General features: G+C 72.9%; 50 protein-coding genes (1 of these 50 only partly in view). 35 read left to right on the top strand and 15 right to left on the bottom strand.

Translation table 11 applies throughout. The features are described 5' to 3' along the window. Nucleotides 1-91: 91 nt before the first annotated feature. On the bottom strand, nucleotides 92-319 hold the full coding sequence (locus ACF1A5_RS27195; protein WP_392195510.1) for a hypothetical protein: 228 nt from the start codon (nucleotides 317-319) through the stop codon (nucleotides 92-94). Nucleotides 320-500: 181 nt separating this feature from the next. On the opposite strand from ACF1A5_RS27195, the gene ACF1A5_RS27190 reads away from it, so the two are divergent. Next, nucleotides 501-1,703 carry a bifunctional adenosylcobinamide kinase/adenosylcobinamide-phosphate guanylyltransferase gene (locus ACF1A5_RS27190; protein WP_392195509.1) on the top strand — a complete coding sequence of 401 codons (1,203 nt, stop codon included), beginning with the start codon at nucleotides 501-503 and terminating at the stop codon, nucleotides 1,701-1,703. Nucleotides 1,704-1,837: 134 nt separating this feature from the next. Here the strand turns inward: ACF1A5_RS27190 and ACF1A5_RS27185 are convergent, their stop codons facing one another. Continuing rightward, nucleotides 1,838-2,917, bottom strand: coding sequence for a class I SAM-dependent methyltransferase (locus ACF1A5_RS27185; protein ID WP_392195508.1), 1,080 nt, complete (start codon nucleotides 2,915-2,917; stop codon nucleotides 1,838-1,840). Nucleotides 2,918-3,078: 161 nt separating this feature from the next. Between ACF1A5_RS27185 and cobT the strand changes: the two genes are divergently transcribed. Genes cobT through ACF1A5_RS27170 form a run of 3 tightly spaced genes read left to right on the top strand, consistent with a single transcriptional unit; the run spans nucleotide 3,079 to nucleotide 6,757 of the window. Further along, complete coding sequence (cobT, locus tag ACF1A5_RS27180) at nucleotides 3,079-4,191, top strand: nicotinate-nucleotide--dimethylbenzimidazole phosphoribosyltransferase (RefSeq protein WP_392195507.1); 1,113 nt, start codon at nucleotides 3,079-3,081, stop codon at nucleotides 4,189-4,191. 59 nt (nucleotides 4,192-4,250) lie between these two features. Next, on the top strand, nucleotides 4,251-6,059 hold the full coding sequence (locus tag ACF1A5_RS27175) for a phosphatidylglycerol lysyltransferase domain-containing protein (RefSeq protein WP_392195506.1): 1,809 nt from the start codon (nucleotides 4,251-4,253) through the stop codon (nucleotides 6,057-6,059). Beyond that, nucleotides 6,056-6,757: a hypothetical protein gene (locus ACF1A5_RS27170; protein ID WP_392195505.1), complete on the top strand. Its 702-nt coding sequence runs from the start codon at nucleotides 6,056-6,058 to the stop codon at nucleotides 6,755-6,757. The genes ACF1A5_RS27175 and ACF1A5_RS27170 overlap by 4 nt, the downstream gene beginning before the upstream one ends. On the opposite strand, the gene ACF1A5_RS27165 is transcribed toward ACF1A5_RS27170, so the two are convergent. Then, complete coding sequence (locus tag ACF1A5_RS27165) at nucleotides 6,732-7,496, bottom strand: hypothetical protein (protein WP_392195504.1); 765 nt, start codon at nucleotides 7,494-7,496, stop codon at nucleotides 6,732-6,734. The two genes, ACF1A5_RS27170 and ACF1A5_RS27165, sit on opposite strands and share 26 nt — an antisense overlap. A 75-nt stretch (nucleotides 7,497-7,571) precedes the next feature. On the opposite strand from ACF1A5_RS27165, the gene ACF1A5_RS27160 reads away from it, so the two are divergent. The 8 genes from ACF1A5_RS27160 to ACF1A5_RS27125 all read left to right on the top strand — a co-directional run bounded on the left by ACF1A5_RS27160 (nucleotide 7,572) and on the right by ACF1A5_RS27125 (nucleotide 19,247). Beyond that, nucleotides 7,572-8,363 carry an adenosylcobinamide-GDP ribazoletransferase gene (locus ACF1A5_RS27160; RefSeq protein ID WP_392195503.1) on the top strand — a complete coding sequence of 264 codons (792 nt, stop codon included), beginning with the start codon at nucleotides 7,572-7,574 and terminating at the stop codon, nucleotides 8,361-8,363. A 340-nt stretch (nucleotides 8,364-8,703) separates the two neighbouring features. Further along, nucleotides 8,704-10,224, top strand: coding sequence for a leucyl aminopeptidase (locus ACF1A5_RS27155; RefSeq protein ID WP_392195502.1), 1,521 nt, complete (start codon nucleotides 8,704-8,706; stop codon nucleotides 10,222-10,224). A 279-nt stretch (nucleotides 10,225-10,503) separates the two neighbouring features. Further along, complete coding sequence (lpdA, locus tag ACF1A5_RS27150) at nucleotides 10,504-11,892, top strand: dihydrolipoyl dehydrogenase (RefSeq protein WP_392195501.1); 1,389 nt, start codon at nucleotides 10,504-10,506, stop codon at nucleotides 11,890-11,892. Between the two features lie 104 nt (nucleotides 11,893-11,996). Next, nucleotides 11,997-13,793, top strand: coding sequence for a 2-oxoglutarate dehydrogenase, E2 component, dihydrolipoamide succinyltransferase (gene sucB, locus ACF1A5_RS27145; RefSeq protein WP_392195500.1), 1,797 nt, complete (start codon nucleotides 11,997-11,999; stop codon nucleotides 13,791-13,793). A gap of 203 nt (nucleotides 13,794-13,996) precedes the next feature. After that, nucleotides 13,997-14,620, top strand: a complete 624-nt coding sequence (locus tag ACF1A5_RS27140) for a GntR family transcriptional regulator (RefSeq protein ID WP_392195499.1) — start codon at nucleotides 13,997-13,999, stop codon at nucleotides 14,618-14,620. 257 nt (nucleotides 14,621-14,877) lie between these two features. Then, nucleotides 14,878-17,580: a pyruvate dehydrogenase (acetyl-transferring), homodimeric type gene (gene aceE / locus ACF1A5_RS27135; RefSeq protein WP_392195498.1), complete on the top strand. Its 2,703-nt coding sequence runs from the start codon at nucleotides 14,878-14,880 to the stop codon at nucleotides 17,578-17,580. Between the two features lie 107 nt (nucleotides 17,581-17,687). Next, nucleotides 17,688-18,662, top strand: coding sequence for a helix-turn-helix transcriptional regulator (locus ACF1A5_RS27130; protein WP_392195497.1), 975 nt, complete (start codon nucleotides 17,688-17,690; stop codon nucleotides 18,660-18,662). A gap of 57 nt (nucleotides 18,663-18,719) precedes the next feature. After that, a complete protein-coding gene (locus ACF1A5_RS27125) occupies nucleotides 18,720-19,247 on the top strand; it encodes a DUF4240 domain-containing protein (RefSeq protein ID WP_392195516.1) in 528 nt (175 codons plus the stop codon). A gap of 17 nt (nucleotides 19,248-19,264) precedes the next feature. Here ACF1A5_RS27125 and ACF1A5_RS27120 read toward each other — a convergent pair whose 3' ends face one another. Then, nucleotides 19,265-20,038: a peptidoglycan recognition protein gene (locus ACF1A5_RS27120; protein ID WP_392195496.1), complete on the bottom strand. Its 774-nt coding sequence runs from the start codon at nucleotides 20,036-20,038 to the stop codon at nucleotides 19,265-19,267. Between the two features lie 338 nt (nucleotides 20,039-20,376). Between ACF1A5_RS27120 and ACF1A5_RS27115 the strand changes: the two genes are divergently transcribed. Next, nucleotides 20,377-21,570, top strand: coding sequence for a MarP family serine protease (locus ACF1A5_RS27115; protein ID WP_392195495.1), 1,194 nt, complete (start codon nucleotides 20,377-20,379; stop codon nucleotides 21,568-21,570). On the opposite strand, the gene ACF1A5_RS27110 is transcribed toward ACF1A5_RS27115, so the two are convergent. Beyond that, complete coding sequence (locus ACF1A5_RS27110) at nucleotides 21,560-22,084, bottom strand: GNAT family N-acetyltransferase (protein WP_392195494.1); 525 nt, start codon at nucleotides 22,082-22,084, stop codon at nucleotides 21,560-21,562. The genes ACF1A5_RS27115 and ACF1A5_RS27110 overlap by 11 nt on opposite strands. Before the next feature lie 71 nt (nucleotides 22,085-22,155). On the opposite strand from ACF1A5_RS27110, the gene ACF1A5_RS27105 reads away from it, so the two are divergent. Together ACF1A5_RS27105 and ACF1A5_RS27100 are read left to right on the top strand one after the other, a co-directional pair. Continuing rightward, the gene (locus ACF1A5_RS27105; RefSeq protein ID WP_392195493.1) at nucleotides 22,156-23,052 is read left to right on the top strand and encodes a TIGR01777 family oxidoreductase; all 897 of its coding nucleotides are present in this window, start codon (nucleotides 22,156-22,158) and stop codon (nucleotides 23,050-23,052) included. 192 nt (nucleotides 23,053-23,244) lie between these two features. Beyond that, nucleotides 23,245-24,648, top strand: a complete 1,404-nt coding sequence (locus tag ACF1A5_RS27100; RefSeq protein ID WP_392195492.1) for an NAD(P)/FAD-dependent oxidoreductase — start codon at nucleotides 23,245-23,247, stop codon at nucleotides 24,646-24,648. A gap of 75 nt (nucleotides 24,649-24,723) precedes the next feature. Here the strand turns inward: ACF1A5_RS27100 and ACF1A5_RS27095 are convergent, their stop codons facing one another. Then, a complete protein-coding gene (locus tag ACF1A5_RS27095) occupies nucleotides 24,724-26,202 on the bottom strand; it encodes a regulator (RefSeq protein ID WP_392195491.1) in 1,479 nt (492 codons plus the stop codon). Between the two features lie 245 nt (nucleotides 26,203-26,447). On the opposite strand from ACF1A5_RS27095, the gene lipB reads away from it, so the two are divergent. From lipB to ACF1A5_RS27075, 4 genes are all read left to right on the top strand, one after another. Continuing rightward, nucleotides 26,448-27,248 carry a lipoyl(octanoyl) transferase LipB gene (gene lipB, locus ACF1A5_RS27090; RefSeq protein WP_392195490.1) on the top strand — a complete coding sequence of 267 codons (801 nt, stop codon included), beginning with the start codon at nucleotides 26,448-26,450 and terminating at the stop codon, nucleotides 27,246-27,248. 94 nt (nucleotides 27,249-27,342) lie between these two features. Next, entirely contained in the window at nucleotides 27,343-28,308 is a 966-nt protein-coding gene (gene lipA, locus ACF1A5_RS27085; protein WP_392195489.1) for a lipoyl synthase, read from the top strand. Between the two features lie 266 nt (nucleotides 28,309-28,574). Beyond that, the gene (locus ACF1A5_RS27080; protein ID WP_392195488.1) at nucleotides 28,575-28,775 is read left to right on the top strand and encodes a hypothetical protein; all 201 of its coding nucleotides are present in this window, start codon (nucleotides 28,575-28,577) and stop codon (nucleotides 28,773-28,775) included. A 69-nt stretch (nucleotides 28,776-28,844) separates the two neighbouring features. Continuing rightward, on the top strand, nucleotides 28,845-29,546 hold the full coding sequence (locus tag ACF1A5_RS27075) for a DUF4191 domain-containing protein (RefSeq protein ID WP_392195487.1): 702 nt from the start codon (nucleotides 28,845-28,847) through the stop codon (nucleotides 29,544-29,546). Between the two features lie 185 nt (nucleotides 29,547-29,731). Here ACF1A5_RS27075 and ACF1A5_RS27070 read toward each other — a convergent pair whose 3' ends face one another. Continuing rightward, the gene (locus ACF1A5_RS27070) at nucleotides 29,732-30,199 is read right to left on the bottom strand and encodes an RDD family protein (protein ID WP_392195486.1); all 468 of its coding nucleotides are present in this window, start codon (nucleotides 30,197-30,199) and stop codon (nucleotides 29,732-29,734) included. A 207-nt stretch (nucleotides 30,200-30,406) separates the two neighbouring features. On the opposite strand from ACF1A5_RS27070, the gene glnA reads away from it, so the two are divergent. After that, nucleotides 30,407-31,816 (top strand): type I glutamate--ammonia ligase, encoded by a 1,410-nt coding sequence (gene glnA, locus ACF1A5_RS27065; RefSeq protein WP_356188313.1) that lies wholly within the window; start codon nucleotides 30,407-30,409, stop codon nucleotides 31,814-31,816. A gap of 310 nt (nucleotides 31,817-32,126) precedes the next feature. Here the strand turns inward: glnA and ACF1A5_RS27060 are convergent, their stop codons facing one another. Next, entirely contained in the window at nucleotides 32,127-33,320 is a 1,194-nt protein-coding gene (locus ACF1A5_RS27060; RefSeq protein WP_392195485.1) for a PP2C family protein-serine/threonine phosphatase, read from the bottom strand. Between the two features lie 485 nt (nucleotides 33,321-33,805). After that, nucleotides 33,806-34,090 carry a hypothetical protein gene (locus tag ACF1A5_RS27055; RefSeq protein WP_392195484.1) on the bottom strand — a complete coding sequence of 95 codons (285 nt, stop codon included), beginning with the start codon at nucleotides 34,088-34,090 and terminating at the stop codon, nucleotides 33,806-33,808. Nucleotides 34,091-34,418: 328 nt separating this feature from the next. Here ACF1A5_RS27055 and ACF1A5_RS27050 point away from each other — a divergent pair, with 328 nt between their 5' ends. The 3 genes from ACF1A5_RS27050 to ACF1A5_RS27040 all read left to right on the top strand — a co-directional run bounded on the left by ACF1A5_RS27050 (nucleotide 34,419) and on the right by ACF1A5_RS27040 (nucleotide 36,295). Continuing rightward, entirely contained in the window at nucleotides 34,419-34,676 is a 258-nt protein-coding gene (locus tag ACF1A5_RS27050) for a hypothetical protein (protein WP_392195483.1), read from the top strand. 108 nt (nucleotides 34,677-34,784) lie between these two features. Further along, nucleotides 34,785-35,708, top strand: coding sequence for a zinc metalloprotease HtpX (gene htpX / locus ACF1A5_RS27045; protein ID WP_392195482.1), 924 nt, complete (start codon nucleotides 34,785-34,787; stop codon nucleotides 35,706-35,708). A 2-nt stretch (nucleotides 35,709-35,710) separates the two neighbouring features. Next, complete coding sequence (locus ACF1A5_RS27040; protein ID WP_392195481.1) at nucleotides 35,711-36,295, top strand: hypothetical protein; 585 nt, start codon at nucleotides 35,711-35,713, stop codon at nucleotides 36,293-36,295. Nucleotides 36,296-36,320: 25 nt separating this feature from the next. Here the strand turns inward: ACF1A5_RS27040 and ACF1A5_RS27035 are convergent, their stop codons facing one another. Next, nucleotides 36,321-37,697 (bottom strand): DUF2252 domain-containing protein, encoded by a 1,377-nt coding sequence (locus ACF1A5_RS27035; protein WP_392195480.1) that lies wholly within the window; start codon nucleotides 37,695-37,697, stop codon nucleotides 36,321-36,323. Nucleotides 37,698-38,284: 587 nt separating this feature from the next. Here ACF1A5_RS27035 and ACF1A5_RS27030 point away from each other — a divergent pair. Then, nucleotides 38,285-39,490, top strand: a complete 1,206-nt coding sequence (locus ACF1A5_RS27030; protein WP_392195479.1) for a winged helix DNA-binding domain-containing protein — start codon at nucleotides 38,285-38,287, stop codon at nucleotides 39,488-39,490. Between the two features lie 28 nt (nucleotides 39,491-39,518). On the opposite strand, the gene ACF1A5_RS27025 is transcribed toward ACF1A5_RS27030, so the two are convergent. The 3 genes from ACF1A5_RS27025 to ACF1A5_RS27015 form a co-directional block, all read right to left on the bottom strand. Continuing rightward, nucleotides 39,519-40,004 carry a hypothetical protein gene (locus tag ACF1A5_RS27025; RefSeq protein WP_392195478.1) on the bottom strand — a complete coding sequence of 162 codons (486 nt, stop codon included), beginning with the start codon at nucleotides 40,002-40,004 and terminating at the stop codon, nucleotides 39,519-39,521. Nucleotides 40,005-40,024: 20 nt separating this feature from the next. After that, the gene (locus tag ACF1A5_RS27020; RefSeq protein ID WP_392195477.1) at nucleotides 40,025-40,675 is read right to left on the bottom strand and encodes a hypothetical protein; all 651 of its coding nucleotides are present in this window, start codon (nucleotides 40,673-40,675) and stop codon (nucleotides 40,025-40,027) included. Nucleotides 40,676-40,961: 286 nt separating this feature from the next. Then, entirely contained in the window at nucleotides 40,962-41,276 is a 315-nt protein-coding gene (locus ACF1A5_RS27015; RefSeq protein ID WP_392195476.1) for a hypothetical protein, read from the bottom strand. Nucleotides 41,277-41,442: 166 nt separating this feature from the next. Here ACF1A5_RS27015 and ACF1A5_RS27010 point away from each other — a divergent pair, with 166 nt between their 5' ends. The 8 genes from ACF1A5_RS27010 to ACF1A5_RS26975 all read left to right on the top strand — a co-directional run bounded on the left by ACF1A5_RS27010 (nucleotide 41,443) and on the right by ACF1A5_RS26975 (nucleotide 48,928). Continuing rightward, nucleotides 41,443-41,805 carry an arsenate reductase family protein gene (locus ACF1A5_RS27010; protein ID WP_392195475.1) on the top strand — a complete coding sequence of 121 codons (363 nt, stop codon included), beginning with the start codon at nucleotides 41,443-41,445 and terminating at the stop codon, nucleotides 41,803-41,805. Nucleotides 41,806-41,943: 138 nt separating this feature from the next. Next, nucleotides 41,944-42,708: a hypothetical protein gene (locus tag ACF1A5_RS27005; protein WP_392195474.1), complete on the top strand. Its 765-nt coding sequence runs from the start codon at nucleotides 41,944-41,946 to the stop codon at nucleotides 42,706-42,708. Between the two features lie 566 nt (nucleotides 42,709-43,274). Next, on the top strand, nucleotides 43,275-43,724 hold the full coding sequence (locus ACF1A5_RS27000; RefSeq protein ID WP_392195473.1) for a MarR family winged helix-turn-helix transcriptional regulator: 450 nt from the start codon (nucleotides 43,275-43,277) through the stop codon (nucleotides 43,722-43,724). A 244-nt stretch (nucleotides 43,725-43,968) separates the two neighbouring features. After that, entirely contained in the window at nucleotides 43,969-45,006 is a 1,038-nt protein-coding gene (gene glnII / locus ACF1A5_RS26995; protein WP_392195472.1) for a glutamine synthetase, read from the top strand. Nucleotides 45,007-45,164: 158 nt separating this feature from the next. Further along, nucleotides 45,165-45,287 (top strand): hypothetical protein, encoded by a 123-nt coding sequence (locus ACF1A5_RS26990; RefSeq protein WP_392195471.1) that lies wholly within the window; start codon nucleotides 45,165-45,167, stop codon nucleotides 45,285-45,287. 120 nt (nucleotides 45,288-45,407) lie between these two features. Next, nucleotides 45,408-46,001, top strand: a complete 594-nt coding sequence (locus ACF1A5_RS26985; RefSeq protein WP_392195470.1) for a winged helix-turn-helix domain-containing protein — start codon at nucleotides 45,408-45,410, stop codon at nucleotides 45,999-46,001. 184 nt (nucleotides 46,002-46,185) lie between these two features. Beyond that, nucleotides 46,186-47,265: an NAD-dependent epimerase/dehydratase family protein gene (locus ACF1A5_RS26980; protein ID WP_392195469.1), complete on the top strand. Its 1,080-nt coding sequence runs from the start codon at nucleotides 46,186-46,188 to the stop codon at nucleotides 47,263-47,265. Between the two features lie 91 nt (nucleotides 47,266-47,356). After that, on the top strand, nucleotides 47,357-48,928 hold the full coding sequence (locus tag ACF1A5_RS26975) for a DUF1996 domain-containing protein (RefSeq protein ID WP_392195468.1): 1,572 nt from the start codon (nucleotides 47,357-47,359) through the stop codon (nucleotides 48,926-48,928). A 78-nt stretch (nucleotides 48,929-49,006) separates the two neighbouring features. Here ACF1A5_RS26975 and ACF1A5_RS26970 read toward each other — a convergent pair whose 3' ends face one another. After that, nucleotides 49,007-49,441, bottom strand: a complete 435-nt coding sequence (locus ACF1A5_RS26970) for a hypothetical protein (RefSeq protein WP_392195467.1) — start codon at nucleotides 49,439-49,441, stop codon at nucleotides 49,007-49,009. 168 nt (nucleotides 49,442-49,609) lie between these two features. Here ACF1A5_RS26970 and ACF1A5_RS26965 point away from each other — a divergent pair, with 168 nt between their 5' ends. The 3 genes from ACF1A5_RS26965 to ACF1A5_RS26955 all read left to right on the top strand — a co-directional run bounded on the left by ACF1A5_RS26965 (nucleotide 49,610) and on the right by ACF1A5_RS26955 (nucleotide 52,883). Next, on the top strand, nucleotides 49,610-50,131 hold the full coding sequence (locus ACF1A5_RS26965; RefSeq protein ID WP_392195466.1) for a tetratricopeptide repeat protein: 522 nt from the start codon (nucleotides 49,610-49,612) through the stop codon (nucleotides 50,129-50,131). Nucleotides 50,132-50,177: 46 nt separating this feature from the next. Beyond that, a complete protein-coding gene (locus tag ACF1A5_RS26960) occupies nucleotides 50,178-52,097 on the top strand; it encodes a hypothetical protein (RefSeq protein ID WP_392195465.1) in 1,920 nt (639 codons plus the stop codon). 96 nt (nucleotides 52,098-52,193) lie between these two features. Continuing rightward, complete coding sequence (locus ACF1A5_RS26955) at nucleotides 52,194-52,883, top strand: TetR/AcrR family transcriptional regulator (RefSeq protein ID WP_392195464.1); 690 nt, start codon at nucleotides 52,194-52,196, stop codon at nucleotides 52,881-52,883. A gap of 16 nt (nucleotides 52,884-52,899) precedes the next feature. Here the strand turns inward: ACF1A5_RS26955 and ACF1A5_RS26950 are convergent, their stop codons facing one another. After that, on the bottom strand, nucleotides 52,900-53,002 hold the end of the coding sequence (locus tag ACF1A5_RS26950; protein WP_392195463.1) for a 5-carboxymethyl-2-hydroxymuconate Delta-isomerase. It continues 260 nt past the right edge of the window; 103 of the gene's 363 nt are visible here — the last part of the coding sequence; its start codon lies off the right edge, out of view — the gene reads right to left on this strand; the stop codon is at nucleotides 52,900-52,902.

The raw sequence follows: 53,002 nt of genomic DNA, 5'->3' as shown, positions 1-53,002 counted from the left end.
TAACTCACCCCGGAGCCGTTCCACCTCCCCCAGCCTCATGCCAGGAAGATGCCCACCACCAGACGAGATCACCCAAGGTAACGAAGCACTACTAGGACCCGGACGTCGAGGACTCGTCCGCGTGCAGGCTCATCGGCCCGTAGATCTCCGTGGCGTCCTCGAAGAGCCGCACCTGGTCGGCGCCGCCCTCGCGCAGGTCCTTCCAGTTCTCCCCGATCCAGGACTCGGCGTCGCCCTGCGTGGTGAACTCCTCGGGCTGCACCGCCGGCTGGACCTCCGTCCCGTCGGCCGTCTCGAACCGCCACGTCCATGCCACCATGTACGCCTCCCTGTGTGAGCACACTGCACAGCGGAAGCCGGATCTTGGTCCGGCTCCCTCCCGCACCCTATGCGCTGCGCGGCCCGCCCCGTCAGGAGGCCATGGCCGATCCACCCGGCCGGGACCCGCCACGAGGGACTCCGGCGGGCGGGAGGTGGGGCCGGCCTGGAAAATCGGGTGCGTGGACGTGACTCTCCTTGGCACCGGTGCCCCCGCGGGACTTCCCCGCCCCGACTGTCCCTGTGCGACCTGCGCGACGGCGCTCGGCGCCGACGCGCGGGCCGCGACCGCGTTGCTCGTGGACGGGGCGCTGCTGCTCGACCTGACACCGGGCGCGGCGTTCGCGGCCGCCCGGGCCGGGCATTCGCTGGCGGGCGTGGGGCAGGTGCTGCTGACGCACCCGCACGACGGGCCCGCGGTCGAGGTGCCGGCCGGGCTGCCGCAGCCCGGGCGGGTGCCGGACGGGCGGGAGTTGCCGCTGCCGACGGGGCATCGGGTGCGCGCGGTGGCGCTGGACTCGCCCGGCACCGGGTACTCCGTGACCGGGCCGGACGGGCAGCGGCTGCTGTACCTGCCGCCGGGCGGCGCCCCGGCCGGGCTGGAGGAGGGGTCGGCGGAGACCTACGACATGGTCCTCGCGGACGTCGTGGGCCGGCCGGACGCCCTGGCCAGGCTGCGCGCCGTCGGGGCCGTGGGCCCGACCACCGACGTCGTCGCCGTGCACCTCGACCACGACGTGCCGCCCGGCCCGGAACTGCGGCGGCGGCTGGCCGCGGCGGGGGCGCGGGCGGTGCCGGACGGCACCACGCTGGTGGTGGGCGTGTACGAGGACGTGCCCGACGTGCCCCGGCGCACGCTGGTGCTGGGCGGGGCCCGGTCGGGCAAGTCGGTGGAGGCCGAGCGGCGGCTGGAGTCCTTCCCCCGCGTGCTGTACGTGGCGACGGGCGGGTCCCGGGGCGGCGACACCGAGTGGGCGGCGCGGGTCGCCACGCACCGGGACCGCCGGCCGGCGTCGTGGCGCACCGTCGAGACCTGCGATCTGGTGCCGCTGCTGGAGCAGGACGGGCCGCCGCTGCTCATCGACTGCCTCTCCCTGTGGCTGACGGACGCGATGGACTCCGTGGGCGCCTGGGACGACGCCGAATGGGCGGACGGCGGGGAACGGGCACTGCGGGAGCGGGTGGCGGCGCTGACGGCGGCGGTCCGGGCGACACGGCGGACCGTGGTCGCCGTCTCCAACGAGGTTGGCTCGGGCATCGTGCCGGCCACGTCGTCGGGACGGCGCTACCGCGACGAACTCGGCCGCCTGAACGCCGCGTTCGCCGGCGAGTGCGAGCACGTCCTGCTGGTGGTCGCGGGCCAGGCGCTCCCGCTGCGGGGCTGAAAGCGGTTCGGACGGGGAGGTTCCGGGACCGGGACACGGGAGGCGGCCAGGACACGGGAGGCGGCCAGGACACAGGGGGCGGCCAGGACACAGGGGGCGGGGCGCAGGCGGCGGGACACAGGAGGCGGTCCGGTTCAGGCCGTGTCCCGGCGGGCGACGACCCGGTAGGCGTTGGAGAAGGGGGTGCGGCGCAGCAGCGGGGCCAGGGCGTGGTCCACGGCCGCCGCCGCGGCCACGAGCGGGCCGGCCGCTCCGGTCAGGACCGCCCGCAGCAGGCACCGCGGACCGCCGGCCGGTTCTGGGAGCCAGGGAGCGTCCGCCGCGGGCAGCGCGTGGGTGACGGCCAGGGCGAGGGCCGCCGCGAGGTCGTACGGGGTGTGGGGGCCGCGGCGGTCGACGACGAGGACCGTGCAGCCGCGCGCCTCCAGTTCCGCGCACAGGTTGTTCAGCGGCAGCAGATGCAGATGGCGCGGCTGGCCGTGGGACAGCCACCACCTGCCCAGCAGCCGGGCGAACGCGCTGCGCGGGTCGGGGAGTTCGATCAGCAGGTGCCCGCCCGGGCGCAGGACGGCGAGGGCCGCGTCCAGCTCCGCTCGCGGGTCCGGGACGTGCGCGAGGTGCTGGAAGACGCTCACCACGTCGTAGCGGGCGCGCAGCCGGGCCACGAGGTGCGGGTCGGCCAGGTGGCCGACGTGGGCCTCCTCGATCCATCCGGCGTCGCGGGCCCGCACCACGCGCAGGGTGGGGTCCAGCCCGTCGAAGGACGTGTACGGGAAGACCTCGCGCGCCGCCCGCGGGAAGTGGGCGTGGCCCGTGCCGACGTCCAGCCAGCTCTCCGGCTCCCCCACGTTCCGCATCAGGTGCGCGACCGTGCGGTGCCGCCGGTCGCCCCGCGCGGCGGCGAGGACGCGTTCGGTCAGTCCCCGCGCGTCGTCCTCGCCGAAGTCCCGGTGGTAGAAGGCCAGTCCCGCCCCGGTGAGCCGGGGGTTCTGGAAGCTGTGCCCGCAGTCCCGGCACTGGTCCAGCACGAACGTGCCCGGCTTGTGCTGCATCAGGTCGGGCGCGCTCAGCCGGGTGCGCAGCCGCCCGGAGCCGCACCAGGGGCAGTCCGCGCGGCGCGGCTCGTGGAACCGGCCGGTGCCCTCGGCGAGTTCGGCGGCGTACGCGATGCGGCGCGGGTCGTAGTCGCGCGGGGCGTACGGCAGAGGCGGCATGGGCGGCTCCCGGTGGGGCGCGAGGGGCGTACCGCAGGGATGTACGACAATCCGCTGCAAAGGGAACGTATGGGATCGGGATCTTGGGTGCAATCACGCGGCGGGGGTGTGCTGCCGATGTGGCGCCGTCCCGTTCGATCGCTGCCGGTACTGTTCGGCGAATGAGCTCGCTTAACCTCGACGACTTCACCGATCTGATCGAGCGTCCCGACGGCGGTGTGCGCCGTGACGCGGAGGACCGCCGGGAGCGTCGGACCGTGCCGCCCGCCGCGCTGGGCCGACTCGACGACCTGGGTGAGTGGCTGGCCGCGGCGCAGGGCGTGGTGCCGGTGCGGCCGGTCGAACAGCCGCGGGTGGTGCTGTTCGCCGGCGACCACGGCGTCGCCGGACTCGGCGTGTCGGCGCGACCGGCGGGCAGTGCCGTGCACCTGGTGCGCGCGGTCCTGGAGGGCGGCCGGCCGGTGTCCGTGCTGGCGCGGCGGCTCGGCGTCCCGGTGCGGGTGGTGGACATGGCGCTGGACTGCGACCCCGGGGCGCTGCCCGGGGACGTCGTACGGCACCGGGTGCGGCGCGGCAGCGGGCGCATCGACGTGGAGGACGCGCTCACCCTGGAGGAGGCGGAGGCCGCGTTCCGGGCGGGGGTCGCGGTGGCCGACGAGGAGGCCGACTCCGGTACGGATCTGGTGGTCCTGGGCGATGTGAGCGTGGGCGGGACCACGTCGGCGGCCGTGCTGGTCGCCGCGCTGTGCGGGACGGACGCCTCGGTGGTGACCGGGCGGGGCGGCGAGGCGATCGACGACCTGGCGTGGATGCGCAAGTGCGCGGCGATCCGGGACGCGCTGCGGCGGGCGCGGCCGGTCCTCGGGGACCAGTTGCAGCTGCTGGCCACGGTGGGCGGGGCCGACCTCGCGGCGACGACCGGGTTCCTGCTCCAGTGCGCGGTGCGCAAGCTGCCGGTGATCCTGGACGGGGTGGTGTCGGCCGCGTGCGCGCTGGTGGGCCAGCGGGTGGCGTTCCGGGCGCCGGACTGGTGGCTCGCGGGCCACGGCAGCGGGGAGCCGGGTCAGGTGAAGGCGCTGGACCGGATGGCGCTGGAGCCGCTGCTGGAGCAGGGGCTGACCGTCGGCGAGGGGACGGGAGCGCTGCTGGCGCTGCCCCTGGTGCAGAGCGCCGCCGCCCTGGCCGCCGAGCTTCCCGAGCGGGACGAGGAGGCCGCGGAGCCGGAGAAGGGCGAGGCCGACGAAGCGGACGGGGCGGGCGAGGCGATGGAGTAGGGCGGACGGCGGACGGAAAAGAGCCGTTCGCCGGGGCGGCACCCATATGATCGCCTCTTATGGGAGATGCCCGAATTGCGGTACGTGAGGAGCGGGCTCCGGCCGGCGTGACCGAGAGCGACCGGCGGGCCCGCCCGCACGCGCGGAGGGCCGCCGCGTTCGCCGTCTGGTACCTGCGGGGCGTTGCGTTCGTCAACTTCCTCAGCGCGGTGTGGGTCTCCCTGGGCCAGGACGTGCGCCGGCACAACCAGGAGAACCTGTTCACGCCGTACCTGCTCACCGCCGGCTTCGCCTCCGGCGTGTTCGCCACGTTCCTCGCCATCACCATGCGCCGCCGCAAGCGGGCGTCCTGGATCCTGAACCTCGGGCTCAGCGGCCCGTTCCTGGCGCTGTTCGGCCTCGCCATGACCTTCCCGGAGATCCGCCGCAGCGCGCAGAACTGGATCTCCCTCGCCCTCACCGCCGCCTTCGTCGCCGCGCTGCTCGTGGGGCGGCGGGAGTTCTACGCCAAGGGCGACCGGTCCAACCCGAGGCTCGCCGCCGTCGTCGCGGTGGGCGGTCTGCTGGTGTCCTCGCTGCTCGCCGCGCTGCTGGTGACGGCCACCAACCAGGCGCCGGACGCGGCCCGTTCGACGTTCGCCGAGCGCTGGCACTACGGCACGCTGCGGCTGGTCTCGGTCGCCGCCTCGGAGTCCCATTTCCCCGGCATCGACACGCCCAACTGGGCGAACGTCGCCGTCAACGTGCTCTCCACGGCCCTGGTCCTCGCCGTCCTGTACGCCGCCTTCCGTTCCCGGCGCGCCGTCGACCCGCTCACCGAGGACGACGAGAAGCGGCTGCGGGAGCTGCTGGCGCGGCACGGTGAGCGGGACTCGCTCGGCTACTTCGCGCTGCGCCGGGAGAAGAGCGTGCTGTGGTCCCCGACCGGCAAGGCCGCCGTCGCCTACCGCGTGGTCGGCGGGGTGTCCCTGGCCTCGGGGGACCCGCTCGGCGACCCCGAGGCCTGGCCCGGCGCCATCGGGCCGTGGCTCGCCGAGGCGCGGGCGCACGGGTGGATCCCGGCCGTGATGGGGGCGAGCGAGGAGGCGGGGACCGTGTACGCGCGACACGGCCTCGACGCCCTCGAACTGGGCGACGAGGCCGTGGTGGAGGTCGCCGAGTTCACGCTGGAGGGCCGGGCCATGCGGACCGTGCGGCAGGCCTACAACCGGGTGCGGCGGGCCGGGTACACCGTGCGCGTCCGGCGGCACGAGGAGATCCCGGCCGGCGAGATGGCGTACCTCGTCGGGCGGGCGGACGACTGGCGGGACGGGGCCACCGAGCGCGGGTTCAGCATGGCGCTGGGACGGCTCGGCGATCCCGAGGACGGGCGGTGCGTGATGCTCGAGTGCCGCGACGCCGAGGGCGAACTGCGGGCTCTGCTCTCCTTCGTGCCGTGGGGGCCGCACGGGCTGTCCCTGGACCTCATGCGCCGCGACCGCCACTGCGAGAACGGGCTGATGGAGTTCATGGTGCTGGAACTCCTGCGCCGCGCCCGGGAGATGGAGATCACGCAGGTTTCGCTCAACTTCGCGATGTTCCGTTCGGTCTTCGAACGTGGCGCCCGCCTGGGCGCCGGGCCGGTGCTGCGGCTGTGGCGTTCGCTGCTCAGCTTCTTCTCCCGCTGGTGGCAGATCGAGTCGCTGTACCGCGCCAACGCCAAGTACCGGCCCATCTGGGAGCCGAGGTACCTGCTCTTCGAGAAGAGCGGGGACCTGCTGCGCATCGGCCTCGCGTCGGCGCGCGCGGAGGGGTTCCTGACGGCCGGGCCGGGGACGCCGGGCCTGCCGAAGTGGCTGCACCGCGAGCACCTGGAGACGCACCGATGAGAGTCCTCGCCCGCTGGGTCCGCGCCGAATGGGGTCCGCTGTACGTCGCCGTTCGCGGGCCGCTGCGGGAGCGGCGCCTGCGGGCGGTGCCCCTGACGGTGGGCGCGGTGTGCCTGACCGGGGTGCTCCACTTCGCGCAGCACCGGCCGTGGGGCCACGACGCCGTCCAGCACCTCGGGGCGGTCCGGGCCGCGGACCCGCTGGGGGTCGCGCTGCTGCGTACCCCGCTGTCGCTGTTCGTGCCGGCCCTGGACCTGCCGTGCTGGGGCGCGCTGGCGCAGATCCTGTGCGTGTTCGGCATGGCCGAGATCTGCCTGGGCCGGTGGCGGACGCTCGCCCTCGCCTACACCGCCACCCTCGCCGGCACCCTGTACGCGCGCATCGGCATCGCCCTGGGGCCGCTCCGCCCGCTGGGGCTGCCGGCCACGGACGCGCGGGTGGTGGACGCCGGCCCGTCGGCGGCCGTGGTGGGGCTCGCGGTCTACCTCGGCTGGCGGTACGGGGCGTACGTCACCGCGGGCGCGGTGGTCGCGGCGATGGCGATCGAGGTGGCCCTGCGCGAGAACCTCGCGGGCAAGGAGCATCTCGCGGCGATCGCCGGGGTGGCGGCGCTGTGCGCGCTCTCGGCGGTGCGGCACCGGGTCCGCGGGGCCTGGCCGGGCGCCGCGCCGGTCACGAGTGACCCGGGAGGCGGGTGATCTCCTCGTCCGGCTTGCCGCCGATCCAGTCCTGGACCCGGCGGCGGGGACCGGCCCAGCGCCGGTCGTGGTGGTAGGCACGCAGACTGGAGCGGGCCCGGGCGCGCGGGCGGCGGCGGTAGAAGTGCCTGGCCCAGGGCGAGCCGGGCCGGGCCAGCCGGACCGCGCCGACCAGCGCGATCGCGGGGACGACGATCCCGAGGACGGCCAGGCGGGCCTTGCCCTTGTAGAGCGCGACCAGTGAGAACAGGAAGTTGCCGACGACGGTCGCGATCACCGTGCCCCGGTTCTGCACTTCGTCCTGGGACAGGTCGTTGACGCCGAACGGCGCGAAGCCCGCGAGGACCAGCCCGACCAGGGCCACGGTGAGGACCACCACCTCCACGCTCTGCCGGCCGGCCTCGGTCCAGTAGACGTCGTCCAGGTGCAGGATCAGCGCGAACTCGTCCAGGACCAGCCCCGCGCCCATCCCGAAGACGACCGCGAAGACGGCGGCGCCGACGCCCTGGCGGCCGCTGGCGACCGCGCCGAAGCCGCCGACGACGGTGAGGACGACGCCGGGGACGACGTGGTGGATGTGCAGACCGCCGGCCCGCACGTTGCCGAAGGGGCCCTTCCCGGCCCGGATGAGGCGGGTGACGGTCCGCGTCACGGCGAAGGTGAGGACGAAGGCGGTGAGGGCGAGGAGCAGGGGCAGCTTGCCGGGTTCGACGATGTTCCGCTCCAGCCAGTGCCCCATGGGGGCAGTCTGCCGCCTCCCCCGGCGGACCGCCCGCCCACCGGCGGCCGGCCGGCCCTGCCGTAGTCTGCCCGCGTGACCGAGCTCCCGCCGACCCCGCCGCTGCCCGGGCTCCGGTTCGCCTTCGGCACCCTCACCGTGCTGCCGGTCCGGGTGGCCCGCTGGGACCGCGAGGCCGCGCGCGCCGGGATGCTCTGCGCGCCGCTCGCCGGGATCGTGGTCGGCGCGGCCGCCGCGGCGCTCGGCCTGCTGCTGCTCCTCCTCGGCGCGGGCCCGCTGCTCGCCGCCGTCGCCACCGCCGCCGTGCCCGCCGCGCTCACCCGCGGGCTGCACCTCGACGGGCTCGCCGACACCGCCGACGGGCTCGGCAGCGGCAAGCCCGCCGAGGACGCGCTGCGCATCATGAAGCAGTCCGACATCGGGCCGTTCGGGGTGATCACCCTGGTCCTCACCCTGCTGGCCCAGGTCGCCGCCCTCACCCAGGCCTACGGAGTCTCATGGGCCCGGGGCGCGCTCGCCGCCGTCGTCGCGGCGACCGCCGCCCGGCTCGCGCTGACCCTGGCCGCGCGCGCCGGGGTGCCGGCCGCCCGTCCGGAGGGGCTGGGGGCCGCGGTCGCGGGGGTGGTGCCGCGGCGCGGGGCGCTGCTCGCCGCGCTGCTCGTGGTCGGCGCGGCCGCCGCCGGGGGCGCGCTGTCCGGGGTGTACGACGGGGTCCGGGCCGCGGGCGCGGTCCTCGCCGCCGTGGCCGCGGCCGAGCTGCTGCTGCGTCACTGCACGCGCCGCTTCGGCGGCGTGACCGGGGACGTCTTCGGCGGGCTCGCCGAGACCGCGGCCACCACCGCCCTCGTGCTGCTGTCCCTGGGGTGACCCTGGACTCCCCCTGGGCCGGGGTACTTGCGAACGATCACCGATTCGCCCGCGGCGAGGGGCAGTTGGCCCCGGGGCCCGAGCGGGGCGGACCGCCCGCCGGAGCCACTGCGGCGGGCCCCGCCCGCACAGGTGCGGACCGGAAGGTGTCCACCGCGCCACCACCGGGTGAACACCCGCAGGAACGATCGGACGCGTACCGCGCGTAGGCTCGTGCCGGTTGTTTACCCGACCAGGTAAAGACCGCACAGCAGGAGGGATCTAGGGTCGGTTGTCGGGCCCGGTCGACCCATCCGCATTCGGCCACACCACCTTTACAGGGAAGCGAGATTTCACCACCGTGACTGCTCTCACTCTCAGCACCGCCGCGGCGCCTGGCCTGCGGGCCGACGCGATCGTGATCGGTGTCGCCAAGGGCACCAAGGGCCCGGTCGTCGCACCGGGCGCCGAGGCCGTGGACACGGCGTACGACGGCGGGCTCGCCGGCGTCCTGGAGACCCTCGGTGCCTCCGGTGCCGAGGGCGAGGTGACGAAGGTTCCCGCGCCGTCCGGGTTCAAGGCCCCGCTCGTGGTGGCGGTCGGCCTCGGCGCCCAGCCGGAGAAGGACGCCGAGTACGGCGCCGAGGCGCTGCGCCGGGCCGCCGGCGCGGCCGCCCGCGCCCTGTCCGGCACGAAGAAGGCCGGCTTCGCCCTGCCGCTCGCGGACGCCGCCGACGTCGGCGCGATCGCCGAGGGTGCGCTGCTCGGCGCGTACTCCTTCGACACGTACAAGGAGAACGGCAAGGACGCCAGGAACGGCAAGGCGCCGCTGGCCGAGGCGGTCCTGCTCGGCGGCAGGCCCCGCGACAAGGCGTACAAGGCGGCCGTCGAGCGTGCCGTGGCCGTCGCCGAGGAGCTGAACCGGGCCCGCGACCTCGTCAACACCCCGCCCAACGACCTGTACCCGGCGTCGTTCGCCGCGATCGCCCAGGGCGCGGCCAAGGACCACGGCCTGAAGGTCCAGGTGCTCGACGAGAAGGCGCTCGCCAAGGGCGGCTACGGCGGCATCCTCGGGGTCGGCTCCGGCTCGGCGGCGGCACCGCGGCTGGTGAAGCTGTCGTACACCCACTCCAAGGCGAAGAAGCACCTGGCCCTCGTCGGCAAGGGCATCACCTACGACTCGGGCGGCATCTCGCTGAAGCCGGCCGGCCACAACGAGACGATGAAGTGCGACATGAGCGGTGCGGCCGCCGTGTTCGCCGCCGTCGTCGCGGCCGCCCGTCTCGGCCTGGAGGTCAACGTCACCGGCTGGCTGGCGCTGGCCGAGAACATGCCCTCCGGCTCCGCCACCCGCCCGGGTGACGTGCTGCGCATGTACAGCGGTAAGACGGTGGAGGTGCTCAACACCGACGCCGAGGGCCGGCTCGTCCTCGCGGACGCGCTGTGGGCCGCCTCCCAGGAGAAGCCGGACGCGATCGTCGACGTGGCGACGCTGACCGGCGCGATGGTGCTGGCGCTCGGCAACCGCACCTTCGGGATCATGGCGAACGACGAGGCGTTCCGCTCCGCGATCCACGAGGCGGCCGAGGAGGTCGGCGAGGAGGCCTGGCCGATGCCGCTGCCGGAGCACCTGCGCAAGGGCATGGACTCCCCCACCGCCGACATCGCCAACATGGGCGAGCGCATGGGCGGCGGCCTGGTCGCCGGCCTGTTCCTGCGCGAGTTCATCGGCGAGGGAATCACCTGGGCCCACCTCGACATCGCAGGCCCGGCCTTCAACGAGCAGGGCCCCTTCGGGTACACGCCGAAGGGCGGCACGGGCAGCGGGGTGCGGACGCTGGTGCGGCTGGCGGAGCTGACCGCGGCGGGCGACCTCGGCTGAGGTCCGTCGTACGGTTCCGTCCGGCCGTCATGGCGCGGACGCCGGGGGCGCGGGAGCTGATCACGCAGTTCCCGCGCCCCTGCGGGCCGGACCGCCCGCCGCCCGCCGTGAGGTGGGACGCATCACACTCCGGCCCGGCGTCTCGTTCACTCCCGACAAGTGCGAAGATGGGGCACGGCAGGACAGGGCCCCACCACAGGGCCGAAGAAGAGCGGCCGGACACCAGCCGCCGACCGGTCAGTGCTGACCGGCGTGGCGCACATGCATGGAGGACGTGACGTGGCGAACGACGCCAGCACCGTTTTCGACCTAGTGATCCTCGGCGGTGGTAGCGGTGGTTACGCCGCGGCCCTGCGCGGGGCGCAGCTGGGCCTGGACGTCGCCCTGATCGAGAAGAGCAAGCTCGGCGGCACCTGCCTGCACAACGGCTGCATTCCCACCAAGGCCCTGCTGCACGCCGGCGAGATCGCCGACCAGGCGCGCGAGGCCGAGCAGTTCGGTGTCAAGACCTCGTTCGAGGGCATCGACATCGCGGGCGTCCACAAGTACAAGGACGACGTCATCGCCGGCCTGTACAAGGGCCTGCAGGGCCTGGTCGCCTCCCGCAAGGTGACCTACATCGAGGGCGAGGGCCGGCTGTCGTCCCCGACCTCCGTCGACGTCAACGGCCGCCGCGTCCAGGGCCGTCACGTCCTCCTGGCGACCGGCTCCGTGCCGAAGTCGCTGCCGGGCCTGGAGATCGACGGCAACCGCATCATCTCCTCCGACCACGCCCTCGTCCTGGACCGCGTGCCCAAGTCCGCGATCATCCTCGGCGGCGGTGTCATCGGTGTCGAGTTCGCCTCCGCGTGGAAGTCCTTCGGTGCGGACGTGACGGTCATCGAGGGTCTGAAGCACCTCGTCCCGGTCGAGGACGAGAACTCCTCCAAGCTCCTCGAGCGCGCCTTCCGCAAGCGCGGCATCAAGTTCAACCTGGGCACCTTCTTCCAGAAGGCCGAGTACACCCAGGACGGTGTCAAGGTCACCCTCGCCGACGGCAAGGAGTTCGAGGCCGAGGTCCTCCTCGTCGCCGTCGGCCGCGGCCCGGTCTCGCAGGGCCTGGGCTACGAGGAGGCCGGGGTCGCCATGGACCGCGGCTACGTCCTCGTCGACGAGTACATGCGCACCAACGTTCCGACCGTCTCCGCCGTCGGCGACCTGGTCCCGACCCTCCAGCTCGCGCACGTCGGCTTCGCCGAGGGCATCCTGGTGGCGGAGCGGCTGGCCGGTCTGAAGACCGTCCCGATCGACTACGACGGTGTCCCTCGGGTGACGTACTGCCACCCGGAGGTCGCCTCCGTCGGCATCACCGAGGCCAAGGCCAAGGAGATCTACGGCGCGGACAAGGTCGTCGCTCTGAAGTACAACCTGGCGGGCAACGGCAAGAGCAAGATCCTCAAGACCGCGGGCGAGATCAAGCTCGTCCAGGTCAAGGACGGTGCCGTGGTCGGCGTCCACATGGTCGGTGACCGCATGGGCGAGCAGGTCGGCGAGGCTCAGCTGATCTACAACTGGGAGGCGCTGCCGGCCGAGGTCGCCCAGCTCATCCACGCCCACCCGACGCAGAACGAGGCGCTCGGCGAGGCCCACCTGGCCCTGGCCGGCAAGCCGCTTCACTCCCACGACTGACGCCCTCAGTCACCGGGCGCGACGACACAGACTTCCGCTTCCCCCCGGTTTCCGACTCCTCGGGAACCGGGCGGGGAACCCATCCGTAAGGAGCAACCGAAACCATGGCGGTTTCCGTAACCCTTCCGGCGCTCGGTGAGAGCGTCACCGAGGGCACTGTCACCCGCTGGCTGAAGGCCGAGGGCGAGCGCGTAGAGGCCGACGAGCCGCTGCTCGAGGTGTCGACCGACAAGGTCGACACCGAGATCCCGGCCCCCGCCTCCGGCGTACTGGCCTCGATCAAGGTCGCCGAGGACGAGACGGTCGAGGTCGGCGCCGAGCTGGCGCTGATCGACGACGGCTCCGGCGCCCCCGCGGCCGCCCCGGCCCCCGCCGCCGCCGAGGCCCCGGCGGCCGAGCCCGAGCCGGCCCCGGCCCCCGCTGCGGCCGCCCCCTCCACCGAGCAGGCGGCCCCCACCCCGGCTCCGACCGCCGAGGCCACCGCCGGTGCCGGCTCCGCCGAGGGCACGGACGTGGTCCTGCCCGCGCTCGGCGAGTCCGTCACCGAGGGCACCGTCACCCGCTGGCTGAAGTCGGTCGGCGACTCCGTCGAGGCCGACGAGCCGCTGCTCGAGGTGTCCACGGACAAGGTCGACACCGAGATCCCGGCGCCCACCTCCGGTGTGCTGCTGGAGATCACCGTCGGCGAGGACGAGACCGCCGAGGTCGGCGCCAAGCTCGCCGTCATCGGCGCCCCGGGTGCCGCTCCCGCGGCCGCCGAGGCCCCCGCCGCCCCGGCTCCGGCGCCCGCCGCCGAGGCCCCGGCCGCCCCCGCGGCCCCGGCTGCTCCGGCCCCCGCCCCGGCTCCGGCCCCGGCTCCCGCCGCAGCCCCCGCCCCGGCCCAGCCCGCCGCCCCGGCCCAGCCCGCCACTCCCGCCCCGGCTCCCGCCCCGGTCACCCCGGCCCCGGCTGCCGCTCCGGCCGCCGCCCAGGCGACCGACGAGGGCGCGTACGTGACCCCGCTGGTGCGCAAGCTCGCCGCCGAGAACGGCGTCGACCTGTCCACCGTCAAGGGCACCGGTGTCGGCGGCCGCATCCGCAAGCAGGACGTCATCGCCGCCGCCGAGGCCGCGAAGGCCGCCGCGGCCGCCCCGGCCCCGGCCGCCGCCGCGAAGAAGGCCCCGGTCCTGGAGGCCTCCCCGCTGCGCGGCCAGACCGTGAAGATGCCGCGGATCCGCAAGGTCATCGGCGACAACATGGTCAAGGCCCTGCACGAGCAGGCCCAGCTGTCCTCGGTGGTCGAGGTCGACGTCACCCGCCTGATGAAGCTGCGCGGCCGCGCGAAGGACTCCTTCGCCGCCCGCGAGGGCGTCAAGCTCTCGCCGATGCCGTTCTTCGTCAAGGCCGCCGCCCAGGCGCTGAAGGCCCACCCGGCCATCAACGCCCGGATCAACGAGGCCGAGGGGACCATCACCTACTTCGACACCGAGAACGTCGGTATCGCGGTGGACTCCGAGAAGGGCCTGATGACCCCGGTCATCAAGAACGCCGGCGACCTGAACCTCGCCGGTATCGCCAAGGCCACCGCCGACCTGGCGGGCAAGGTCCGGGCCAGCAAGATCACGCCGGACGAGCTGTCCGGTGCGACCTTCACCATCAGCAACACCGGCTCGCGCGGCGCGCTGTTCGACACGATCATCGTGCCGCCGGGGCAGGTCGCGATCCTCGGCATCGGCGCCACCGTCAAGCGCCCGGCCGTCATCGAGACCGAGGAGGGCACGGTCATCGGCGTCCGCGACATGACCTACCTGACCCTCTCCTACGACCACCGCCTGGTGGACGGCGCCGACGCGGCCCGTTACCTGACGGCGGTCAAGGCGATCCTCGAGGCCGGCGAGTTCGAGGTCGAGCTCGGGCTCTGAGCCACCGACAGGTGACCGAGGCCTGCGGCGCCCCCGTCCGGACTTTCCGGGCGGGGGCGCCGCCTTTGTCGGCCCGGCGGCGTGTAAGCCTCGTCTCACCTGCGGGAAAGCGCCCCCGTGCGCCCTTCCCGCGCGGTCTCGCGGCCGTATTGTCTAAGCGTCAACGCCCCCGGGGGCCCTGGGCCCCTCCTTAAGGAGCCCTCATGACCGCGCCCGTCGTCCACTCGCTGCGCGAGCAGATCCGCGAGCACATCGTGGAGGGGATCGTCAGCGGGCGCTGGAAGCCGGGCGAGCGGATCGTCGAGCGGCGGATCGCGACCGAGCTGGAGGTCAGCCAGACGCCGGTGCGTGAGGCGCTGCGCGAGCTGGAGTCGCTGCGGCTGATCGAGTCGGCGCCGAACAAGGGCGTGCGGGTGCGCAATCTGACCGCGGCCGACCTTGAGGAGAGCTACCCGGTCCGGGCCGGTCTGGAGGCCATCGCGGCGGAACTGGCGGCCGACCGGCTGGCGCAGGACTGCTCGGCCCTGGAGCCGCACGTCGTCGCCCTGTACGACGCGGACCGCCGGGCGGACGGCACGGCCCAGGTGCGGCACACCGTGGGCTTCCACCGGGAGCTGGTCCGCGCGGCCGGAAACTCGGTGCTGCTGCACACCTGGGAGGGCCTCGGCATCGAGGTGTTCACGGCGCTGTCCATCCGCTGGCTGGGCACGGTCCAGCAGTCGTACGCCGAGGAGCACCAGGAGCTGGTGGAGGCGTTCAAGCGGCGGGACCCGCGGATCGCCGAGCTGGTCAAGGCGCACGTGCTGGGCTGCGCGCCGCGGGCCTGACCCAGCCGAGCATCCTCGCGCTCACCTGCGGAAACAGTGCAAAAATGCGGCACGCGGTGCCCGCCGCCAAGGCACCGCGTGCCTACTTTCTCGTGATCAAGAGGTTTTCGACCTCAACCCTTTGATCGATCATCGATCAGGGAGTTAGAGTCACCGACGGACTCCCACCGGAGCCCTCGCCCTGTCCTGCCAAAGACCAAGGGCACCCCGAACCCTTACCGATGAGGGAACCCCCTTCGACTGAGGAAGGCGGCGACATGACCGACCCCAAAGCCATCCAGCCGAGCGCGCTCGACCAGCTCCCGGACCGTGACCCGGAGGAGACCGCCGAATGGCAGGCCTCCCTGGACGCGGTCGCCAAGGCGGCCGGGCCGCACCGTGCCGCGTACCTGATGCGCCGCACGCTGGAGCGCGCCGAGGGCGCCGGCATCGCGCTGCCGAAGCTCCTCGAGACCGACTACGTCAACACCATCCCCACCGCCGCCGAGCCGTCCGTGCCGGGTGACGAGGAGATGGAGCGGAAGATCACCGCCTGGAACCGCTGGAACGCGGCCGCGATGGTGACCCGCGGCAGCAAGCACGGCGTGGGCGGCCACATCGCCACCTTCGCCTCCGCGGCCTGGCTGTACGAGACCGGCTTCAACCACTTCTTCCAGGGCAAGGAGCGGGACGGCTCCGGCGACCAGCTGTACATCCAGGGCCACGCCTCCCCCGGCATCTACGCCCGTGCCTTCCTCGACGGCCGCCTGGACGAGACGCACCTGGACAACTTCCGCCAGGAGGCCGGCGGCAACGGCCTGCCCTCGTACCCGCACCCGCGCCGCCTGCCCTGGCTGTGGGAGTTCCCCACCGTCTCCATGGGCCTGGGTCCGCTCTCCGCCATCTACCAGGCGCGCTTCAACCGCTACCTCACCAGCCGCGGCATCAAGGACGTCTCCGCGTCGCACGTGTGGGCGTTCCTCGGCGACGGCGAGATGGACGAGCCGGAGTCGACGGCGGCCCTCGCGCTCGCCGCCCGTGAGGAGCTGGACAACCTCACCTTCGTCATCAACTGCAACCTGCAGCGCCTCGACGGCCCGGTCCGCGCCAACTTCAAGATCGTGCAGGAGCTGGAGGCCCAGTTCCGCGGCGCCGGCTGGAACGTCGTCAAGACGCTGTGGGGCACGGCCTGGGACGAGCTGTTCGCCCTCGACACCACGGGCGCGCTGGTCCGTCGCCTGCGCGAGGTGCCGGACGCCCAGGTCCAGACGTACCAGACCCGTGGGGCGGCCTACATCCGCGAGGACTTCTTCGGCAAGGACCCGGCGCTCGCCGAGATGGCGAAGCTGCTGAGCGACGACAAGATCCTCGAGTGCTTCCACCTCTCCCGCGGTGGCCACGAGGCGCGCAAGGTCTACGCCGCGTACAAGGCCGCCGTGGAGCACAAGGGCGCGCCGACCGTGATCCTGGCCCAGACGGTCAAGGGCCACACCCTCGGCGAGGGCTTCGCGTCGAAGAACGCCAACCACCAGATGAAGAAGCTGACGGTGGACGAGTTCAAGGCGATGCGCGACCTGCTCGAACTGCCCATCTCCGACAGCGCCTTCGTCGACGGCCAGGTGCCCTACGGCCACCCCGGCGCCGACTCCCCCGAGGTCCGCTACCTCCAGGAGCGCCGCGCGGCCCTCGGCGGCCCGGCCCCGGCCCGCCGGGTGCACCCCGTCGCCCCGCTGCCCGCGCCCGCCGAGAAGGCGTTCGCGGCCTTCGACAAGGGCTCCGGCACGCAGAACGTCGCCACCACGATGGCGTTCGTGCGCCTGGTCAAGGACCTGGTCCGGGACAAGGAGACCGGGAAGCGCTGGGTGCCGATCGTCCCCGACGAGGCGCGCACCTTCGGCATGGAGTCGCTGTTCCCCTCGCTCGGCATCTACTCGCCCAAGGGCCAGACGTACGAGCCGGTCGACCGCGACCAGCTGATGTACTACAAGGAGGCCAAGAACGGCCAGATCCTCAACGAGGGGATCACCGAGGCCGGTTCGATGGCCGACTTCATCGCCGCGTCCACCGCGTACGCGACGCACGGCGAGACGATGATCCCGTTCTACATCTTCTACTCGATGTTCGGCTGGCAGCGCACCGCCGACCAGATGTGGCAGCTCGGCGACCAGCTCGGCCGCGGCTTCCTGGTCGGCGCCACGGCCGGCCGCACCACGCTGACCGGTGAGGGCCTCCAGCACGCCGACGGCCACTCCCCCGTCATCGCCGCGACCAACCCGGCGGCGCTGACCTACGACCCGGCCTTCGCGTACGAGGTCGCGGCCATCGTCAGGGACGGCCTGCGCCGCATGTACGGCGAGGCCGCGCCGGGCGAGGACCAGAACGTCTTCTACTACCTCACCGTCTACAACGAGCCGCTGCCGCAGCCCGCGAAGCCGGCCGGTCTCGGCATCGACGAGGGCATCGTCAAGGGCCTGTACCGCTTCAACACCGCCGAGACGGCGGGCCTGACCGTCCCGGCGAACGCCCCGCGGATCCAGCTGCTGGGCTCCGGTACGGCGATCCACTGGGCGCTCAGGGCCCAGAAGCTGCTCGCCGAGGAGTGGGGCGTGGCCGCCGACGTGTGGTCCGCGACGTCCTGGAGCGAGCTGCGCCGGGACGCCCTGGACGCGGACGCCGCGCTGCTGCGGGGCGAGGAGCGGGTGCCGTTCGTCCGGCAGGCGCTCCAGGGCGCCGAGGGCCCGGTCCTCGCGGTCTCCGACTACATGCGCCAGGTCCCGGACCAGATCGCGCAGTGGGTCGAGCAGGACTGGTCTTCGCTGGGCGCCGACGGCTTCGGCCTGTCGGACACCCGTGAGGCCGCCCGCCGCCACTTCGGCGTCGACGCCGAGTCGATCGTCGTGGCAGCCCTGGCCCAGCTCGCCCGGCGCGGCGAGGTGAAGGCCTCGGCGGTCAAGGAGGCCCGGGAGAAGTACGGCCTGTAGGAAGGCCCGGGGCCGGTCCCGTCGAACGGGCCGGCCGCATCGGACGAAGGGGTACGGCCGGCGCCGTACCCCTTCGTCGTCCGCCCGCGCCCGGCCATCATGAAGCCATGCGTGCCGCACGACTGATCAAGATGGTGCTGCTGTTGCAGTCCCGGCGCTCCATGACCGCCGCCGAGCTCGCCCGCGAGCTGGAGGTGTCGGAGCGGACCGTCACACGGGACGCGCAGGCGCTGTCGGAGGCGGGGGTGCCGGTCTACGCGGACCGGGGGCGGGCCGGCGGGTACCGGCTGGTCGGCGGCTACCGTACGCGGCTGACCGGGCTGGCCCGCGACGAGGCCGAGGCGCTCTTCCTGAGCGGGGTGCCCGGCGCGCTGCGCGAGATGGGGCTGGAGGACGCCGCATCGGCCGCCCGGCTGAAGGTCTCCGCCGCGCTGCTGCCCTCCCTCCGGGACGCCTCACGGACGGCGGCCCAGCGCTTCCACCTGGACGCGCCCAACTGGTTCCGGGAGCCGCGGACGCCCGCGCTGCTGCCCGCGGTGGCGGACGCGGTGTGGGACGACCGGCGGATCGCCGCGCGCTACCGGCGCGGGCGGGAGGAGGTCGCCCGGGAGCTGGAGCCGTACGGGCTCGTGCTCAAGGCGGGCGTCTGGTACCTGTGCGCCCGGGTCGCCGGGCACGGCGCCTTCCGGGTGTACCGGATCGACCGGTTCTCCGCCGTGCAGCCGGCCGAGGAGCGGTTCGAGCGGGACGGGCAGTTCGATCTGCCCGCCTTCTGGGAGGAGCGGGCGGGGCAGTTCGCCCGGTCGATCCTGCGCGCGGAGGTCGTGGTGCGGCTGTCCGCGGAGGGCGTGCGGAGACTGCCGTACGCCGTCGACGCGCTCGCCGCCGGGGAGGCGCTGGCCTCCGCGGGCGACCCCGACGAGGACGGGCGGGTGACGGTGACCTTGCCGGTGGAGTCCGAGGAGGTCGCCCACACCCAGCTCACGGCCCTCGGGCCGGAGGTGGAGGTGGTGGCCCCGGTGGAGCTGCGGGAGCGCTTCGCGCGCGACGCGGCCCGCATCGCCGCGCTGTACCGCCCATAACAATCCGCCGCACTCCGCGTGCGCCCCCTGTCCGACTGCCCGATGCTTGAACCCGTGATGGACGAGACGGAGTTCTGGGAGCTGATCGACGACACCCGCGAGGCCGCCGAGGGCGACCCCGAGGACCAGGCCGATCTGCTCGTCGAACGACTGCTCGAACAGGACCCGGAGCAGGTCCTGGACTTCGCCCGTCACTTCGAGTCCCGCTACAACCGCGCCTACCACTGGGACCTGTGGGGCGCCGCCTGGGTGCTGCTGGACGGGGCGAGCGACGACGCGTTCGACTTCTTCCGGTGCTGGCTGATCGGCCAGGGCCGGGAGGTCTTCGAGGGCGCCCTGCACGATGCGGACGCGCTCGCCGACCTGCTCGCGGACTTCGATGAGGAGATCGACGGCGACGGCGAGGACCTCGGCTACGCGGCGGACGAGGCCTACGAACAGCTCACCGGGACCGTCGCCCCCGACCTCGGCATCCCGCCCGCCCCGGCGGAGCCGGAGGGCACGCCACTCGACTTCGAGAACGACCGGTTGCTCGCCGAGCGGTACCCGAAGCTGTGGGACCGCTTCCGCGAGCCGGGGGCTTAGCGGGGGACGCGGGTTTCTCAGGGCCTGCCCTGGAGCCGGGCCGCGGCCTGCCGGATCGCCGGGAGGCGGTCGTTCAGCGCCGCGCCCGGGCAGTTGGTCATGTAGCCGTCCTTGTGCCCGGCGAGGGCGGGGAGCACGGCGGCGGTGCCGGCCCGGTACCGGCTGTGGCCGTTGCTGGACACCAGCCGCACGCGGCTGCGCGGGTCGATGTCGGCCAGGCCCAGCTTCCAGGCGGCCAGCGCGGCGATCGCGTCGGTCATGGCACGAGGCACCTCGGCCCCGGCGGTGAAGGTGCCGATGGCCGCGATGCCCGCGGTGCGGTGGTTGAAGCCCTGGGTGTGGGCCCCGGTGACGGCCCGCTCGACCCCGCCCGCGCGGCCCTCGAAGATCGTGCCGCACCGGTCGACGAGGAAGTTGTAGCCGATGTCGTCCCAGCGCCGGGCGCCGGTCTGGCCCGCGTAGAGGTAGCGGATGATGCGCGGGCTGTCGGCGCAGGCGTAGCCGTTGGGCGAGTCGGTGTGGTGGACGAAGACGGCGACCACCTTGTCGTCGTAGCGCGGCGGCGGCTGGTTGTGCCGGGCGGTGTCGTCCAGCCAGACCGACCGGGGCACGATGCGCGGCCGGGGCGCCCTGTGCGTGGAAGCGGCCGAGTGGGCGTCGGCCGACCGGGCGGGCTCGTCGGCGCCGGCCGCCAGCGCCTCCGCGGACGCCGTCACCGCACGGTCCACCCCGTCGGCGCACAGGACCAGCGCGCCGGCGGCGGCGAGGCCGGGCAGGCAGCACAGCAGCACGACGGCCGCGCGGCGCGGCCGTCCCGGGTGCCGCGGGTCCCACAGGCCCTTCCGGAACCACCGGCCCGTGCGAAGCCACTGATCTTTCAGACTTTTGCGGACTCCACGCCCTTTACGTACTTTCCGGGCTTCTCTGCCGAAAAAGCGCATGATCTCACTGTCGGCTCGATCCGGTCCGTCCGCGATGTGTGTTGTGCCACCCGGTGGAACCATCGTCCAGGTCCGAGTCGTTTCCGGGGGTACACGTACATGTGGCCGGTTCCCGTTCCCACGTACGCGTGGCTGATCGCAGGGCCCGTCCCCCACGTACTGAGGGGTCCGAGAGAAAGGCGGCGTGAGTGGACCTGCTCGACCTCCTGCTGTTGCTGGTCATCCTCGTCTACGCGGCCTCCGGCTACCGGCGCGGGCTGGTGGCCGGATGCGTCTCGCTGGCCGGGTTCGTGGGCGGCGCGGTCGTCGGCGTGTGGCTCCTGCCGTGGGTGATGCAGCTCGTCACGCGTGGTTCGGCCGCGGCCACGGTGACCGCCGTGCTCACGGTGCTGGTGCCGGCGGCCGCCGGCCACGAACTGGCGGGGCGGCTGGCGGTGCGCCTGCGGCGCGAGCTCGACCGGGCCGGCCGGGGGCCGCTCCGAGTGGCCGACGGGATCGGCGGGGCCGCGGCCAACTCGGTGGCCGTGCTGATCGTGGCCTGGGTGGCCGCCAGCGTCCTGGGCGCCTCCTCCTCCCCGGTGGTGACCACGGCGATCCGCGACTCGACCGTGCTGGGCGCCGTGCAGGAGGCGATGCCCGACACCACGCCCGCCTGGTTCTCGCGCGCCACCTCCGCGCTCACCGAGGCGGGCTTCCCGCAGGTCTTCAACCCGTTCGAGAACGAGCCGGCGGCGGGCGTCGCCAAGCCCTCCGGCGACAGCGTGACGGCGAGCGCCACCCAGGCCGCCCGGCTCAGCACCGTCAAGATCGAGGGCTCCTCGGGCAACCAGGGCCGCGAGGGCAGCGGCTTCGTGTACGCGCCGCAGCACGTGATGACCAACGCGCACGTGGTCGCGGGCATCGACGCCCCGTCCGTCCGGGTCGGCGGCGTCGGACGGTGGTACGAGTCGCGGGTGGTGCTCTTCGACCCGAACCGGGACGTGGCCGTGCTCTACGTCCCCCGGCTGCACGCCCCCGTGCTGCGCTTCGACGGGACCGCCGGGCACGGCGACACGGCGGTGGTCGCGGGCTATCCGCAGAGCGGCGACCTGAACCTCCAGGCGGCGACGGTCGCCGGCCGGATCCGGGCGACCGGCCAGAACATCTACAGCGACGCCACCGTCACCCGCGAGATCTACTCGATCCGCTCCACCGTCCGCCCCGGCAACTCCGGAGGCCCGCTGCTGACCCCCGGAGGCCGGGTCTACGGCATGGTCTTCGCCCGCTCGACCTCCGACGGCGAGACGGGGTACGTGCTGACGGCCGCCGAGGTCGCCTCGGACGCGCGGCGGGCGGCGGACGCGACGGACCCGGTGGACACCGGCGCGCTGGTCACGTCGTGAGCCCGCCCGGGCCCGGCAGCTCCAGGGAACGCCCCATCAGCACGTCGTCGACGTACTCACCGGCGAGCAGGAACTCCTGCGGCAGCACGCCCTCCACCACGAACCCCTCGGAGGCGTAGAGCGCGCGGGCGGGGGTGTTGTGCCCGAGGACCCGCAGGGTGATCCGCCGGGCTCCCCGCCGGCGCGCCTCCTGCTGCGCCGCCCGCAGCAGGGCCCGGCCGACCCCGGCGCCGCGCGCCTCCTCGGCGACGGCGAGCCCCTGGATCTGGCGGACGTGCGCGTTGCTGGCCAGCGGGGTCGGGAAGCCCAGCCGGATGTAGCCGACGAGGGTGCCGCCGAGCTCGGCGACGAGGTGGTCGCGGGGCCCACACCGGTCGCCGAAGAACGGCGGATGGGGCTCGCGGGGGCGGGCCTGGACGGAGTGCAGCGGGGACCAGGCGGCACGGTCGAGCCGGCCGAGGGTCTCCTCGTCGTCGAACCTGGCCTGTCGTATGGAGGGGTACGGAACCGGCATGAGGATCACCCTACGGCGGGGGCGGTACGGCCTACGGGAGATTTTCCGGGCGCAGGGGGCACGATGAGCCCATGGAACGTCAGCGAATCGCGGTGGCCGGGGCGTCCGGACTGATCGGCAGGGCTCTGGTGCGGTCCCTGGCCGCCGACGGGCACGAGGTGGTGCGCCTGGTGCGCCGTGCGGCCCAGAGCGCGGACGAGGTGTGCTGGGACCCCGGCGGGCAGTACGTGGACGCGGCCGGGCTGGCCGGCTGCGACGCCGTGGTCAACCTGGCGGGCGCGGGCGTGGGCGACCACCGCTGGACGGACGCGTACAAGAAGGAGATCCGCGACAGCCGGGTGCTCGGCACGGCGGCGCTCGCCGAGGCCGTCGCCTCCCTCGACACGCCCCCGGGGGTCTTCGTCAGCGGCAGCGCGATCGGCATCTACGGCGACACCGGCGACCGGACCGTCGACGAGGACGCGCCGCCCGGGGACGGCTTCCTGCCCTCGGTCTGCATGGAGTGGGAGGAGGCCGCGGCGCCCGCGCAGGAGGCGGGGGTGCGGACGGTGCTCCCGCGCACCGGGCTGGTGGTGTCCGGGGAGGGCGGGGCTTGGGGGCGGCTGTTCCCGCTGTTCAAGGCCGGGCTGGGCGGGCGGATCGGCGACGGCCGGCAGTACTGGTCGTTCATCGCGCTGCACGACGAGGTGGCGGCGCTGCGGCACCTCATCGACACGGAGAGCCTGTCCGGGCCGGTCAACCTGACCGCGCCGAAGCCGCTGACGAACCGTGAGATCACCGCCGCGATGGGCCGGGTGCTGCACCGGCCGACGCTCTTCCCGGTGCCCGCGTCCGCGCTGCGGGTGGCGCTCGGAGAGATGGCCGGGGACGTGCTGAGCAGTCAACGGGTGGTGCCCAGGCGGCTGTTGGAGTCCGGGTTCACCTTCGCGTTCCCGGAGATCGAGGAGGCCGTCCGGGCGGCCCTGTGACGCCTGCGTTCCCTGCCGCGTTTTCCCCTGCGATCCGTTACGGCCGTATGCGACCACCGTGCGACCGTGCCCTGTCCATGCGCGACTGACCCTGACCGGTCACGGCCCTAATGTCGACCTGAACTCGGGTATTCCTCAAGCCGGTTGAGGGCATCACAGCTCCACCGGTCGCGCAACCTCGAGGAGGGGCACGTGCTTGAGCCCGCGTACCAGGCGGATGTCGTCGTGGTGGGAGCCGGGATCGCCGGACTCTCGGCGGCGCATCGGCTGACCAGCGCCGGAGTAACGACCGCAGTCCTGGAGGCCGCCCCTTACGTCGGCGGCCGCATGTCGACGGAGAAGGTCGACGGCTTCCGGCTCGACCGGATCGGGCAGTTGCTGTCCACGTCGTATCCCGAACTGGACCTCAGTCCCGGGCTCGACGCGCTCGTGCTGCGCCCCTTCGCGCCCGGGGTGCTGCTGCACAGCGGCGGACGGCATCACCGGGCGGGCGCACCGGCGGGCGGGGGGAGCGCGAGGAGCGCACTTCATGCAGTGCGCGCCCTCGCGAGCGCCCCCCGGCCGCCGGCTCCGCCCCGGCTCCGGGCCGTCGGGCCCTTCCGGCCCGTCTCCGCCGTCCGGCCCCGGACGGGTGCCCCGTTGGGCACTGCGGTGGACCAGGCCCGGCTCGGCCCGGCGCTCGCCCGGATCGCGGGCACACCGGTGCAGCGCCTACTGGCCCGGCCGGAGATGCCCGCCGGGCAGGCGCTGGCGGCACGCGGGCTGCCCGCCCGTACCGTCGACGGCTTCCTGCGGCCACTGCTGGCCGCCCTGCTGTGCGACCCGGACCTCACCACGTCCAGCCGGTGCGCGGACCTGGCGCTGCGCACCTTCGCGAGCGGCCGGCTGTGTCTGCCGGAGGGCGGCGCGGAGGTGCTGCCGGAGCTGCTCGCCCGGACGCTGCCGCCCGGGACCGTGCACACCGGCGTCCGCGTCACCTCGGTCTCCACCACGGCGGTCACCACCGCCGAGCACGGCGTGGTCCCCTGCCGTGCCGTGCTGCTCGCGACGGACGCGCGCGCCGCCGCCGAGCTGCTGCCCGGGCTGCGGGTGCCGGACTTCCACCCGGTGACGGTGGTGCACCACACGACGGACGAGCCTCCGGAGACGGGCGGGCACCTGCTGCTCGACGCGGACCGCGGCGGGCCGGTCGCCCACACGTCGGTGGTCAGCCGGGTCGACCCGGCCCGCGCGCCGGCCGGGCGGGCCCTGGTGTCCTCCACGGTCCTGGGCACCCCCCCGGCCGGGGTCGACACCGCCGTGCGCATCCACCTGTCCCGCCTGTACGGCACCTCGACGGCGCGCTGGGAGACCCTCGCCGTGCACCACACCGCCGAGGCCGTGCCCGCCATGCGCCCCCCGCACGATCTGCGGCGCCAGGTGCGGCTGCTGGCGGGCCTGTACGTCTGCGGCGACCACCGGGACACCAGCACGGTCCAGGGCGCCCTGCACTCGGCGCACCGGGCCGCGGCGGCGGTCCTGGCCGACCTGGGAGCCGGCCGCTCGCTGCACCGGGCGGACCCGGCCTCGACACCCCCGAGGGCCGAGGCGGCCTGAACACCACCCCCGGGGCGGCGGCCACGGAGGAGCGCACCGAGCCCGTGCCGCGAGTGAGTCGCGTGCCCTCGTCGGTCAGCCCAGGGCGGCCACCTTGTCCCGGTAGGTGCGCACCGGGGGCGCGTCCCGGTAGGGCTCCAGGCGGCGCTCGAAGTCGCGGACGTACTCGATCGCGCGGACCGAGCGCATCTCGGCCGCCTGGCCGGCCGCCTCGGCGCCCAGCTGGCAGGCCTGGTCGAGGTCGCCGAGGGCAAGACGGGCGGTGGCGAGGACGACGCGGCAGAACAGGCGGCTGCGGGCGTGCGCCGGGGCGCGCAACTGGAGCGCGCGCTCCGCGTGCTGGGCGGCGGCGCGGTACTGCTGCAGGTCCCGGTGGCAGTGGCCGAACTCGTCGGCGAGCTGTGCCTCGTCGAAGAAGCGCGCCCAGTACGGCACCTCGTCACCGGGCCGGGCGGTCTCCAGGGCCCGCTCGGCCCGCACCAGGGAGGTGGTGCAGGCGCGCACCTCGCCGAGCACCCCGTGCCCGCGCGCCTCCGCGGCGTGCAGCAACGCCTGCACGCCCGGCGCGGCGGAGCTGCCGAGCCCCTGCTGGGCGACGCGGGCCAGCTGGACGGCCTCCCGGCCGTGCCCGAGGTACACGGCCTGCCGGCTCATGGTGACCAGCACATAGGCACCGTAGGGCCGGTCCCCGGCGGTCTGCGACAGCCGCAGCGCCTGCACGAAGTAGCGCTGGGCGAGCCCGTGGGCGCCGATGTCGTACGACGTCCAGCCGGCCAGCCGGGTCAGGTCGGCGGCCGCACCGAACAGCCGGCGCCCGGTCTGCTCCCCGTAGGTGCCGCGCAGCATCGGCTCGCACTCGTGCTCCAGGTAGCGCACCAGCGCCTGGCGGGCGTGGCCGCCGCCGTACATGTCGTCCAGGCTGCGGAACAGCTCGCCGACCGACCGCAGCGCCGAGATGTCCCCGGCGGTGACCCGCTGGCCGGGGCCGCGGTCGGCCTGGCCGCGCTGCCGGGGCATGAACGGCGCCGGCCGCTCGCCCCCGGCAGGGGGCCTGCCCACCGGGCGGCCCTGCGCGGGAACCCGGACGCCGGGCGCCTCCCCGCGCCCGACCCGCTCGTCGGCCCGCCCGATCAGCCAGTCCCGGCTGGGCACGACCAGGCCGGCGGGGGTGAAGGCGATCTTGCGGAGTTCGGCGTGGCTGCCGGAGTCCTTGCGCCACAGCCCGCTGACGATGTCGACGGCCTCCTCCGGGGTGGCGGCGAACTCCAGCCCCGCGTACACCGGGGCGCAGGCGTCCAGGCCGAGGTCCTGCGCGGTCAGGCGGCGGCCGAGGCGCCGGGTGAAGACCTCGGCGATGAGGGCCGGCGTGGTGCCGCGGGGCTGCTGCCCGCGCAGCCAGCGGGTGACCGACGTCTTGTCGTATCTCAGGTCCAGTCCGTGTTCGAGGCCGAGCTGGTCCACACGACGGGCCAGACCTGCGTTGGAGAATCCCGCTTCTGCGATGAGCGCGGCGAGCTGGCGGTTGGGAGTGCGCTGCGCGGGTCGTTCCGTCATCTGCGGTGCGGTCTCCTGCCTTTCGGGCCCCGCAACGGCCGCTGCGGTGCCCGGATTGCCTGTGAGCAGCCCTTATGGCCTCGTGAACGGCGCGAATGTAGCGGAGCGTAAGCACGCGATCGCACACTTCGACCGGCATTCATCCGATCGTGTGAGGATTAACCCCGAGGCTGACGCATGGCGGCCGGACGTACAGTTGCGTGGGCGCGTTTCGTGCCTTACGACCTTCCAGGGAGGCGCTTGCCGTGAGTGAGTTGCGGTTCGTCCGCATGGGATTCGGTGCCGAGGCCGTGGACTACCAGGTGGCCTGGGACGAACAGCGCCGGGTGCACGCCGCCCGGTTCGCGGACGAGATCCCCGACACCGTGCTCCTCCTGGAGCACCCGCCGGTCTACACGGCGGGCCGGCGCACGGAGGACAGCGAGCGGCCGCTGGACGGCACGCCCGTGATCGACGTGGACCGCGGCGGCAAGATCACATGGCACGGACCGGGCCAGCTGGTCGGCTACCCGATCCAGAAGCTGCCGCGCCCGGTGGACGTGGTGGCGCACGTGCGGCGCCTGGAGGAGGCGCTCATCCGCACCTGCGCGGAGTTCGGCCTCGCGACCACCCGTGTCGAGGGGCGCAGCGGGGTGTGGGTGCTCGGCGACCCGGTGGAGCAGCGGCCCTCGTTCGGCGGGCTGTCCCTGGACTTCGACCCCCGCCTGACCGACGACGAGTTCGACCCGCGGCTCAACGGCCCGGAGTACGCCCCCTCCAACGCCGGCCAGCGACGCGAGGACCGCAAGATCGCGGCGATCGGCATCCGCGTGGCCAAGGGCGTCACGATGCACGGCTTCTCGCTGAACGTGAACCCGGACAACGTCTGGTTCGACCGCATCATCCCCTGCGGGATCCGGGACGCCGGCGTCACCTCCCTGGCCAACGAGCTGGGCCGTGACGTGCCGGTCGAGGAGGTGCTCCCCGTCGTCGAGCGGCACCTGCGCGACATACTGGAGAACGCGGAGCTGAAGCCCCGGGAGATCGAGAAGACGCCGGCGGCGTGAGGGCGCCCGTGGAGGGGCCGACACCCACCTGGGCATTCAAATCCACGGGCGTACCCTAGAGGGCGCCGAAGAATCAAACGCTAGGGAGCTGGTCGTGTCCGCAGTCGCACCCGACGGCCGCAAGATGCTGCGCCTGGAGGTCCGCAACAGCCAGACCCCCATCGAGCGCAAGCCCGAGTGGATCAAGACCCGGGCGAAGATGGGTCCCGAGTACACGAAGATGCAGAACCTCGTGAAGAGCGAGGGCCTGCACACGGTCTGCCAGGAAGCCGGCTGCCCGAACATCTACGAGTGCTGGGAGGACCGCGAGGCGACCTTCCTCATCGGCGGCGACCAGTGCACCCGGCGCTGCGACTTCTGCCAGATCGACACCGGCAAGCCCGAGGCGCTGGACCGCGACGAGCCCCGCCGCGTCGGCGAGTCCGTGGTCACGATGGACCTGAACTACGCCACCATCACCGGCGTCGCCCGCGACGACCTGGAGGACGGCGGCGCCTGGCTGTACGCCGAGACCGTGCGCCAGATCCACGCGCAGACGGCGGACCGCGAGGGCGGCCGGACGAAGGTGGAGCTGCTCGCCCCCGACTTCAACGCGGTCCCGGAGCAGCTCGCGGAGGTCTTCTCCGCCCGCCCCGAGGTCTTCGCGCACAACGTCGAGACCGTGCCCCGGATCTTCAAGCGGATCCGCCCCGGCTTCCGCTACGAGCGCTCGCTGAAGGTCATCACCGAGGCCCGCGACTTCGGCCTGGTCACCAAGTCCAACCTGATCCTCGGCATGGGCGAGACCCGCGAGGAGGTCGGCGAGGCGCTCAGGCAGCTGCACGACGCGGGCTGCGAGCTGGTCACCATCACCCAGTACCTGCGGCCGAGCGTCCGTCACCACCCGGTGGAGCGCTGGGTGAAGCCGCAGGAGTTCGTCGAGCTGAAGGAGGAGGCCGAGCAGATCGGTTTCTCCGGCGTGATGTCGGGCCCGCTGGTGCGTTCGTCGTACCGTGCCGGGCGCCTGTACCAGATGGCCGTCGAGAAGCGGGGCAGCTTCGCCGCCACCCAGGCCGTCTGACCGTCCGTCACCCGCCCTGCCCCGTAAGGGAACGGGTAGCGTGTGAATTCGCGCACAAGAGCCTACCGCTCAGTAGTGGCCGATATGACGCGGCCCCGACCGTCGCCGCAGATGAGGGCGTCCGTCGGGGCCGCGTCAGTCTTTTGGCCCGCGCCGTCGGGGTTTCATCGGTGTTTGACCGGTCGGTCACGTCCTGGTAACACCAAACAGTGACGCTGGACTCACACCCCGTGCACCGCGATCCCTTACAAGGGGGGACCTCCACCATGCAGGCCGCGCCCGTTCGCGCCACCGCGATCCCGTCCTTCACCGACGCGCTGCGCGCCGTCGAGTCCCTGCTCATGAGCAGCGGCCAGCGCACCGCCCGCCGCAACGCCTGGACCTCCGTCATGGAGGACCGCCGCCGCGCCAAGGACCGTGTCGAGACCCAGCGCTTCCTCGATCAGTCCGGCTCCGGCCGCTCCTGACCCGTCCCGCGCCCTTCCCGGGGGCACTGCCGTCGTCGGGCGCTCCCGGGGCCACGTAGACTTCGTGCCATGGCGAGGAAGGACAACGCAGCCGAGGCTGCCAATGCCGGGCGACTGAAGCAGATCGCTCTGACCTACAAGATGACCCGTAAGGCCGACAAGAAGATCGGTCTTGTACTCGCGGCTGTCGGCATCATCACCTTCGGTGTCTTCCTCGCGATCGGTTTCCTGATCGGGCACCCCGTCTACCTCGGCATCCTCGGGGTCCTGCTCGCCTTCCTGGCGACGGCGATCGTCTTCGGACGCCGGGCCGAGCGTGCCGCCTTCGGGCAGATGGAGGGCCAGCCGGGCGCCGCCGCGGCGGTGCTGGAGAACATCGGGCGGGGCTGGACCACCACCCCGGCGGTGGCGATGAACCGCAACCAGGACGTGGTGCACCGCGCGGTCGGCAAGGCCGGCATCGTGCTGGTCGCCGAGGGCAACCCGAACCGGGTGAAGGGCCTGCTCGCCGCGGAGAAGAAGAAGATGGCCCGCATCGTGGCGGACGTCCCGGTGCACGATGTGATCGTCGGCACCGGCGAGGGCCAGGTCGAGCTGAAGAAGCTGCGCACCACCATGCTGAAGTTCCCGCGCGTGCTGACCGGCCCGCAGGTCACCGCCACCAACGACCGGCTGCGCGCCCTGGGCGACCTGATGAGCAACATGCCGCTGCCGAAGGGCCCGATGCCCAAGGGGATGCGGATGCCCAGGGGCGGCCCGAAGGCACGCTGACGTCACCGCACCCGTCGGACGCCACCGCGTACGACGGACCTCACCGCATACGACGTGGGGGGCAACCGGAGCGATCCGGTTGCCCCCCACGTCGTATGCGGGCACGTCGTATGCGGGCACGTCGTATGCGGGCGCACGTCGTATGCGGGCGCACGTCGTAGGCGGGGCCCCGCCGGGGGGACCCTCTAGATCCGAACCTCGACCGTGCGGGCCAGCCGGTCGTGCAGGCCGCGGCCGTCGCGGTCCCAGATCAGGGCCGGGATCGCCAGGCACAGCAGGGCCGTGCGCAGCAGGGCGCGCAGCGGGTTCACCCGGCCGGTGTCCAGGGCCACCACGCGCAGGCCGAACAGGCGCTTGCCGGGGGTGGAGCCGATCGTACCGACGGTGAGCGCACCGAGCACGAAGAAGATCAGCAGCGCCCAGTTGCCGGTGCCCTGGTCATAGCCGTGGGTGATGAGACCGTATGCGATCAACAGGCAAAGACCCCAGTCGACGGCGACGGCGCCCAGCCGCCGCCCCGGGCGTGCGATCGAACCCGATCCCCCCTCCGGCAGCCCCAGCTGTTCACCTCGGTAACCGAAGTCGGCTCCGGCGTCCTCCGCGGCCGCGCGCGGCCCGGAGAGCCACGACCCGATTGCTTGCCTGTTGTCCACCCGTCCACGGTACTGCGACCCTGTATGTACGAGACACGGCGGGGTGACCACACCGTGACCGCACCCGAGCCGGTTAACTTCTGCGAAACAAATGAGTCACGCCCGAGAAATCACCCGTCCCTAGGGTCGAGTGCAGCGTGTGCCACCGCACTGGCCGCACGAACGATCTACCACCCCGGCGGGACGGTCGGGAGTAGGAGGAGCTGGATGTTCCAGAACGCCGACGAGGCCAAGAAGTTCATCGCGGACGAGGACGTCAAGTTCGTCGACGTCCGGTTCTGCGACCTGCCGGGCGTCATGCAGCACTTCACGGTGCCCGTTGAGGCGTTCGACCCGGACGAGGAGCTCGCCTTCGACGGATCGTCGATCCGTGGTTTCCAGGCGATCCACGAGTCCGACATGGCCCTGCGCGCCGACCTGTCGACGGCCCGTGTCGATCCGTTCCGCCGGGACAAGACGCTCAACATCAACTTCTTCATCCACGACCCGATCACGGGCGAGCAGTACTCCCGTGACCCGCGCAACGTGGCGAAGAAGGCCGAGGCGTACCTCGCGTCCACCGGGATCGCCGACACCGCCTACTTCGGCCCCGAGGCCGAGTTCTACGTCTTCGACTCCGTGCGCTTCGAGACCAGCGCGAACGAGTCCTTCTACCACATCGACTCCGAGGCCGGCGCCTGGAACACCGGCGCCCTGGAGAACAACCGCGGCTACAAGGTCCGCTACAAGGGCGGTTACTTCCCGGTGGCCCCGGTCGACCACTTCGCCGACCTGCGCGCCGAGATCTCCCTGGAGCTGGACCGCGCCGGCCTGAAGGTCGAGCGTCAGCACCACGAGGTGGGCACCGCCGGCCAGGCGGAGATCAACTACAAGTTCAACACGCTGCTCGCCGCCGCCGACGACCTCATGCTCTTCAAGTACATCGTGAAGAACGTGGCCTGGCGCAACGGCAAGACCGCGACCTTCATGCCGAAGCCGATCTTCGGTGACAACGGCTCGGGCATGCACGTCCACCAGTCGCTGTGGACCAACGGCGACCCGCTGTTCTACGACGAGGCCGGCTACGCGGGCCTCTCGGACACCGCCCGCTACTACATCGGCGGCATCCTCAAGCACGCCCCGTCGCTGCTGGCCTTCACCAACCCGACGGTGAACTCCTACCACCGCCTGGTTCCGGGCTTCGAGGCCCCGATCAACCTGGTGTACTCGCAGCGCAACCGCTCCGCCGCGATGCGTATCCCGATCACCGGCTCGAACCCGAAGGCCAAGCGCGTCGAGTTCCGCGCCCCGGACTCCTCCGGCAACCCGTACCTGGCCTTCTCGGCCCTGCTGCTGGCCGGTCTGGACGGCATCAAGAACAAGATCGAGCCGGCCGAGCCGATCGACAAGGACCTCTACGAGCTGGCTCCCGAGGAGCACGCGAACGTGGCGCAGGTCCCGACCTCCCTCGGCGCCGTCCTCGACCGCCTCGAGGCCGACCACGAGTTCCTCCTCCAGGGCGACGTCTTCACGCCCGACCTGATCGAGACGTGGATCGACTACAAGCGCACGAACGAGATCGCCCCGCTGCAGCTGCGTCCGCACCCGCACGAGTTCGAGCTCTACTTCGACGTGTGATATCGCCCCAGGTCGGAGCGGGTTTCCGCTCCCCTGGGCCGTCTGTGGGCCGTCGGCCGTGCTCTTCCTTCACTGGAAGGGCACGGCCGACGGCCTGTTTCGGAGCCGGCACCGCGAACGATCGTCGGGGGCTGGCGATGGTGGGCTTGCGGGTCAGTTGCCACTCCGCGCCGCCACGTCGCAGGTGATCGGTCTGCTCTCCGGAGCACGACCAGGACCAGGAGCCGGGCAAGCTCCGTGGCCTGTTCCGCCGCCGGCCCTGACCGGGCGTGTGTGCCGTCCAAGCGAATGGCTGAGTTAAGCGGCCAGGTCAGGTGCCGATGCCAGCGCTGCGGCCTCCGGAGCGGGGGCCGTACCAGTCCAGGCACAGGACGGTGGCGTCGTCTCTCACATGGCCTTTGCACGCTTCGGTGACCGCGTTGACCATGGCGCGCACGGTCTCGCGGGGGTGCTCGGTGGCGGTGTCGCGGAGGAGGGCGGGCAGGTCGACGGCTTCTGCCTGACGATCTTGCACACCGTCGGTGTAAAGCAGGAGGCGGTCCCCGGGGCGCAGGTCGAGGTCCTGTACCCGGTAGGCGCTCTGCGCGGGAAAGCCGAAGGGGAGATTGATGTGCAGTTTGATTTCGTCGACGGTGCCGTCGCGCAGCCGGAGCGGCCAGGGGTGGCCGGCGTTGACGAGCTGGGCGCGGGTGCCGTCCAGGGCGATGCGCAGGAGCTGGCCGGTGGCGAAGGTGCGGCGGCCGTGGTCGATGAGGGCCTGGTGGGTCTGGCGGGCCTGTTCGGCGAGGTCGGTGCCGGCGCGGCGGGCGCCGCGGGAGGCGTTGACCAGGAGGGTGGCCATGAGGGAGGCGTTGATGTCGTGGCCCATGGCGTCGGTGATGGACAGGTGCAGGGTGTTCTCGTCGAGGCTGTAGTCGTACGTGTCACCGGCGATGTCGGAGGCTGGGACCAGGGCGCCGGCGAGAGTGAATTCGGCGGCCTCGCAGGAGGGCGCCGACGGCAGGAGCTGACGCTGGATCTCCGCTGCCAGAGTGACCGTGGCGGTGCGGTTGCCCCAGTAATAGAGGTCGGTGAAGCGGCGGTCGGTGACGATGACGTACGCCAGCGCGTGCGCGGCCTCCTCCACCTGCTCCAGCGCGTCCTGGGCGACGTGGGTGAGGTAGAGCTCCAGCACCCCGATGGCGTCACCGCGGTTGGTGACCGGGGCGAGCACCCGCTGCCCCCGTCCGTCCTCCGGTGCCACCACCGGCTTCTGGGTGCGCAGGACCTCCTCGTAGGCACTGCCGGCCAGGGGAACCTGGTCGGCGCCGTGCTCCTGTGGTGTCGCCTTCTCCTCGTGGACCCGCAGCAGGCGCCGGCCCACGACGTCGACGAACAGGAACGACACGTATCGTGCCCCGAACCGTTCGCGCAGATTGTGCGCTACGACATCGAGGGAGCGCACCGGTGCGGCGTCCTCCGCCGCGGCCAGCACCTCGGCCAGTCCGATCGGTTCACGCTCCATACAGCCTCCCTAAGTCACGGACTCTCCTTCCCCCTGTCGCCCCCAGGCATCACGGCCGCGACACACACCACAGCTCCGTGGGCGGCGTGTCCGAAGTGACAGAAAATTCGAATAAGCGATCGAGGCAGGCTAGCCTCGGAGTCCGACCCGGCAGCAACGGCTCGATGCGTGCCCACTGGGCATCAGTCGACGACCCATCACCCAACGATCAGATGATCCGAAGGGGAACGGCCTAGAAACCAGGGCCGGGCCGTCGCTCAGATCGGCGTCTCGGCTCCGCCGGGGCCGGTGTCCGCATTCGGTGCGCCGAACGCAGCGTCAATGACCCCGCGAACAAGGCTCCAAGGCAGCGGCGCCGCGCCATCACTTCTTCGACGTGTGACAGACGCCGCGCCGCGCGGCGCGGTGCGACACTGAGGGCCGCCACCCGATCGGCTCGGGTGGCGGCCCTCGGCACGTGCATCACGTGCGACGGGGCCCGTCCGTCAGCCCAGCCAGATCACCACGGCACCGCCGTAGTAACCGTTGTCGCAACCCCAGTAACCGTTGTCGCAACCCCAGTAGCCGTTGTCGTAACCGCCCCAGTAGCCGTAGCGGTACCCGCAGTCGTCGTCCCACCAGCCACCGTGGCCACAGCCGTTGAAGCCGGTGGGAGCCTTGGCCGGTGCGGCCGCCGAGGCCGTGCTCGCGGTGCCGATGGCGGCGCCGCCGGCCATCAGGACGCCGATGGCGGACATGGCGAAGAGACGCCTCACGCGTGGTGCGTTCATCGATGTACCTTCTTTCCACCCTCGTGCGGTGCTTCGGAGGCACGGGACGGACTGCCGCGGCCGCGGCGGAAAGAGATGGCGCGGCCCTCGGTGCGACGCCACCGCCTGCGCGACAACGCTGTCGCTCCCCGGTCGAGGGGGATCTCGTCAGCGGCGGGCGTACCCCCGGTTGTCGACTCTCTCCGATTCAGGCTAGCCGCCGCTCGAACGCGCAGCATCTTGGGCCGAACGAGGTACGCGGTCGCCGTGCAACCTTCGGCGCCGCACGACGTCCTACACAGCGGGGCTCTTCCCGGGCCGCTCCGCTGGACGAGAAAGGTGAACGGGGATGTCCGAACAGGACCACTGGGAGCGCGAGTTCGATCACCGGTGGGCGAACGCCGCCGAGCACAAGGAGCCCTCCGCGCGGGCCCGGATGCTGGCCGCCCGCTGGAAGCACAGCCCTCCGGGCCCGGTGCCCTTCCGCGCCGACCCGGACCCGGTGGCGCCGCGCCGGTCGTCGTGGGTGTCGACGGTCGTGGTGCTCGGCTGCGTGGCCGCGGTGATCCTGCTCCTCGGGTACGCCCAGATGCGCACGGGGTACTAGCGACATAGGGACCTTTTGCTCCGGCCAGGGCCGTTCGGGACCCGTTCATGGGACACGGCAGGTGCACACTGGACAGCGGGACGAGTGCCTGACTGCGGGGTGGTGCAGATGCAGAGCCGCTTCCGGAGCGATCGGCGGCTGACCGTGCGCATGGGGGTCACGCTGTTCCTGCTCGGGCTGCTGTACGTGGCGTTCGTGGCCGCGCTGATCGTGTTGCTGAAGTCCTGGGTGCTGGTCGTGGTGATCGCGGCGGCCGTGCTCGCCGCCCAGTACTGGTTCTCCGACCGGATCGCGCTGTTCGCGATGCACGGCCGGGTCGTGGAGCGCGAGGAGTACCCGGAGCTGCACGCGGTGGTGGACCGGCTGTGCGCCATGGCGGACATGCCCAAGCCGGTGGTCGCCGTATCCGACATGGAAATGCCGAACGCGTTCGCCACCGGACGGAACCCGGACAACGCGGTGGTGTGCGTGACCACCGGACTGCTGCGCCGGCTGGAGCCGGCGGAGCTGGAGGGCGTACTCGCGCACGAGTTGTCGCACGTCGCGCACAAGGACGTGGCCGTGATCACGATCGCGTCCTTCCTGGGCGTGATCGCGGGCCTGATCGTGCGGTTCGCCTTCTACTCGGAGCTGTTCGGCGGACGGGGGCGCAAGGACCAGAACACCCTGGTGGTGTTCGCCGCGGTGATGGGCGTCTCGGCGGCCGTCTACGCGATCAGCTTCCTGCTGATCCGGGCGCTGTCCCGGTACCGGGAGCTGGCCGCGGACCGGGCGGCGGCGCTGCTCACGGGCCGGCCCTCGGCGCTGGCCTCCGCGCTCACCAAGGTCACCGGCGACATCGCGCGGATCCCGACGAAGGACCTGCGGACCGCGCAGGCCTTCAACGCCTTCTACATCACCCCGGCGCTGGGCTCCGAACCGGGCCTGGGGCGGCTCTTCTCCACGCACCCGAGCCTGGCCCAGCGGCTGGAGCAGCTGGGCCGTATCTCGGCGGAGCTCGGTGAGGCCGCGACGCCCGGGAAGGCGGGCTGAGGATGGGGCTCCTGGACATCCTGCTCGGCCGCACGAAACCGGTCGCGCCCGATCTGGACCGCCTCTTCGCGCTCCCGTCGGCGGCGGTGACCCTCGAGGCCGCCGTCGGATTCACGCCGACCGGGCATGGCGCGGTCTGCTTCGCCACGGTCGAGGGTGCGGCCTTCGAGCAGACGCACCGCGAGGTCCAGGCCCTCCTGGACGCCGACGCCGGCCGGGCCGGCTCGCCCGTGGAGCTGACCCGGGACGCCTACGGCTACTCCTGGCTGGTCTCCCGCCGCACCCCGGACCAGCTCCCGGAACTCGTCAACGACCTGCACGCCGTGAACAGTTCGCTGGAGGCCGGCGGCTTCGGCCCCCAACTCCTCTGCTCCCTCATCGGCTTCACGGACGGCACCGGCCGCAGACTCGCACTGGTGTACCTCTACAAGCGGGGTACCTACTATCCGTTCGCGCCGCTGCCCGGCGTCGGACAGCGGCGCGACAGCGCGCTGGAGCTCCAGGTGAAGGCGGCCCTGGCGGACGACCTGCGGATCGAGGAGGACCTCAGCCGCTGGTTCCCGGTCTGGGGTGCGCCCGGCCTGTGACGGAGGTCGAGACCGGCCGGGGTGGTCAGACGTCCGGGGCTGCCGGGACGACGCCCGCGACGACGGCGGCTCCGAGGGCGGCGTGGTCGTCGGCGGTCTGGGCGGCGTAGGACAGTGCGAAGTCGGCCACGGCCTGGTCGAAGGTGTCGGTGCCGCCGAGGTAGCCGGCGATGGCGATGCGGTCGCCGGAGCGGGCGTGGCCGCGGGCCAGGGCGGTGCCGCACAGCCGGGCGTAGCCCACCAGCTCGCCGGGGCTCATCCCGGCGACGTCCGCGGAGCCCTTCATGTCGCGCAGCTGGCGCCAGTAGAAGGCGCGGCCCTGCGGCCCGCTCATCCAGCCGAGGAAGATGTCGCCGGCTGCCTGCAGCAGCCGCTGCCCGGCGACCACCCGGTGCCCGGGATGGACGTAGGCACCGCTCGGCAGGTGCTCCTCGAGGATCGACTTCCGTGCCTCCTTGACCTGGAGGAACAGCGGATCGTCCGCGTCTCGTCCGGTGAGCAGCACGATGAAGCAGCGCAGGCCGACGCTGCCGACGCCGACGACCTTGCGGGCGGAGTCGACGAAGCGGTAGCGGTCGAGGAGGAGGCGCCGTTCCTCGGTGAGGGTGGAGCGGTAGTCGCTGAAGATCTTGCGCAGGGCGGCGGTGTCGGGGATGCCGGCCGGCTCGATGAGCGGTGGGTCGTGGATGATGCGCCGCTGCCCGTCGACCATCTCCGTGAGCTTCCCGAGGGCCTGCAGGCTGGTGCGGCGGCGGGCCCGGGTGAGGCTGGACTCGACGCGCCGGCGGCGCCGGGCGGAGCGGACCAGGGGCAGCAGGCTGTCGGCCTCGATGCGCTCGTACCAGACGGCGAGTTCGCCGAGCCCGGCCAGCCTTCGTACGGAGGTGCGGTACGCGGCCACGGCCTCCAGGGCGGCCCGGCGGGCCTTGGCGTCGGGGTGCCCGTTCTCGCGGGCGGCCACCGCCACGGACGCGGCGAGACGTTTGACGTCCCATTCGAAGGGGCCGGGAAACGTCTCGTCGAAGTCGTTGAGGTCGAACAGCAGGGCGCGTTCCGGGGAGGCGTACAGGCCGAAGTTGAGCAGGTGCGCGTCCCCGCACAGCTGTACGGTCAGCCCGGTGTTCGGCTGCGCGGCCAGGTCGGCGGCCATCACGGCGGCGGCGCCGCGCAGGAAGGCGAACGGCGAGGCGGCCATCCGCCCGTACCGCACCGGCAGCAGTTCGGGCAGCCTGTCGCGTCCCTGCCGTTCGAGTACGGCTACGGGGTCGGGGCGGTCCGCGGAGGGGATCCAGGCGGCGTGCGCGGAGCGACGCAGGCGCTGCCGGGCGGCACGGCCGGCCGCGGCGCGCTCGGCGGGCGTGGCGTGCGCGGACGGCGTGGCGGGCGTGACGAAGGTGGTCATGGGGCGGCCTCGGGAGGCTCGGCCGGTCCGGGGGCGAGGGCCGATGCGCGGGCGGATGCGAGGGCGGGGGCGGATGCGCGGGTGGGGGCGGATGCGCGGGGGGCGGCGGGGGCGGCGGGGGCGGCGGGGGCGGCGGGGGCGGCGGGGGCGGCGGGGGCGGCGACGGATGCTTGCGTCTGCGGCTGCGTCGGGACCTGTGACGGCGCCTGCGTCCGTACCCGTGCTCCGGTCCCCGTCGCCGCCGCTGTCGTCGCGCCCATGGGCCGCCGTATGCCCTGTGCCTCCATTCGCGCCTCCCGCTGCCGCTCCCGCCGGGGACGAAGTACGCCGCCCCCTGATCGCAGTGAAGGCGCACGGGGGACGGACCGCATGCCGGATACGGCGAACGGGTGACAGCCCCGGGACGGTCAGGGACGGGCAGGGACCGGACGGGCAGGGGCGGTCCGGGCCGGGACGGGGCACGACGGAATCCGTGTGCGCCCGGCGCCGGAGGGCCGGGCACCGGACCGGGCGCGGGACCGTTGTCAGTGCCGTCCGCGACGATACGTCGGAAGGGCCGGAGCGGAAGCGGACGGGTGGAGGTCGGAATGGGCGGCACGGGCGGCGTGGGCGCGGGGCCCCGGTACATCGGCGTGGCGGAGCGGCGGGCGCGGCTGGCGCTGCGGCACCGGTTGGCCACCGGGGCGCGGGCGGCGGCGCCGGAGGAGGTGGCGGACGCCCTGGTGGCGCTGCACGGCACGGATCCGGCGACGGTGTTCCTGGGGGTGGGGGCCCGGCTGGCGGACCCGGTGAAGACGGTGCCGGAGACCGAACGGGCGCTGTACGGGGACCGCACGCTGGTGCGCATGCACGGGATGCGGCACACCGTGTTCGTCCTCCCCACCGGCCTGACCACCGTGGTGCACGCGTCCACGGGGCTGGCGGTGGCGGCCCGCGAACGCGCCTCTCTGATCAAGGACATGGCGAGGGCCGGGGCTCCGGACGCGGCCTGGCTGGCGGAGGTCGAGCGGTCGGCGCTGGCCGCGCTGGCCCGCCGCGGCCAGGCCACGGCCGCCGAACTCGCGCGCGACGAGCCCCGGCTGCGGGAGCGGTTCGTGTACGCGGCAGGGAAGAGCTACGAGGGCGTGCACACCGTCTCGACGCGGCTGCTGCGCGTGCTGGGGGTGGAGGGGAAGGTGGTGCGGGGCCGGCCGCTCGGCTCATGGACCTCCAGCCAGTTCCGCTGGGCCGTGGCGCCCGAGCACCCCGGACTGGACACCGCCGAGGCGCAGGCGGAGCTGCTGCGCCGCTGGCTGACGGCCTGCGGCCCGGCGACCGAGGCGGACCTGAAGTGGTGGACGGGGTGGCGGGTGACCGAGGTCCGCAGAGCCCTGCGGGCGGTGAACGCGCAGGAGGTGACGGTGGACGAGGGCACGGCGTACGTGGTCGACGGCGACGTCGATCCGGTCGGCGAGCCCTCGGAGCCGTGGGCGGCGCTGCTGCCGGGGCTGGACCCGACGGCGATGGGCTGGCAGCAGCGGGACTGGTACCTCTCACCGGAACTGCGCCCCGCCCTGTTCGACCGCAGCGGCAACGTCGGCCCCACGGTGTGGTGGAACGGCCGTGTCGTCGGCGCCTGGGCGCAGCGTCCCGACGGGGAGATCACCTGGCGGGTCCTCGACCCGCGGGCTGGGACCCGCGAGGCCGAGGCGGCCATCCGGACAGAAGCGCACCGCCTGCACTCCTGGCTGGCCCCCACCAGAGTGACCCCTCGCTTCCGAACCCCTTTGGAGAAGGAACTGGCCTCCGGCTGAAGGCTGTTCGGCCCGGAACGGGAACGGCCTAGGGCAGTTGCTTCTTCTCCACGTAGTAGGAGTAGGCGAAGCCTCCGCCGTCCGAGCCGGTGACGTCGGCCGAGAAGCCGACGGGTCCGCCCCTGGACACGGTGAGACTCCGCTGAAAGACCGACTTGTCGCAGGTGGGTGCTGGGGCGGCCGATCGGACTTCCTTGCCGCCGGCCTCGAAGGTGAAGGAGACCTTGGCGCCACCGGTGCACACGAACGCGAAGGTCACGCTCAGTACGCCTTTCGGCGTCGCGGCGAGCGTGTTGCCGATCTCCTGGCGCAGCTTTCCGAAGCCGTCCCCGAGGGACTCCCTGCCGGGAAAGCTCTGCTCGAGGACCGCCTTCTCCGCTTGCCCCGCCTCCGACGCCTGCGCCGAAGCCGACCTGCTCGCACCGGAATGGGAGGCCGGCCCCCGCGCGGAACCGCCCGGCCCGCACGCCCCGATGAACATCACCGCGGCCAGCAGGAACAGCGAGGCGGACATCCTCGTTCCGTCGACGCGCCTCACGAGTTCTGTCGCCCGATCGACATGTCTCCCTTGCGCGGAGCCTTCACCACGATGGTCTTCGTCTTGACATTGCACGGCGCCGCTATCCATGTCTTGACGGCGGTGAGCTTCCAGCCGACCTGTCCGAGGACGGCTCGATATCCCTTTGAGGTCGTGTTCGTGTCGGTGACCGTCTGCGTCCCGGTCCAGGTCCAGGAATTACTGATCTTCGTGTCGACCTTCACCTTGGCCTTCTCGACGATGATGCTCGCCTCTGCCTCATATCCGGCCCCGATGTCCCAGGTGAAGGTGTGACTTCCCGTCACCGTCCAGGAGACCGTCTGACGCGGCAGGAGCCAGGTCGACTGAGGCTTCCTGCGATCCGGAAGGAAGTACGGCGTGCCCTTGACCTTGTAGGTGGGCGGATCGTTCACCTCCGGGCAGGCTGAACTTGCCTGAGGCGCCTTGACATTGGACTTGTCACCCACGAAAGAGAACTCGATCTCGTCGTCGAGCCCGACCGTTCGTCCACCGTCCAGAACAAGGTGAGCGCCGTCAGCCGGCACCGGTTCGTCATCTGCGGCGGCGGCACCCACATGAGCTGCCGCCAGCAACAGGGTCGTGGCGGCCGTGAAAGGAATTGCGGTGCGCAGCGCGGCGCGGTTCATCTCTGCCCCGTTTCATCAGATCCCTCAGCCGGTTCCGTGGTCAGCGGAACCGCAGCACGCTCCCGCGGCGCTCCGGACTGCACACCGGGTTGCGGGATGTCGTGTTCGCGACATTCCTACAGTTCGGCGCGCCCTCGACGCAAGGGATCACGGGAAAGATCAGGAGAACCTCAAATTCCCCCGGAAGAGCGGGAGATCCCGAGCGATCGCGGCGCGGAGGGAATCCCCTGACGGTCGAACAACCCCGGGCGCCGGCCGGGTGGGCGGCGCCCGGGGCGGCGGGAGTTCAGCGGTGGTAGCGGAGGAAGGCTCGGACCATGTGGCAGGTGGTGGCGGACGGGGGGTGTATGCCGAGGAGTTCGGCGGTCGTGCGGATCGTCTCGTCGGGGGCCTGGGCCGGGAGGTAGACGCCCGTGTCGAGCAGGGCGATGGCGAGGCGCATCGCCTTCAGGCGGCGGTTGTGCGTCACGTACCACTCGCGGGGCCGTCCCGGTGGCAGCGGACGCTTCGGCACGGGGGCGTAGGGCGAGTCGAGTGGGACGGGGCGCTTCGCGGTGGACTGGGTCGGCAGCGGCTTCGGCTTCAGTGCGGCAGCGGGCACAGGCATCCTCCTGTCGCGGTCGGGGCGCCGGCCGGGCCCCCCGGCGGCCACCCTCGAACACTGCTTCTATTCTACCGTCCACCACTGACAAAAGCCCCTGGCCACAAGGGCTTTCGGGGCTGCCGTGACACCAGTGGAAGACGGGTTCTGACGTACCGTGTGCGGCATGGAGATCTGGATCAACCCCGCCTGTTCGAAGTGCCGCAGCGCGATCGGCCTGCTCGACGCCGAGGGTGCCGAGTACACCGTGCGCCGCTACCTGGAGGACGTACCGACCGAGGACGAGATCCGGGAGGTGCTCACCCGGCTCGGGCTCGAACCGTGGGACATCACCCGCACCCAGGAGGCCGCCGCGAAGGAGCTCGGCCTGAAGGACTGGCCGCGGGACGCGAGCGCGCGCGACCGGTGGGTGCGGGCGCTCGCCGAGCACCCGAAGCTGATCCAGCGTCCGATCATCACCGCCGACGACGGCACGGCCGTGGTGGCCCGCAGCGACGAGGCGGTCCGGGACGCTCTCGCGCGGGAGTGAGCAGAGAGCGAGGGAGAGCTCCGTCGAGGCGGATGCTGTGACGCAGGTTACGTCGGCGAATCCGGTAACCGCTGAGTAACGACGTTCGGTATCTCGTACATATCGGCGTACGCTCCCCTACCTCTTCAGGAGGCGCGCATGTCGCGCAGGAGAAAACTCGGCACCAAGAAGAAGGTCGCGCTGCTCGTGAGCGCCGCGGCGGTGGCGGGCGGCGGGGCCTTCGCCATGGCGGCCACCTCGAACGCCGCCCAGCCGCAGTCCCCCCGGACGCTGTCCGCCCCGGACTCGACCGTCTGCCAGGGCCTCGCCACCGCCCTCGGCAACAACCAGAAGTTCATCGACGGTCAGAAGGCCAAGCCGGACGCGCAGTCGGCGGCCCGGATCGCCAACCGCGAGGCGGTCATCGAGCAGATCAAGGTCCAGCAGAAGGCGGCGGGCTGCACCGTTGGGGAGTCGGCTCAGGGCTCCCAGGGGTCGCAGAACGGCCAGCAGGCGGGACAGCAGGGCGGCCAGCAGGCCGGGCAGCAGGGCGGCCAGCAGGCCGGGCAGCAGAACGGCCAGCAGGCAGGTCAGCAGGACGGTGGGGCGCAGCAGACCGCGCAGCCCTCGCAGACCGCTCCCGCGGGAAACGGTGGCGGTGGCGCTGCGGCCTCCGGCCAGCAGGTCTGCAAGGGTTCCACGGTCACGCTCTCCGGGGAAGGCGGTGCCCCGGCGGCGTCCAGTAGCCAGTTCCCGGCGGGTACGACGCTGAAGGTCACCAACCTGGACAACAACAAGTCCACCACGGTGAAGGTCACGTCGGTCTCCGGCAGCTGCGTCCTGCTCAACAACGCGGCCTTCGAACAGGTCCGGGAACCCGGCAAGTTCCTGATCCGGCGCGCCGTGATCGAGAAGGTGGGGTGACGCTCAGCCCGACAGGAAACCGCTGAGGCGTCGCCCCAGCCCGGCGGGCGCGGCCTGCCGCAGCGCGATGGGGGTCCCCCTGCTCGAGCGAAGTCGAGAGCGTGGGGGAGCGAGACGTCCGGCAGTACGACGGTCTCGGCCCGCGGCAGCACCGCGCCCGCCGCGACCGCCACCCGGGAGGTGTCATGGGTCCTGCTGTTCCCGGCCAGGAGCAGCAGGACCGGCACCTCCGGACCCCGCAGAGCGTCCGGCTCCGGGCGCGGACCGGTCACCGGCTTCATTACGGAGGGGAAGCCGGCGGCCGCCTCCTGGAGCCGGACCCAGTCGGGGTCGAGCGCCGCTCCCCCGGTCTCCCGCTCCAGGAAGGCGCGGACGCGGCGCGGCGAGGGCCGCAGCAGCATGGGCAGCGCGTGCAGCAGGTACGCCGTCCTGAATCCGGCGAAGCACTGGGTCGGATCGAGGAGGAACAGACGGCGTACCCGGTCCGGCCGCGCCTGGCATCCTGGCCTATTGCCTCGTCCAGCGAGATGCTCGGTGAGCGAGATGACGGCCGGAGGGAGACGGGGATGCGGGCAGACGGCCCCGAGATGGAGATCGTTCATCTGCTGCGGGCGACGACGGTGCAACTCGGCCTGCACAGTGCCCGGTTCGCGCAGCGCAACGGTATGCACCCCACCGACGTGCGCGCGCTGATCGCCTTGATGGACGACCGCCGGTCCGGTGAGGAGACGACGGCCGGGCGGCTCGGTGCTGCGCTCGGCCTCAACTCGGCGGGCACGACCGCGCTGCTGGACCGCATGGAGCGGGCCGGTCATGTGCGGCGGGTGCGCGGCGCGGGCGACCGACGCAGGGTGGTGGTCGAGGTGGACGAGCGGGCGGTCGTGCTCGGCCGGTCCTTCTTCGGGCCGCTGATCGACCGGACGACCGAGCTCCTGCGGGGCTACGACGAGCGGGAACTGGCCGCGATCCGGGGCTTCCTGACCGGAGTACGCGAAGCGGCGGCCGACGAGGACTGACGCGCCTCCCGCCCGCGAGCCGGCCTCCGGCCGCCCCAGCGGCACACCTCGCCCGCCCCCCGGCCGGCCTCCGCATGCCCTCACACCGCGCCCCGCGTCACGGCACGACCGGGTAACGCGGGCTTCACAGCCGGGCAATGGGCGAGAAATCGCCCGTTGACAGGCTGCCCGGCGACAACCGCGGCGCCCCCGGTGCCGCAGCGCCGCAGCGCCCGCGCCCAGTGACACCCGAAGGATGTGGCCCGTGAGCTTCAAGGCTGAGTACATCTGGATCGACGGCACCGAGCCGACGGCCAAGCTCCGTTCCAAGACGAAGATCCTGGGCGACGACGCCAAGGGTGCCGAGCTTCCGGTCTGGGGCTTCGACGGGTCCTCCACCAACCAGGCCGAGGGGCACTCCTCGGACCGTGTGCTGAAGCCGGTCTTCTCCTGCCCGGACCCGATCCGCGGCGGTGCCGACATCCTCGTCCTGTGCGAGGTCCTGGACATCGACTTCGCCCCGCACTCCTCCAACACGCGCGCCGCGCTGGCCGAGGTCGCGGAGCGCTTCGCCGCGCAGGAGCCGGTCTTCGGCATCGAGCAGGAGTACACCTTCTTCGACGGCTCCCGTCCGCTGGGCTTCCCCGAGGGCGGTTTCCCGGCCCCGCAGGGCGGCTACTACTGCGGAGTCGGCGCCGACGAGATCTTCGGCCGCGAGATCGTCGAGGCCCACCTGGACAGCTGCCTGAAGGCGGGTCTGGGCATCTCCGGCATCAACGCCGAGGTCATGCCCGGCCAGTGGGAGTTCCAGGTCGGCCCGCTGTCCCCGCTGGAGGTCGCCGACCAGCTGTGGGTGGCCCGCTGGCTGCTCTACCGCGCCGCCGAGGACTTCGGCGTCTCCGCCACCCTCGACCCCAAGCCGGTCAAGGGCGACTGGAACGGCGCCGGCGCGCACACCAACTTCTCCACCAAGGCGATGCGCGAAGGGCCCGAGGGCTACGCCGCGATCATCACCGCGTGCGAGTCGCTCGGCGAGGGCTCCAAGCCGCTGGACCACGTCAAGAACTACGGCGCCGGCATCGACGACCGCCTGACGGGCCTGCACGAGACCGCGCCGTGGGACGAGTACTCCTACGGTGTCTCCGACCGCGGCGCCTCGGTCCGCATCCCCTGGCAGGTCGAGAAGGACGGCAAGGGCTACATCGAGGACCGCCGCCCGAACGCCAACGTCGACCCGTACGTGGTGACCCGGCTGCTCGTCGACACCTGCTGCGCCGCGCTGGAGAAGGCCGGCCGGGTCTGACCGCCGCCGCACGGTTCCCGAGGGGCGTCCACCGACGAGGTGGGCGCCCTTGCCGCGCCGCTCGCCGGGAGCGGCCCGGCGGCGGCCCGGCGGCCGGGGAGCGCCCAACCCGTGGAAGGAGGGTCCGACCGGGGCGCGGTGTCTGCTTCAATGGGGGCATGGCCAGCATGCAGAAGTGCACCGCGACGGGTCGCCATGACCTCGAGCCCTTCTGGCCCTCCCGTCAGCACCACGACTTCGACCGGGTGTGTTGCCGCGCGACGACCGCGCGGGCCCTCTGAAGCCGTACATCCCGGCCCTCGGCCAGCGCGGAACGACGTACGTCCCCCGGCACGCCCGATCACGAACTCGCGGCCGTCGCCTCTCCCGACGCACCTCTCGCGCGAAAGAGCTGACCTCTCATGACGACCACTCGTTCCGTCTCCCCCGCCCCTCTCCCCGCCCCCGCCGCATCCCCCCACACCCCGCGTCACGGGCTGCACGCCGTCGACCGGGACGAGGTCGTGGACGTCGCGGAGTTGCTGCCGCCGGGCGCCACCTGGCTGCCCGCTCCGCAGCACACCGTGCCCGTCCTGCCGGGCCGGCCGCCGATGGTCGGCTACCTGGTGCTCGTCCCCGCCGACCAGCGGCCGCCGTTCCCTCCGGCTGCGGTGCCCGGCCAGGAGGAGACCGCCGGGTCCGCTGCCCCTCCCGGGGAGGGTGACCCGCTCGTCCGCATCGACCCCGTGCGGCGCACCGCCGCGGTGGACGGCCGCGAACTCGACCTGACCTACCTGGAGTTCGAGCTGCTCGCCCACCTCGTCGCCCATCCCCACCGGGTGCACACCCGCGACCAGCTGGTGACCACGGTCTGGGGCTACGGCCATGTGGGCGACGGCCGCACCGTCGACGTCCACATCGCCCGGCTGCGCCGCAAGCTGGGCGCGGAGCACCGCGGGACGATCCGGACGGTTCGCCGCGTCGGCTACAAGTACGCCCCGCCGAAGGCGGGTTGACCCTCGCGGAGGCCGACGGAAGGCCTCCTCCCGGCCTGAAGGCCCCCCGGGTCTGAACCCACCGACACCCGGCCGGAGCCCGCCCGGGACCCGTCCGTAAGGCCCCCTCGCGACCGCGCGGCGGCCGTCTGCTGACGGCAGATTCCCGTTCCGTCCCCCGGCCGGGGCGGGCAGAGTCACCGGCATGAGACTTCTGGTGCTGGGTGGTACGGAGTTCGCGGGACGGGCCGTGGTCGAGGCGGCGGCCGGGCGCGGCTGGGACATCACGGTCCTGAACCGGGGGCGGCACGCGCCCGTTCCCGGCGCGCGGTCGCTGGTCGGGGACCGCACCGCGCCCGGCGGGCTCGACGCCCTGGCCGGGGGCGAGTGGGACGCGGTCGTCGACACCTGGTCGGCCGCGCCCCGCGCCGTCCGGGACACGGCGCGGCTGCTGCGCGGACGCGCCCGGCGTTACGTGTACGTGTCGAGCTGCTCGGTGTACACCTGGGCCCCGCCGGCCGGGTACACCGAGGAGGCCGCCCTCGTCGAGGGCGCGGACCCCGATGCGGAGCAGACCGACTACGCGCGGGACAAGCGGGGCGGCGAGCTGGCGGCGGTGGAGGCCTTCGGCGCGGACCGCTCCCTGCTGGTGCGCTGCGGGCTGATCCTGGGGCCGTACGAGAACATCGGCCGCCTGCCCTGGTGGCTGAACCGGATCGCCCGGGGCGGTCCCGTGCTGGCGCCCGGGCCGCGCGGACTGCCACTGCAGTACGTCGACGTCCGCGACCTCGCCGACTGGATCCTCGGCGCGGTGGAGCGGGAGCTGAGCGGGCCGTACAACCTGATGAGCCCGCAGGGGCACGCCACCATGGGCACCCTGCTGGACGCGTGCGTGGCCGCCACCGGCGCGGACGCCGAGCTGCGCTGGACCGCCCCGGAGACCGTCCTCGGCGCGGGCATCGAGCCGTGGACCCAGCTGCCGGTGTGGGTGCCGCCGGACAGCGAAGGCCACGACGCGCTGCACGGCGCCGATGTCTCGCGGGCGGTCGCGACGGGCCTGCGCTGCCGCCCCGTCACCGAGACCGTGACCGACACCTGGCACTGGCTGCGCGCCATCGGCGGCACCGCCCCGCACCGCCCGGACCGGCCCCCGGTCGGACTGGACCCGGAGGTGGAGGCGAAGGTGCTGGGCACGTCCGGTGAGACCACGGCAACTGCTGGTGCACGAGCGGCAGTTGAGGGTGACGAGTTCATCGATTCCCCGAGGAATTCCCGCGACGGCTGAACACCACGGGGACGCCGCCCGTATGGAAGGGAGCCGCTTCACTCCTGTCGGGCGCCTCGATGCTGCCCCGCAAGGAAGTCAGAGGAGTTCCATGGGACGCAACACACGAAAACGCCGTACGCCGCTGGCCACCAAGGCCATTGCCGCATCGGCGGCCCTAGCGCTCGGTGGGGGCGGGCTGATCTGGGCGAACTTCTACGCATCTGCTCACGAGTCGAACAACGGCGGGTGGCAGAGCCAGACGAAAGCCGCCTCCGCGCAGGTCGCGACGATCTCGTGCCCGGACGTCGGCCAGAAGCTGACCGACGTGCCGAACCGGGCCCGTACCGAGGTCGACGGCGAGCTGGCCACCTTGGACCGCCAGATCACCGACGCCTACCAGCGTCTGGCGACCACGCGGGACGCGCAGACGAGGGACGCGAGTTTCGTCCAGAACTCCATTCTGCAGCCGCTGAAGGACCGCCGGCAGGCGATCATCGACCGGATCCAGCTGGAGATCAACCGGGTCGGCGGCAGCGCGCCCGACAGCCTGGACACCCTCGCGGGGTGCACGGGCACGCCGGCGAACCAGACCACGGGCGGCCAGCAGCAGGGCGACCAGCAGCAGGGCGGTCAACAACAGGGCGACCAGCAGCAGGGTGGCCAGCAGCAGGGTGGCCAGCAGCAGGGCGACCAGCAGCAGGGTGGCCAACAACAAGGCGGCCAGCAGCAGGGTGGCCAGCAGCAGGGCAACGGCGGTCAGGCCGGCAACGGCCCCAACGCCGCCGACTTCGTCGACATCACGAAGGTCCAGCCGAACGTCCAGGCGAAGCCGCAGAAGACCGGCAACGCCTCGAACGGCGTCTTCATCACCCGCTGCGGGGTGAACGCCAACAAGAACCACAACACCGACAACGTGATCGTGGCGCCCGGCGTGAAGAACGGCGCGCACCACCTGCACGACTACGTCGGCAACCAGTCGAACGACGCCTTCGCCGACAACAACAAGTTCGCGGCGGCCCAGACGAGCTGCCAGAACCAGCAGGACAAGTCGTCGTACTACTGGCCGGTGCTGCGGGTGCAGGACGGCACGCAGGACTTCGACCAGAACAACGACGGCGGCGGCAAGGAAGGCAACGTCGGCAAGATCCTGGTGGCCAGGCAGGCGCAGATCAAGTTCGTCGGCAGCCCGACGAGCAAGGTCGTGGCGATGCCGCAGTTCCTGCGCATCATCACCGGTGACGCCAAGACCACCACCAACGGCCTGGCGAACGCCAACGCGCACTGGAGCTGCACCGGCTTCGAGAACAAGGTGCAGCTCACGACGCAGTACCCGATCTGCCCGCAGGGCAGCGACGTGGTCCGCACCTTCGCCTTCCAGAGCTGCTGGGACGGCCAGAACGTCGACAGCGCCAACCACCGTACGCACGTGGCCTTCGCCGACGCCGGCGGCAACTGCCAGAACGGCTTCAAGGCGATCCCGCAGCTGACGATGCGCCTGGTCTACAGCGTTCCGCAGCCGGTGGTCCAGAACGGCCAGGTGAAGAACGCCTACGCGGTGGACGGCTTCCCGGAGCAGCTCCACAAGGCGGCCACCGACCACGACGACTTCATCAACGTGATGTCCCCGAACCTGATGAACAAGGTCGTCAACTGCATCAACAACGGTCAGCGGTGCGCGTGACGCACTGACCCGGTGACCCACTGAAGAGGGCCGGTGGCGGGATTCCCGCCACCGGCCCTCGGCGTGTGCGCCCGGCGGTCAGCTCCCGTGACCGGTGCCGCTGTGGCCGGCACCGCCGTGGGCGCCGTGGTCGGTGCCCATCTCCACGTTCCCGCCGAGGGTGCCGCGCAGCGCGGTGACCACGCCGTCGTCCCCGACCGCGACCCACTTGCGGCCGACGAGGTAGTAACCGCCGTAGTCCTTGGCCTCGTTGATCCACTCCCGCTGGCCGCGGTCGGTGGAGAAGGTGGCGAGGACGAACTTGCCCTCGGAGGTGACGCAGATCGCCTGCCGGATCGTGTCGGCGTCGGTCTGCATGTCCGGCTTGCACTTGGCCTCGGCGGCCAGGCTCTCCAGGCTGCCGGTCGCCGTCGGCGGTACCTTCGCGGCAGCGTCGCCTCCGGATCCGCAGCCCGCCAGCACCAGTACCGCGGCCGCGGCGGCCCCCGCGAGCATCGGTCGGGTCACCCTCATCTGTTCCTCCGGTCGGTTCCGGCGTCCGTCACCTGCGGCACCAGGCAGAACATGCCGCACAGAGCCCCCGGCGCGGGGGCCCGCCCATCGATACGGCCGCGGCGCGCACCGCGCTCAAATCCCCCGCGACCCGAGTCACCCGAGGAACGGGTGTGCGAGAGTGTGCCGATGAACCAGGACTGGGAAGATCGTGTGGCCGCCGCCTGGGCCGGCCTTGACGCCTGCACCGAGGACGAGGGCGCCGCGTTCCGCGCGGTGATCGACGGGCTCGTCGCCGAGCTGCCCGACGACAGTCCCCTCGGCCCGTTCGAACGGGCCTGTGCCTTCGACTCGACCGGCCACTCGGACCGGGCGGTGCCGCTCTACCGGGAGGCGCTGGCGCGCGGGCTCGACGGCTACCGGGGCCGGCGGGCCCGGATCCAACTGGCCAGCTCACTGCGGAACATCGGCCGGGCCGACGAGGGCGTCGCGCTGCTCACCCCCGAACTGGACGGCCCCTCGGACGAGTTGGACGACGCCGTACGGGCCTGCCTGGCCCTGTGCCTGTCCGGTGTCGGACGCGACCGCGAGGGCCTGGCCCTCGTCCTCGGCGCCCTCGCACCCCATCTCCCCCGCTACCAGCGCTCGATGGCGAACTACGCCCGGATGCTGGTGGACCCCGTCCCGCCGGGCGGCGCCTCCACTCGCTGAGCGTGGACAGCGGTGACCATCCGACGATTCGCTCGTTCTGCTGAACGTGCAGTCACAGGATGTCGCCCCGCGTCACTCGTCCGCCTCCTCCGGCCCGGCCGTCGACGTCGAGCAGGCCGAGGCCGCGCTCGTCGAGCACTACCCGCGGCTGGTCCGGCTCGCCTATCTGGTGCTGCCGCCCGGCCTCGGCCGGAACCGGCGCGTCCTGACCGCGCACGCCCTCACCCAGCGCGCGTTGCCGCGCGGCCGGTCCTCGGGGTCCGTGATCCCGGCCCAGTCGGCGGCCCGGGACACCGACCCGGGCTACGCCTTCGTCCGCCTGCGGGTGGTCCGTTCGGCGCTGGAGGCGGCGCTGCCGCTGAGGCGGAGGGTGTGGCCGAAGCGCGCCCAGCTGCCGCCGCTGCTGCCCCAGGTGTGGGGCCTGCGGCTGTTCCCGCGCTCGGGCGGAGCCGACGAACTCGCCCTGGACCAGCGGCTGGCGTCCCTGTCCGCCCCGGCCCGCGCCGCCTATGTGCTGCGCGGGCTGGAGCGGCTGCCGGACGGGGCGGTACGTGAGCTGCTGACGGCCGCGGGTGTGTCCGACGCCGCCGGTGCACTGCGCCAGGCCGAACGGGTCCCCGCGCAGTACCCGCTGCTCGACTCCCCCGAGTTCGACGCCTGTTCCCTGCAGGCCCGGCCCACCGACCTGGTGCGGCGCCGGCAGCACACCCGGGCCGCCCTCGCCGCGGCCGCGGCGCTCGCGGTGTGCGGCGCGCTGGTCGCGCTGCCCGGCGACGGCTGGGGCCCCGACGGCGCCGCCGCCCCGGCCTACGCGCGCAACCCGTCCGCGGAGGCGGCCCTCGACCCGGCCAGGCTGACCAGGATCGCCCCCACGGCGTGGCGGACCTCCGCGCGCACCGACTTCTCCGTGTGGCCCGCGCGCGGCGACCGCTCCGGCGACACGGGGCTGCTGCGCCGCGCGCTCGCCGTGTGGGCCCGCCCCGGTGAGGGGGTGCGCGTCTCGGCCACTCCCGGCACCCCCTCGGGCGGCCCCGCCGGACCCCCGCAGCTGCTGTACGCGGGGGACGTGGACGCCGCGCGCGTGGTGATCCTCTACGACGGCCTGCGCATCGTCCGCTACGCCGAGCCGAAGGAGTCCACCGCCGGGGCCGCGCTGGACTTCGCCCGGGTCGACGGCGCCACCGGCGCGGAGGCCGCCGCGGTGGTCCTCGGCCGCGCCGACGGCAACGTCCGCTACCTGACCGCGCCCTGGGTGAGGAAGGCGGCCGGGCGGGACCTGCTGAAGCCCGCCGTGCCCGCCACCCCCCTCGCTCTGACGAACGGCGTCACCGCCCCGCTGGCCGGGCCCGGCCGGCAGACGGGTGCCTGCACCTCCTGGCCCGCGCTCCAGCTGACCGACGGCTCCGGTACGCATCTGCTGAGCGACCTCGGCGAGCTGGTCCCGGCCCGTCTCACCACGGGCCGCCCCGGCACCCCGCACGAGGTGTCCGGTCCGGCGGGACGGTACGCCTGGGCGCCCTTCGCCTGCTCCCTGGGTGCCGTCCGCGCGCAGGGCGTGCGCACGGTGAACGCGTGGCAGTACGCCGCGCAGCCGCTGCCCGACGCGAGCGGCTCGGCCACCTGGGTGTGCACCCGTGCCGAGACCTGGCGCGGCGACGGGACCCGGACGCTGGCCCAGTTCCGCACCCCGGGCGGGGCGTACGGGGCGGTCGTGGCGAAGGCGGAGGACGTGCCGGCGTGCGGCGCCCGTGACCCGCAGGTGCTGGCCGGGGTGCTGTGGAAGTCGGCGGCGGGCACCTGGTACCTGCTCGCGGCGGGCGGCGCGGACACCGCGTCGATCAGCACGACCGGCGGGGTCCGCGCGGCCTCGCAGGGCAACCTGCTCGCCGTACGCACCCGGCAGGGCACGCAGGCGGGTCTGCGGGGGACGCTGGAGGACGGCAGGACGGTGGGCGCCCTGCGCTGACGAAGCCCCCGCTCCCCCGGCATGTGACGGAGGCACGTGAACATCGCGTTCGGGTTCGGTCGGTTCGAGGCCGGATTCGATCGGTAAGGTGTTCGCATGACTACCGGGGTTCGCCGCAGAATGGGAGTGGAGGAGCGGCGGCAGCAGTTGATCGGCGTCGCCCTCGAACTGTTCAGCCGCCGCTCGCCCGATGACGTCTCCATCGACGAGATAGCGGCCGCCGCGGGCATCTCGCGTCCGCTCGTCTACCACTACTTCCCCGGCAAACTCAGCCTGTACGAGGCCGCGTTGAAGCGCGCCTCGGAGGATCTGGCGGGCCGGTTCGTGGAACCGCGCGAGGGTCCGCTCGGGGCCCGGCTGCTGCGCGTGATGCGCCGGTTCTTCGACTTCGTGGACGAGCACGGGCCCGGTTTCGCGGCCCTGATGCGTGGCGGGCCGGCGGTCGGCTCGTCGACGACGAACGCGCTCATCGACTCCGTGCGCCAGGCCGCCTATGACCAGATCCTTTCGCATCTGGACGTCACCGACCCGTCGGCACGGCTGGAACTGGTCGTTCGCTCGTGGATCTCACTGGCCGAGTCGACCGCGCTGATCTGGCTGGACGGACGGCGCATCCCGCGGGCCGAGCTGGAGGCGCAGCTGGTGCACGACTTCGGCGCGCTCGCGGCGGTCAGCGCCGCCTACGACGAGGAGATGGGCGCGGTGGTGCGCCGGATGCTCGCGGACGAGCCGGCCGACGGCCCGTTCGGCGATCTGGTCACCCGGCTGATCGCGCTCGCGTCCTGACGGCCCGGCCCTCGCCTCAGCCCTCGCTCTCGGACTTCCGGTAGGACGGCTCGAGGTCGCGCACCTCGGCGGAGGCGTGCAGCGCCGTCCCGGCAGCGGGCTTCAGGTACTGGCGCAGC

The organism is Streptomyces sp. NPDC014864, from assembly GCF_043081525.1.
GTDB lineage: Bacteria > Actinomycetota > Actinomycetes > Streptomycetales > Streptomycetaceae > Streptomyces.
The sequence above is the reverse complement of the archived record's forward strand: the minus strand, read 5'-3'. Positions and strand labels throughout refer to the sequence as shown.

Bases quoted from the DNA above. Each gene is read 5' to 3' on its own strand.
- ACF1A5_RS27195 (WP_392195510.1), bottom strand. From the start codon at position 319: ATGGTGGCATGGACGTGGCGGTTCGAGACGGCCGACGGGACGGAGGTC.
- ACF1A5_RS27185 (WP_392195508.1), bottom strand. From the start codon at position 2,917: ATGCCGCCTCTGCCGTACGCCCCGCGCGACTACGACCCGCGCCGCATC.
- cobT (WP_392195507.1), top strand. From the start codon at position 3,079: ATGAGCTCGCTTAACCTCGACGACTTCACCGATCTGATCGAGCGTCCC.
- ACF1A5_RS27175 (WP_392195506.1), top strand. From the start codon at position 4,251: ATGGGAGATGCCCGAATTGCGGTACGTGAGGAGCGGGCTCCGGCCGGC.
- ACF1A5_RS27170 (WP_392195505.1), top strand. From the start codon at position 6,056: ATGAGAGTCCTCGCCCGCTGGGTCCGCGCCGAATGGGGTCCGCTGTAC.
- ACF1A5_RS27165 (WP_392195504.1), bottom strand. From the start codon at position 7,496: ATGGGGCACTGGCTGGAGCGGAACATCGTCGAACCCGGCAAGCTGCCC.
- sucB (WP_392195500.1), top strand. From the start codon at position 11,997: ATGGCGGTTTCCGTAACCCTTCCGGCGCTCGGTGAGAGCGTCACCGAG.
- ACF1A5_RS27140 (WP_392195499.1), top strand. From the start codon at position 13,997: ATGACCGCGCCCGTCGTCCACTCGCTGCGCGAGCAGATCCGCGAGCAC.
- aceE (WP_392195498.1), top strand. From the start codon at position 14,878: ATGACCGACCCCAAAGCCATCCAGCCGAGCGCGCTCGACCAGCTCCCG.
- ACF1A5_RS27130 (WP_392195497.1), top strand. From the start codon at position 17,688: ATGCGTGCCGCACGACTGATCAAGATGGTGCTGCTGTTGCAGTCCCGG.
- ACF1A5_RS27125 (WP_392195516.1), top strand. From the start codon at position 18,720: ATGGACGAGACGGAGTTCTGGGAGCTGATCGACGACACCCGCGAGGCC.
- ACF1A5_RS27110 (WP_392195494.1), bottom strand. From the start codon at position 22,084: ATGCCGGTTCCGTACCCCTCCATACGACAGGCCAGGTTCGACGACGAG.
- ACF1A5_RS27105 (WP_392195493.1), top strand. From the start codon at position 22,156: ATGGAACGTCAGCGAATCGCGGTGGCCGGGGCGTCCGGACTGATCGGC.
- ACF1A5_RS27095 (WP_392195491.1), bottom strand. From the start codon at position 26,202: ATGACGGAACGACCCGCGCAGCGCACTCCCAACCGCCAGCTCGCCGCG.
- ACF1A5_RS27080 (WP_392195488.1), top strand. From the start codon at position 28,575: ATGCAGGCCGCGCCCGTTCGCGCCACCGCGATCCCGTCCTTCACCGAC.
- ACF1A5_RS27075 (WP_392195487.1), top strand. From the start codon at position 28,845: ATGGCGAGGAAGGACAACGCAGCCGAGGCTGCCAATGCCGGGCGACTG.
- glnA (WP_356188313.1), top strand. From the start codon at position 30,407: ATGTTCCAGAACGCCGACGAGGCCAAGAAGTTCATCGCGGACGAGGAC.
- ACF1A5_RS27060 (WP_392195485.1), bottom strand. From the start codon at position 33,320: ATGGAGCGTGAACCGATCGGACTGGCCGAGGTGCTGGCCGCGGCGGAG.
- ACF1A5_RS27055 (WP_392195484.1), bottom strand. From the start codon at position 34,090: ATGAACGCACCACGCGTGAGGCGTCTCTTCGCCATGTCCGCCATCGGC.
- ACF1A5_RS27050 (WP_392195483.1), top strand. From the start codon at position 34,419: ATGTCCGAACAGGACCACTGGGAGCGCGAGTTCGATCACCGGTGGGCG.
- htpX (WP_392195482.1), top strand. From the start codon at position 34,785: ATGCAGAGCCGCTTCCGGAGCGATCGGCGGCTGACCGTGCGCATGGGG.
- ACF1A5_RS27040 (WP_392195481.1), top strand. From the start codon at position 35,711: ATGGGGCTCCTGGACATCCTGCTCGGCCGCACGAAACCGGTCGCGCCC.
- ACF1A5_RS27035 (WP_392195480.1), bottom strand. From the start codon at position 37,697: ATGACCACCTTCGTCACGCCCGCCACGCCGTCCGCGCACGCCACGCCC.
- ACF1A5_RS27030 (WP_392195479.1), top strand. From the start codon at position 38,285: ATGGGCGGCACGGGCGGCGTGGGCGCGGGGCCCCGGTACATCGGCGTG.
- ACF1A5_RS27025 (WP_392195478.1), bottom strand. From the start codon at position 40,004: ATGTCCGCCTCGCTGTTCCTGCTGGCCGCGGTGATGTTCATCGGGGCG.
- ACF1A5_RS27020 (WP_392195477.1), bottom strand. From the start codon at position 40,675: ATGAACCGCGCCGCGCTGCGCACCGCAATTCCTTTCACGGCCGCCACG.
- ACF1A5_RS27010 (WP_392195475.1), top strand. From the start codon at position 41,443: ATGGAGATCTGGATCAACCCCGCCTGTTCGAAGTGCCGCAGCGCGATC.
- ACF1A5_RS27005 (WP_392195474.1), top strand. From the start codon at position 41,944: ATGTCGCGCAGGAGAAAACTCGGCACCAAGAAGAAGGTCGCGCTGCTC.
- ACF1A5_RS27000 (WP_392195473.1), top strand. From the start codon at position 43,275: ATGCGGGCAGACGGCCCCGAGATGGAGATCGTTCATCTGCTGCGGGCG.
- ACF1A5_RS26990 (WP_392195471.1), top strand. From the start codon at position 45,165: ATGGCCAGCATGCAGAAGTGCACCGCGACGGGTCGCCATGACCTCGAG.
- ACF1A5_RS26985 (WP_392195470.1), top strand. From the start codon at position 45,408: ATGACGACCACTCGTTCCGTCTCCCCCGCCCCTCTCCCCGCCCCCGCC.
- ACF1A5_RS26980 (WP_392195469.1), top strand. From the start codon at position 46,186: ATGAGACTTCTGGTGCTGGGTGGTACGGAGTTCGCGGGACGGGCCGTG.
- ACF1A5_RS26975 (WP_392195468.1), top strand. From the start codon at position 47,357: ATGGGACGCAACACACGAAAACGCCGTACGCCGCTGGCCACCAAGGCC.
- ACF1A5_RS26970 (WP_392195467.1), bottom strand. From the start codon at position 49,441: ATGAGGGTGACCCGACCGATGCTCGCGGGGGCCGCCGCGGCCGCGGTA.
- ACF1A5_RS26965 (WP_392195466.1), top strand. From the start codon at position 49,610: ATGAACCAGGACTGGGAAGATCGTGTGGCCGCCGCCTGGGCCGGCCTT.
- ACF1A5_RS26955 (WP_392195464.1), top strand. From the start codon at position 52,194: ATGACTACCGGGGTTCGCCGCAGAATGGGAGTGGAGGAGCGGCGGCAG.